Raw genomic sequence first — 56,377 nt, forward strand, 5'->3', positions numbered from 1 at the left:
GCCGCGATCGCCGCCGGCGAGAGCACCCGCGCCTGCACCTTGCGGGTGCGGTCGTGCAGCGGCGGGTCGGTCTCCAGCACGATGGAGGGCGGCCGCGCCGGCTGGTCCCGCGCGAAATCCTGCAACCCGACGCCGCGCGCCGAGGAGAAGCTCCGCCAATCCTCGAGCACCGCCTTCACCTCGGCATGGCGGGCGACGGCGAAGACGCCGTAGCGCGTCAGGCGCACCACCGGGCCGAGCTCGCGCAGCGCCTCCTGCGCCGGCAGGGGATCCTCGAAATAGGCGGCATCGAAGGGATCGAGGGGGGAGTCGGGGATGGCCATGGCGGTCAGGCCGCCCGGGCCGTGGCGGGGGCCGCATCCCGTCCGGTTGGATGCGGCTGGATCCGATCTGGCTGCATGCGCCGTGCCTCCCTCGCGCGTCGTCCCCGGCCGCCATGCAACCACCATGGCCGCGCCGTTTCATCCGGAAAAGCAGGACCGCGGTCCGGTGGGCTTGCCAGACCCCCACCTTCTGCCGCCATGCTGCCGCCCAAAGGACCGGCGGCGGCCGGCGGAACGGGAGATGGGAATGTCCGGGATGGGAAGGATCGGCCGGCGCGCCGCGCTGGCCGCGGGCGCGGCGCTGCTGGCGGCGCCGGCGCGGGCCGAGGAGCGTTGGCCGGATGGCCCCATCCGCTTCATCGGCGTCTTCCCGCCGGGCGGCGGCACCGACATCCTCTCGCGCCTCTGGTGCAACCGGATGGCGGAGCTCTGCGGCGAGCAGTTCATCGTCGAGAATCGCAGCGGCTCGGCCGGCAATATCGGCACCGAGGCCATCGCCCGCGTCGCGCCGGACGGCCGCAGCATCGGCCTCGCCTCGGTGGCCCCGCTGGCCATCGCGCCGACGCTCTACCGCCGCCTGCCCTTCGACGTGAACCGCGACTTCACCTGGCTCGGCGGGCTGTGGAAGCTGCCGAACCTGCTGGTGGTGCATCCGGAGGTGCCGGCGCGGACGGTGCCGGAGCTGATCGCCCTGGTGAAGGCCAATCCCGGCAAGTACAGCTACGCCTCCTCCGGCTCCGGCACCACGGTGCATCTCTCGGGCGCCGCCTTCGCCGCCCGGGCCGGGCTCGAGATGGTGCACGTGCCCTATCGCGGCGGCGCCCCGGCGCATGTCGACCTGATGGCTGGGCGGGTGCACATGATCTTCGACAACATCCCCCAGGCCCTGCAGGAGGCGCGCGAGGGGCGGGTGCGGGCGCTCGCCGTCACCTCGGCGCAGCGCGTGCCGCAGGCGCCGGAGATCCCGGCCATGGCGGAATTCCTGCCGGGCTTCGAGATCACCTCCTGGGCCGGCGTCATGGGGCCGGCCGGGCTGCCGCCCGCGCTGGCGGCGCGCATCGCCGCCCGCACCGCCGAGGCGCTGGCGAGCCGCGAGCTGGCGGCGCGCTACGAGGAGAACGGCGCCACGGTCTGGGCCGCGACGCCCGAGGAATTCGCCCGTTTCCGCGCGGCGGAGGAAAGCGCCTTCGCCCCGATCATCCGGGCCTCGGGCGCGCAGGTGGATTGAGGCCCGGTCAGGCAGCGACAGGAGGAGGACGAGCATGCGGCAAGGGAGAACCGCGCCGGGGCGAGGCGCGCTGCGCCGGCGCGCGGCTCTGCGGCTGGCGGCGCTGGCCACGCCCGGGCTGGGGATGCTGGGGCTCGGCACCGCCCGCGCCCAGGGCGGCGACTGGCCGAACCGGCCGGTCCGCTACGTCAACCCCTATCCGCCGAGCGGGCCGACCGACACGCTCTCGCGCCTCTGGTGCGCGCGGATGAGCGAGGTCACCGGCCAGCAATTCGTGGTCGAGAACCGCAGCGGCTCGGGCGGCAATGTCGGGGCCGACGTGATCGCCAAATCCGCGCCGGATGGCTACACGGTCGGCCTCGGCGGCATCGCCTCGCATGCCATCGCGCCGACGCTCTACGCCTCGCTGCCCTTCGACCCGCACAAGGATTTCACCCTGGTGGGCGGGCTCTGGCAGCTGCCGAACCTGCTGGCGGTCAATCTCGACCTGCCGGCAAGGACGGTGCCGGAGCTGATCGCGCTGCTGAAGGCGCATCCCGGCAGATACACCTTCGGTTCGGCCGGCGCCGGCACCACGCTGCACCTGGCGGGCGAGATGTTCGGCCAGATGGCCGGCGTGCAGATGGTGCATGTGCCCTATCGCGGCAGCGCCCCGGCGCAGCTCGACCTGGTCGCCGGCCGCATCCAGATGATGTTCGACAACATCCCCGGCACCCTGCAGCTCTCGCGCGAGGGCCGGGTGCGGCCGCTCGCCGTCACCTCGCTCAAGCGGAGCCCGGTGGCGCCGGAGATCCCGGCCTTGAGCGAATTCCTGCCGGGCTTCGACATCGTCTCCTGGACCTGCCTCTCGGCGCCGGCCGGTCTGCCGCCGGCCATGGTGGCGCGCATGAGCGCCCTCTCGCGCAAGGCGTTGGAGTCCGAGGCGCTGGTCAAGGCCTATCGCGACCTCGGGGCCGAGCCCTGGTGGACCTCGACCGAGGACATCGCCAGCTACCGCGCCGCGCAGGAGGCGCGGCTGGCGCCGCTGATCCGGGCCTCCGGCGCGCGCGTCGACTGAGGCGGCCGAGGCGGGCCGCGCGGCCCGGCCATGCTCCCCGCGAATGGCCGCGGCCCTTTCCGCCCGGGGCGATCTGCTGCTTTGCTGCCAGGATGGCCGCAGGGCCGCCGCAGGAGCGGGAGGAAACGATGCCTGCAGCGCACCGCGCCGAGTCCGGCGTGGACAGCCGCTATGCCTGGATGCGGCTCGCGGCCGCGGTGCTGCTCAGCACCCTCGGCGGGGTCGGGCTCTGGTCGATCGTCGTGGCGCTGCCGGCGGTGCAGGCGGAATTCGGCACCGCCCGCGCCGATGCCTCGCTCCCCTATACCCTGACCACCCTCGGCTTCGCCGCCGGCGGCATCCTCATGGGCCGGCTCGCCGACCGCTTCGGCGTCATGCTGCCGGTGCTGATCGGCATCGCCGCCCTGGCGCTCGGCTATGTCCTCGCCGCCCAGGCCGGCAGCATGGGGCAGTACGCGGTCATCCATGGCGGGCTGATCGGGCTGCTCGGCGCCTGCGCCACCTTCGGGCCGGTGGTGGCCGACACCTCGCTCTGGTTCCGCCGCCGCCGCGGCTTCGCCGTCTCGCTCGCCGCCAGCGGCAATTACTTCGCCGGCGCGGTCTGGCCGCCGCTGGTCCAGGCCGGCATCGCCGCCTATGGCTGGCGGCAGACGCATGTGATGATCGGCATCGCCTGCCTGGTGCTGATGCTGCCGCTGGCGCTGGTGCTGCGCCGCCCGGCGCCGCGGCAGGAGCCCGCGCCGGCCATGGCCGGGCGGGCGATCCCGGCGAGCCCGCTCGGCCTCGCGCCCAACACGCTGCAGGCGCTGCTGGCGGTGGCGGGCATCGCCTGCTGCATCGCCATGGCCATGCCGCAGGTGCACATCGTCGCCTATTGCGCCGATCTCGGCTACGGGCCGGCGCGCGGCGCGGAGATGCTCTCGGTGATGCTGGCCTGCGGCGTGGTCAGTCGCCTCTCCTTCGGCGCGATCCTGGACCGCATCGGCAGCGCCGCCACGCTGCTGCTCTCGGCGACCTTGCAGGCGGTGGCGCTGGCGCTGTTCCTGCCCTTCGACGGGCTGGTCTCGCTCTATCTCATCTCCGGCATCTTCGGCCTGTTCCAGGGCGGCATCGTCTCCACCTATGCGGTGATCGTGCGGGAGAACGTGCCGGTGCGGGAGGTCGGGACGCGGGTCGGCATCGCCCTCTCGGCGACGCTGGTCGGCATGGCGATCGGCGGCTGGATGTCCGGCCTCGCCTTCGACCTCACCGGCTCCTACCGCGCCGCGGTGCTGAACGGCATCGCCTGGAACGCCGTGACCATCGCCATCGCCGGCTGGCTGGTGCTGCGGCGGCGGACCCGATTGGCCTATGCGTAGCGTTCCCCACGACGGCGCTTCGCGCCGCCGCGGGGCCCCGTTCTTCGCATCTGGCCCAGGTCGCGTCACAGCCTGCCGTGGCGAAGCCGCGGCAGGGCAACGGGAGGCGGCTGAGGGGGCGTCCGACCTGGGCGGGCCTGTCCGTGCGCGGGACGGACGTGCCGCTTGTCCCGGGGGTGTGCGGCGCCGCAGAATGGGGGGATGGCTGCCCCCCTTTCCCGCGTGCCGGCCGAGGCCGATCCGAGCTTCGCCGAGCTCATCGCCGCCCGGCCGCACCTCTCCGCGCATGCCCTCGACGGGCTGACCGTCGAGGAGGTCCCGCTCGCCCGCATCGCCGCCGAGATCGGCACCCCGACCTGGGTCTATTCCGCCGGGGCGCTCCGTCGCCGTGCCCGCGCCCTCGCCTCGGCGCTGGACGGCGCCGGGCTGCGCGCCTCCATCCACTACGCGGTGAAGGCCAACAGCAGCCGCGCCGTGTTGCGGGTGCTGGCCGATGAGGGGCTCGGCGCCGACGTGGTCTCGGAGGGCGAGCTGCGCGCCGCCCGCGCCGCCGGTATCCCGGCCTCGGCCATCGTCTTCTCCGGCGTCGGCAAGACCGAGCGGGAGCTGCGCCTCGCCCTCGAGGAGGACATCGCCCAGATCAACCTCGAAAGCGCCGAGGAGGCGGTGATGCTCTCCGCCCTCGCCGCGGCGATGGGCCGCACCGCGCGGGTGGCGCTGCGGGTGAACCCGGATGTCGATGCCCGCACCCATGCCAAGATCACCACCGGCCGGTCGGAGAACAAATTCGGCGTCGCCATCGCCGAGGCGCCCGCCCTCTACGCCCGCCTCGCCGCCCTGCCGGGGCTGGAGCCGGTCGGCGTCGCCACCCATATCGGCAGCCAGATCACCGCCGGCATGGCCGCCTACCGCGCCGCCTATGCCCGGCTCGCCGAGCTGGTGCGGGCGCTCCGCGCCGCCGGCCTGCCGGTGCGCCATGTCGATTGCGGCGGCGGCCTCGGCATCCCCTATCGGGACGAGCCGGCGCCGCTGCCGGAGGCGCTGGCCGGGGCGATCAAATCCACCCTCGGCCTGCTCGGCCTGCCGGTGATGCTGGAGCCGGGGCGCTGGATCGCCGGCCCGCCTGGCCTGCTGCTCGCCTCCGTCATCCTGCAGAAGCAGGGGGCCGACCGTCGCTTCCTGGTGCTGGACGCCGCCATGAACGACCTGGTGCGGCCGGCCATGTACGAGGCCTGGCACGGCATCCTGCCGGTCGGCGCGCGCGACCTGGTGGCGCCGCTCGCGCCGGCCGAGGTGGTCGGCCCGGTCTGCGAGACCGGCGACACCTTTGCCCGCGGCCGGGCGTTGCCATCTCTGTCCCCGGGAGCGCTGGTCGCCTTCCTGGATGCGGGAGCCTATGGCGCCGTGATGAGCAGCACCTACAACATGCGGCCCCTGGCCGCCGAGGTGATGGTGGACGGGGCGCGCTTCGCGGTGACGCGGGAGCGGCAGAGCTACGCGGCGCTGCTCGGGGCCGAACGTCTGCCGCCCTGGCTCGGGGAGGCTGCGCCCTGAGCCCGGCCGGGCCGCCGCCGCCGGATCCCGACGCCGCCGCGGACGGGTCCATGCGGCGCCTGGCCGCGCTGCTGCGGCGCCGGCGGCGCCTGGCCCGGCTTGCCCTACTGTGGGAGGCGGCCTGGCCGCGCCTCTGGCCGGTGCTCGGCCTGCTCGGCCTCGGCCTCGTCATCGCCCTGCTCGACCTGCCGCAGAGGCTGCCGCCCTGGTTGCACATCCTGCTGCTCCTCGCCGCCGCCGGCCTGCTCGGCTGGACAGGCTGGCGGGCCTTCCGCGGCTTCCGCCTGCCGGACGATGCCGGGGCCGAGCGGCGGCTGGAGCGCAATGCCGGCCTGCGGCACCGGCCGCTGGCGACGCTCTCGGACCGGCCGGCCGGCAACGATCCGGCGGCGCTGGCGCTCTGGCGGGTGCACCAGGCGCGGGCCGCGGCGCAGATCCGGCGGTTGCAGGTCGGCCTGCCGCGCCCCGGCCTGCCGGGGCGCGATCCGCGGGCGCTGCGGGCCGCGGTCGGGCTCGCCGTCCTCGCCGCCCTGGTCGTGGCCGGGGACGAGGTGCCGGAGCGGCTTCGTCGGGCCGTCACCCCGGCCTTCGCCGGCCCGGCCCCGACGCCGGCGCTGAAGCTGGAGGCCTGGGTGACGCCGCCCGCCTATACCGGTGCCGCGCCCGTGTTCCTCGACCCGGCCGGCGGCGCCGCCACCGTGCCGGCGGGCAGCAGGTTGCAGGTCTCGCTCTCCGGCGGCCATGGCGCCGTGCCCGAGTTGCTGATGGAGGCCGAGGCGACGCCCTTCCGCGCGCTGGACGGCGCCAGCTTCGCCGCCGAGGCGCTGCTCGAGCATGGCGGCCGCCTCGCCGTGCGGCGCGGCGGCGAGGAGCTGGCGCGCTGGGCGCTGACCGTGCAGGCCGATGCGCCGCCCCGCGTCGCCTTCGCCGAGCCCCCCGGCCGGGCCCCCCGCGGCCTCGGCACCCGGCTGCCCTGGAAGGCCGAGGATGACTGGGGCCTGGCCAATCTGCGGGCCGAGCTGCGGCTGCAGGCGCGGCCCGAGGCGCCGCCGCTGCGGCTGGACCTGGCGCTGCCGGGGCTGAACCCGAAGCAGGCGAAGGGCGCCGCCACGCCCGATCTCTCGGCGCATCCCTGGGCCGGGTTGGAGGTGGAGGCGCGGCTGCTGGCGAAGGATGGGGCGGGCCAGGAGGGGCAGTCCGAGGCCGCGACGCTCACCCTCCCGGAGCGGAGCTTCAACCATCCCGTGGCGCAGCGGCTGATCGCCCTGCGCAAGGCGCTTTCGCTGGAGCCGGAGCGCCGGGCGCCGGTGCGGCGCGAGCTCGAGGCCGTCGCCGCGGCGCCCGAGGCCTTCGAGCACGACGTCGCCACCTATCTCGCGCTGCGCACGGCGCGCACCCGCCTCATCGTCGACCGCCGGCCCGAGGCGGTGCCGGAGGTGCAGGAGATCCTCTGGCAGGTGGCCCTGGCCCTCGAGGAAGGCCGCGACGGCCGCACCCTGCGCGCCCTGCAACAGGCGCGCGAGGCGTTGCGCGAGGCGCTCGACAAGGCCGAGCAGCAGGAGAAGGCGCCGAACCAGGACGAGGCCAAGGCGCAGGAGCAGCGCGCCGAGCTGGAGCGCCGCATCCAGGAGCTGCGCGACGCCATCCGCCAGCATCTCGAGGCGCTGGCCGAGAAGCTGCAACGCGAGAATGCCGAGGCGATGCCCTTCGATCCGCAGTCGCGGCTGATGGACCAGAAGGAGATGGACCGCCGCACCCGCCGCATGGAGCAGGCGGCGCGCGAGGGCCGGACCGAGGATGCGAAGCGCGAGCTGGCCGAGCTGGAGGAGATGCTGAAGGCGCTCGAGGAAGGCCGCGCCCAGCGCGCCGAGAGCCCCGAGCGCCAGCAGCGGCGCGAGAAGGGCCAGCAGCAGATGGGCGTCGTGCAGGACATGGTGAAGCGCCAGTCCGAGATGCTCGACCGCAGCCACCAGCGCGCCGACGAGGATGACCGCGAGCGCAGCACGCGGGAGCGTCAGCAGCGGCTGAACCAGCAAAATCCCCGCTGGCCGCCGGATGCGCCGCAGCCGCAGTCGCCCTCGGCGCAGCAGCAGGGCGGAGGGGAGCGGGAGGGCCAGCAGGAGCAGGCCGCGCGCGACCAGGATGGCCGCCGGCAACGGGCGCTGCGGCGCGCGCTCGGCGAGCTGATGCAGCAATTCGGCGACATGACCGGCGAGGTCCCGGAGGCGCTTGGCCGTGCCGACCAGGCGATGCGCGAGGCGCAGGAGCAGCTGAGCCAGGGCGGCGATGCCCGCGCGGCGCAGCAGCGCGCCTTGCAGGCGTTGCAGGAGGGCGGGCGGCAGATGGCCCAGTCCATGCAGCGCCAGTTCGGCATGAGCCAGGAAGGCGACGAGGACGGCGACCCGCAGGACATGACGGGCGAGAACCAGCCCGGCGGCACGGGCCAGGACCAGGCGCATGGCCAGGGCGAGGGGCGCGATCCGCTCGGCCGCCGCTCGCGCGACGTCAACGGCAACGCCGACAACGGCGCCGATACGCGGGTGCCGGAGGAGGCGGAGATGCTGCGGACCCGGCGGCTGCAGGAGGAGCTGCGGCGGCGCGGCGCGGAGCGCGAGCGCCCGATGGAGGAGCTCGACTACATCGACAGGTTGCTGAAGCAGTTCTGAGACACGCGCGGCCCGGGGACACAGGGCGGTCCTGACCGCGATCCGCCCGGCAACCTTTTCCATCGCGCTAGGTTGTGTCGGCTGCACCGCGGGGTCGACGTGCCATGTCCTGGCTGCACGCCATACTGGACCAGTCCCCCGAGGTCGCGCTCTTCCTGTCGCTGGCCATCGGCTATGCCATAGGCCGCATCCAATTCGGCAAGTTCCAGCTTGGCGGCGTCGCCGGATCGTTGCTCGCCGCGGTCGTCATCAGCCAGTTCGGCGTGCATATCGACAACGGTGTCAAGTCGATCCTGTTTGCGCTCTTCATCTACGCGGTAGGATTCGAGAGCGGGCCGCAATTCTTCCGCTCGCTCGGCCTGCAATCCATCCGCGAGATCGTCATGGCCGCGGTGCTGGCGCTGAGCGGCCTGGCGACGGTGGTGATCCTGGCGCGCCTCTTCGGGCTCGACAAAGGCCTCGCCGCCGGCATCGCCGCGGGCGGGCTGACGCAATCGGCGATCATCGGCACCGCCGGCGCGGCCATCGCCAAGCTCGGCCTGCCGCTCGACGAGGTGCAGCGGCTGCAGGGCAACGTCGCGGTGGGCTATGCCGTGACCTATATCTTCGGCTCCTTCGGCGCCATCATCGTCTGCGTCAACATCCTGCCCTGGTTCACCGGCCGCGGCATCCGCGACGATGCCATCCGGGCCGAGGCGAAGCTGTTGGCCGGTGCCCGCGTCTATGCGCCGGGCGAGCAGCCGGCGGCGCCCGACCTGGTCGGGCGGCTGTTCCAGGTGGACCAGGCGGCGGGACAGAGTGTCGCCCAGCTCGAGGCGCGGGCCGGCGCCCCGGTCTCGGTCGAGCGCATCAAGCATGCCGGGCGGCTGGTCGGCGTCGAGCCCACGGTGACCCTGCAACGCGGCGACGTGGTGCTGCTGGTGGGGCGGCGGGCCGGCATGCTCGACCTGGCCGGCGGGATCGGGCCGGAGCTGCAATCCTCCGAGGGGATGGACGTCGTCACCCTCACCCGCGACGTGGCGGTGACCAACCCGGCCTATGTCGGCCATAGCGTCGCCGAGATCATGGCGGCGACCGCGCCCGAGATGCGGCACGGCGTCTTCCTCACCGGCCTGCATCGCGCCGGCCAGCCGGTGCCGTTGACGCCGGCCACGCGGGTGGAGAAGGCCGACATCGCCACGCTCTACGGCACGGAGAGCGACGTGAAGCGCGCCGCGGCCTCGGCCGGCACCGTGATCGTGTCCTCGGACAAGACGGATTTCGTCTTCCACGGCCTCGGCCTCGCGGTCGGGCTGCTGATCGGGCTCGTGGTGGTGCGCATCGGCGACGTGCCGCTGACGCTCGGCAGCGGCGGCGGCGCGCTGCTCTCCGGCCTGCTCTTCGGCTGGTATCGCGGCCGCAACCTCGCCGTCGGCAACATGCCGGTCGGCGCCTCGACCCTGCTGCGCGACCTCGGCCTGGCCGGCTTCGTCGCGGCGGTCGGGCTGCAATCCGGGCAGCAGGCGGTGACGACGGTGGCGCAGCAGGGGCTGACCCTGTTCCTCCTCGGCGTGGTGGTCACCCTGCTGCCGATGCTGATCACCATGGCGGTCGGCCGCTACCTGCTGCGCTACGACAACACCGCGGTCTTCGCCGGCGCGCTGTCCGGCTCCCGCTCCGCCAACCCGGCCTTCGGCGAGGTGCTGGACAAGGCCGGCAATTCCATCCCCACGACGCCCTTCGCCATCACCTATGCGCTCGCCAATGTCTTCCTCACGCTGTTGGGGCCGCTGGTCGTGGCGCTCGCGTGAGGCATCGGCAGGAGGCCGACCCATGGAACCCCGCAAGGACGACTACGCGCAGTACGCGAAGCTCAGCCCCTTCGAGCTGAAGGACGAACTGATCAAGCTGGCGTCGAGCAAGGCGAACCGGCTGATGCTGAATGCCGGCCGCGGCAACCCGAATTTCATGGCGACCCTGCCGCGCCGCGCCTTCCTCCGTCTCGGCCTCTTCGCGGTGGCGGAATCCGAGTTGTCCTATTCCTACATGCCGAACGGCGTCGGCGGCCTGCCCCGCATCGAGGGCATCGAGGGGCGCTTCGAGCGCTTCGTCGCCGATCACCGCGACCAGGAGGGCGTCGCCTTCCTCGGCCGGGCGCTGAGCTATGTCCGCGACCAGCTCGGCCTATCCGCCTCGGCCTTCCTGCACGAGATGGTCGAGGGCATCCTGGGCGGCACCTATCCCGAGCCGCCGCGCATGCTGCGCATGAGCGAGGAGGTCGTGCGGCAGTATCTGGTGAAGGAGATGGTGGGCGGCCATCTGCCCGGCGAGGCGATCGACCTTTTCGCGCTCGAGGGCGGCACCGCCGCCATGACCTACATCTTCGACAGCATGCAGAAGAACCACCTCATCGCCAAGGGCGACAAGGTGGCGATCGGGCTGCCGGTCTTCACGCCCTACATCGAGATTCCGCAGCTCGAGAATTACGCGCTGGAGGAGGTGCCGCTGCACGCCAATCCGGCGCAGGGCTGGCAGTATCCGGATGCCGAGCTGGACAAGCTGAAGGACCCGGCGGTCAAGGTCTTCTTCTGCGTCAACCCGAGCAACCCGCCCTCGGTGAAGATGGACGACCGCAGCCTGGAGCGCATCGCCGCCATCGTGAAGGAGAGCCGGCCGGACCTCATCATCCTCACCGACGACGTCTACGGCACCTTCGCCGACGATTTCCGCTCCCTCTTCGCGGTCTGCCCCCAGAACACCGTCCTGGTCTACTCCTTCTCCAAGTATTTCGGCGCCACCGGCTGGCGGCTCGGCGTGGTGGCGACGCATCGCGACAACGCCATGGACCGCGCCCTCGCGGCGCTGCCGGAGCCGGTGAAGGCGACGCTCGACCGCCGCTACGGCTCGCTGGTGCCGGATGTGCGCGCGCTCCGCTTCATCGACCGGCTGGTGGCCGACAGCCGCACCGTGGCGCTGAACCACACCGCGGGCCTGTCCACGCCGCAGCAGGTGCAGATGGTGATGTTCGCCCTCTTCGCCATGATGGACGAGAACGACGCCTACAAGGCGGAGCTGAAGAAGCTGGTGCGGCGGCGCGAGGCGGCGCTCTACCGCGAGCTCGGCCTGGCGCCCGAATCCGGCCCGAACGCCGTCGACTATTACACGCTGCTCGATCTGGAGCGGATCGCCGAGCGGCTGCATGGCCGGGAATTCGCAACCTGGATCACCGAGCGGTCCTCCTCCGGCGACCTGCTCTTCCGCATTGCCGACGAGACCGGCATCGTGCTGCTGCCCGGCCGCGGCTTCGGAACGCAGCGGCCGGCGGCGCGCGCCTCGCTCGCCAATCTCAACGAGTACGAATACGCCCGCATCGGCCGTGCCCTGAAGGGCATGGCGGAGGAGTTCCACGCCGAGTTCCGGAAGCAGCAGCCCGCCACCAAGGCGTAGAGCGGATCCCGCTCCGCCGGCCTCGCCGGGGCGGGTGAGGATGCCATGAAGACGACAGGTTGGCGCCCACCCCGTGAAGGGCTGTTCACGGGGCGGGCGCCAGCGGTGCCGCCTTCACCCTTCCTCAAGCCCGGCGCCGCTACCCAGGCCTGCCCATGGCGCCTTCGCGCCGCGGGCGTGGAGGATGTGGCGGCGGGCCATGGCGACACTGGGCGGCAGCGCCGCGGATGATGTGCTGCAGGGCACGGCCGGGGCGGATTCGCTCGAAGGCGGCATGGGGGCGGATACGCTGCTGGGCGGCGGCGGGGCGGACAGCCTGCGCGGCGGCGGCGGCGCCGACCTCATTCTGCTGCAGGGCATCGACGGCGTCGCCTCCACCCTTGGCGCCATGCAGCGCATCCTCGATTTTTCGCTCGCCCAGGGCGACCTCCTGGCGCTGCGCGCCCAGCCCGTCGCGGGCGAGCTCTGGCCCATCGCCACCGGCAGTTGGGCCTTGCCCGGCGAGACGCCGCTGCCCATCGGCTGGGGCGGCAGCCTGGCGCCGGCCGCGGCGCCGCTCGCCGGCCTCGCCTTGCCCGACCCGACCGGCGGCGCCGGCTTCCTGCTGCGCTGGCTGCCGGATACCGGGTCCGGCGGCTGGCTGATCCTCGATGCCGACCGCGACGGCGTGCTGGGTGCCGTCGACCTGGTGGCGCGCTTCGACCTGCCCGCGGGCCAGGCGATCGGGCCGGAGGCCTTCCTCGCCGGCAGCCTCGCCCTGCTGGGCAGCATCGGCGCGGATAGCCTCGCCGGCACCGCCGCGGCCGACCGCCTGCACGGCTTCGGCGGCAATGACCGCCTGTCGGGTGGCGGCGGCAGCGACACGCTGCTCGGCGGCGCGGGGCAGGACACGCTGCTCGGCGGCGACGGCTTCGACAGCCTCGAGGGCGGCGATGGTAACGATTCGCTGGATGGCGGCGCGGGGACCGATGTCCTGCTCGGCGGCGTCGGCAACGACACGCTGCTCGGCGGCGCCGGCGACGACCTGTTGCAGGGCGGCGCCGACCGCGACGTGCTGCGGGGCGGCGAGGGCGATGACAGCCTCGAGGGCGGCCCCGGCGCCGATACCCTGGAGGGCGGCGCCGGGGCCGATACCATCCTGTTGCAGGCGATGGGCGAGGCCGCCTGGTCGACGCTCTCCGGCATGGACCAGGTGACCGGCTTCAGCGCCGCCGAGGGCGACCGGCTGCGCCTCTCCGATGCCTGGACGGGACAGGCCGATGGCAGCGGCGCCGATGCCGGCACCTATGCCGGCAGCGATGGCGTGGCGCGCGCCCTGCTCTGGGGCGGCGTCACCCGCGCGCTTTCCGCCTTGCCGGCGGGCACGGCCCTGCCGGCGCTGCCGACCGGGGCGACCGGGGCCTATCTCCTCTACTGGGTGCCGGCCCTCGCCGGCGGCACCGTGCCGGCCGGCGGCTGGCTGGTGCTCGACCTCGACCGCAACGGTCGCGTCGATGCCACGGATGCGGTCTGGCGCATCGGCTCCACCGCCCAGCCCGTCAGCATCGGGCCCACCGATTTCATCGCCGGCACCTTCCTCTCGGTGCTGCGCGGCGGCGTGCAGGTCGCCGGCACGGCGGGCAACGACACGCTGCGGGGCGGCAGCCTCAACGAGACCTTCCTCGGCAGCGGCGGCAGCGACGTCATCGAGGGTGGCGCCGGCGCGGCCAACGCGCTGAGCTATGCCGGCCTCGGCGGCAGCGTCGCGCTGCGCCTCGCCGCCGATGGCCACGGCACGGTGACGAAAAGCCAGGGTGGCACCGACAGCATCGCCGGCATCCAGGCCTTCAGCGGGACCGCCGGGGCGGACCGGCTGGATGCGGGCGCGGCACCGGCCGGTTTCTTCGCCATCAGCCTCGAGGGGCGGGCGGGCGACGATACGCTGATCGGCGGGGCCGGGGTGCAGGCGAGCTACGGCGCCAGCCCGGCGGCGGCGCGGATCGACCTCGCCGCCGGCACCGCGCAGGATGGCTGGGGCGGCACCGACCGGCTGAGCGGCATCCGCCGCGTGGCGGTGACCTCGGCCTATGCCGATACGGTGCTGGGCTCGGCGGGCGACGACCTGTTCCTGTCCGGCGCTGCCGGCAACAAGCTCTTCGATGGCCGCGGCGGCACGGATGAGTGGCGCTATGCCGGCAGCGGCGCGGTGGCGGTCGACCTCGCCGCGGGGCTGGCGGAGAAGCCGGGCGGCGTCGACCGCCTGACCGGCATCGAGGTGGCGAGCGGCGGCGCCGGGAATGACAGCCTGCGCGGCTCGGCGGGCAGTGACCGGCTGGCCGGCGCGGCGGGCGACGACACCATCGATGGCGGCGCCGGCAAGGATATCGTCGCCTACGACGTGATCGCGCCGGGCAGCGACCTGCCGCTGCGGGGTGCGGTGGTCGATCTCTCGACCGGCCGGGCGACCGATCCCTGGGGTGGGCAGGATGTGCTGCGCAACCTCGAGGGCGCCTGGGGCTCCCGGCTCGGCGACGACCTGACTGGCATCGCCATCGCCGGGGTCTACACCACGCTGCGCGGCCTGGCCGGCGACGACACGCTGCGCGGCCCGCAGGCCCGCAGCCTGGTGCTGGCGGATTATGCCGGCGACCCGGCCGCGGTCGTGGTCGATCTCGCCGCCGGCACCGCCTGGGATGGCTGGGGGGGCACCGACCGGCTGGTGCTGATCGACCATGCCCGCGGCAGCGACTTCGCCGACCGCCTCGCCGGCAACGGCAACGCGAACATGCTGATGGGCGGCGCCGGCAACGACACGCTGCTCGGCGGTGCCGGCAACGACACGCTGCAACCTGGGCCCGGCGCCGACCTGCTGCAGGGCGGCGAGGGCGACGACTTGTTCTCCCCGGAGGCGGATGGGCGCTTCACCGGCAGCCTCTCGCTCGCGCTCGGCGACGGCACCGCGCGGCTCCTCACCTTCACCAATGTCGCCCTCTTCGCCGACCGCCTCGATGGCGGCGCCGGCACGGATCGCTGGGTGGCGCCGGCGGGGAACGCCCTGCTCGACCTGCGCAATGCGGCACCCCTCGGTATGGAACGGTTCGAGGGCAATGCCGGTGCCGATGCGCTGCTGCTGCCGGCAAGCCTCGCCGGGGCGGTGACGCTGCTCGGCGGCGGCGGCAACGACACGCTCGCGGCCGGTGGCGGCAAGGACGTGCTGGACGGCGGCACGGGTGACGACCTGCTGCTCGGCGGCGCGGGCAACGACACGCTGCGCGGCGGCGCCGGCGACGACACGCTGATGGGCGGCGACGGCAACGACGCCATGGATGGCAATGTCGGGCGTGACAGCGTGCTGGGCGGCGCCGGCAACGACACCATCATCTGCTCCGCCTGGGCGGCGCTGCTCGATGGTGGCCCGGGGCAGGACCGGCTCTCCTTCAACCTCGGCGGCGCGATCGGGGCGCTGCGGCTGGTGGCCGATGCGGCGGGGCAGGTGCTGACGGGCGGCGGCAACACGACGCTGCTGCGCGGCTTCGAGACGGAGTCCATCATCGGCGGCGCCGGCAACGATGTCTTCCGCGGCCTCGCCGGCAACGACACGCTGCGCGGCGGCGCGGGCAACGACGTGCTGGAAGGCGTTGCCGGCAACGATCTCCTCGATGGCGGCGCGGGCAACGACACGCTGCGCGGCGGCGCCGGCGACGACACGCTGATGGGCGGCGACGGCAACGACGCCATGGATGGCAATGGCGGCCGCGACAGCCTGCTCGGCGGCGCCGGCAACGACACCATCGTCGCCCTGAACTGGGCGGTGCTGCTGGATGGCGGGCCGGGGCAGGACCTGCTCTCTTTCAGCCTGTCGCATGCGCTGGGCGCGCTGCGGCTGGAGAATGACGCGGCGGGGCAGGTGCTGACCGGCGGCGGCAACACTATGCTGCTGCACGGCTTCGAGCGGGACTCGATCACCGGCGGCGCCGGCAACGATTGGTTCCGTGGCCTTGCCGGGGCCGACACGCTGCGCGGCGGCGCGGGCAACGACACGCTGATCGGCGGCGCCGGCGACGACCTGCTCGATGGCGGCACGGGCATCGATGTCGCCGTCATCGCCGGCAAGGCGGCGAGCACCCTCCTGACGCGCCAGGCGGACGGCTCCTGGCTCGCCACCGGGCCGGAGGGAACCGACCGGCTCGTCTCCATCGAGCGGGTGCATTTCACCGACCGCGACGTGCTGCTGTATTGAGCGGCGGCCCTACCGCGCCGGCACCAGCCGCAGGATGCGCCCCTCCGCCTCGTCGGTGAGCAGGTAGAGGGCGCCCTCCGGCCCCTGCACCACCTGCCGCAGCCGCGGGCCGTCCTGCAACAGCCGCTCCTCGCCCGTCACCCGGTCGCCCTCGGTCGAGAGCCGCACCAGGCCGGGCGGGTTCAGCGCCGCGACGAAGAGGCTGCCGCGCCAGGCCGGGAAGGCGCCGCCGGTGTAGAAGGCGATGCCCGAGGGGCTGACCGAGGGCAGCCAGACATGGATCGGCTCCTCCATGTCCGGCCGCGACGCGCCCTCGCCGATCGCCGTGCCGTCATAGTCGCGGCCATGGGTGACGACCGGCCAGCCGTAATTCCGGCCGGGGCGGAGGAGGTTGATCTCGTCGCCGCCGAGCGGGCCGAACTCCGCCTCCCACAGGCTGCCGGTCCAGGGATTGACGGCGAGGCCCTGCGGGTTGCGGTGGCCATAGGTGAAGATCTCGGCCCGCGCCCCGGCGCGGCCGGCGAAGGGGTTGCCGCGCCACGGCGTGCCGTCGCGGGAGAGCCGCAGCACCTTGCCGCCGAGATCCGCGAGCCGCTGCGCCCGCTGCTTGGTCTCGTAGCGCTCGCCCACCGAGAGGAAGAGCGCGCCGTCGCGGCCGAAGACGATGCGGCAGCCATAGTGGTTGCGCCCGCTCGCCTGCGGCGGCGTCGCATCGAGGATGGGCCGGACCCGTTGCAGCGCGCGGGCGTCGCGCGAGAGCCGGGCGCGCACCAGCCGGGTCAGGGCGCCGCCCGGCACCAGCGCGGCCTGGCAGAGATAGACCTCCCGCGTGCGGGCGAAATCCGGGGCGAGGGCGATGTCGAGCAGCCCGCCCTGGCCCGCCGCCTCCACCTGCGGCACCCCGGCCAGCGGCGGCGAGACACGGCCGTCGCGCCCGACCAGCCGCAGCCGGCCGGGGCGTTCCGTCACCAGCAGCCGGCCATCCGGGAGGAAGGCGGCACCCCAGGGATTTTCCAGCCCGGAGGCGAAGGGCTCGACACGGAACGCCGCCGGCTGTGCCCGGGCACCGGCGGCGAGGATCAGGGACAGGAAGGCGAGGAGGAGGGGCCGCATGCGGCGGAAGATGGGGCGTCCCCCGGCCGCCGCCATCCCGGCGGCGCCTCGCCTCAGAGCGCCTGTCACAACCGTCGCTGCCCGTTGTCCTGGCGCGGCTTCGCCGCGACAGGCTGTGACGGCTCCTGGCCGAGAGGAGAGTCCATGGGGCCCCCGCAAAGCCGCGCAGCGGTCTTGTGGGGAGTTCTCAGCCGATGTTGCTGTCGATCCAGCCCTTGAGCTGGCCCTTGGGCGAGGCGCCCACCTTGGTGTCCACCAGCTTGCCGTCCTTGAAGAGCAGCATGGTGGGGATGCCGCGGACCGCATACTCGTTCGGCGTCATCGGGTTCTCGTCGATGTTCACCTTGGCGACGGTCAGCTTGCCCTCATACTCCTTGGCCAGCTCGTCGAGGATCGGGCCGACCATCCGGCAGGGGCCGCACCACTCCGCCCAGAAATCCACCAGCACGGCGCCGGACGCTTCCAGCACGTCCTGCTTGAAGGTGTCGTCGGTGACGGCCTTGGTCAGTTCGCTCATGGATTGCATGCCTTGTCTCGGGCCCACCCGGCGCAGGGCCGGGCGAGGGGGCGGATTGCCCCGAAGCTGCCGCAAAGGTCGGGCGCCGTGGCAGCCGGGTCAAGGGATCGTGCGCTCACGCCCGGCATGCGTCCGATGCGTGCAACCCGTTGCGGCGGCTCAGTCCGGCCCGGACGGCGGCGGCGCGTGCTCATCCAGCAGCCCGCCCGGCAGGGGCATGAGCCGGGCGCCGTAGGTCCAGACCAGGGCGCAGTCCACCTGCCGCCCGGGGAAGGCCTGGCGCAGCACCGCGCGATAGGCCGCCATCTGCCGCAGATAGAGGGGCGGCACCGCCTCGGCGGCCGCGGGCGGCGGGCGGTTGGTCTTGAAGTCGAGCACCAGCACCCGCTCGGGCGTCACCACCAGTCGGTCCACCTGCCCGGCGACCAGCCGGCCGCCGATGCGCCCGGCGATCGGCGCCTCGGCCAGGCTGCCCGGGGCGAAGGCCGCGGCGACCGCCGGGGCGGCGAGCAGGGCCAGCACCTCGGCTTCCGTCTCGGCCTGCTCCTCCGGCGTCAGCCCATGCCCGGGGCGGGCGAGGAAGCGCCGCGCCGCCGCCGCCCGCTCCGCCTCCGGCCGCTCGGGCAGGTGCTGCAACAGGGCATGGACCACGCGGCCGCGGCGGAAGCGCCGCCCGTCCGGGTCGCGGGCGCCATGCGGCGCGGCGGCCGGGGTGTCGGTCTCGCCCGGCAGGGCCGAGGGCGACAGGGCGAGCTCCGGCGCCTCGGGGGGCGCCGGCCGCGTCGCCCAGCCGGGCAGCTCGCCCGGCGCCGCCGCATCCGCCGCCCGCTCGGGGACCGGCGGCACCGCCTGCGGGCAGGCGGCCTGCCACAGCACCGCCTCGCCGAAGTCGCAGGCGGCCGGGGCGCCGAAGGCGCGGTGGTCGAAGACCGCCTCGGCGGCGCCCTCCATCCGCCGGAAGCCGGCGGCGACATGCGCGTACCACTCGCCCGGCTGCTTGCCCCAGCCGCAGACCAGCAGCCGGTCCTCGGCCCGGGTCAGCGCCACGTAGAGCAGGCGGTTCTCCTCCTGCTGCCGCTTCGCCTCGTCGGCCGCCTTGGCGGCGAGGAAGGCGGGGGCATGGAAGCTCTTGTTCGGCGCCCAGAGCGGCAGGCTGAGCCCCTCGCCCTCGAGCCAGCGGATCGCCTCCGCCCCGGTGCCGCTGCCGACATCGGCGAGGATGACGATCGGCGCCTGCAGCCCCTTGGCGTTGTGCACCGTCATGATGCGCACCGCGTCGCCGCTGCCCTCGGCCTCGCGCTTCACCTCGGCGCCGCCCTGGCGCAGCCAGTGCAGGAAGCCCTGCAGGCTCGGCGGGTGCTTGCGCTCATAGGCCAGCGCCGCGTTCAACAGCTCGTCCAGCAGGTCGGCCGCCTCCATGCCGAGCCTCGCCAGCAGCCGCGCCCGGCCGGTGCGGCCATCGACATGGCCATCCGGGCCCGCCTCGCCCAGCACCTCGGCCAGTAGGGCGTGCGGCGAGACGAAATCGGCCCGCGCCGCCAGCCGCGCCAGCCAGGCGGCGGCGCGCGCCTCCGGCCCGGCCGCCGATTCGTCGCGCCGCGCCATCAGCGCGCCCCAGAGCGGGCCCGTCCGGCCATGCGCCAGCGCCAGCAGCGTCTCCTCCGAGAGGCCGACCAGCGGGCTCTTCAGCAGCGCCGCGAGCTGCAAATCATCCTCGGGCAGCAGCAGCACGTCGCAGAGCGCGAGCAGGTCCATGACCGCGATGTGCTCGACGAGCTTCACCCGGGTGACGCCCGCGACCGGCACCTGCCGCGCCTTCAGGGCGCGGACCAGCAGCGGCACCAGCGCGACATTGGCCTGCTTGCGCAGCAGCACCAGCACGTCGCCGGCGCGCACCGGGCGGTCGCGGCTCTCCAGCCGCTCGTGCCGGAGCATGTGGTCGATGCGGGCCGCCAGCGCCTCGGCCATCAGCGCCTCGGCGCTGGCCACCCGCGCCGGCTCCTCCGGCACCTGCCAGGGCTCGGGGGGCGGCGTCTCGGCGGGGAGCAGCAGCGGCCAGAGCTCGACCCGGCCGGCATGGCCGATCCGGTCCGGGTGGTGGCGCAGCGTCTCGCCCTCGGCCACCACGCCCTGCCGCGCCGGGCTGTCCTCGGCGAAGACCGCGTCGACCAGCGCCAGCACCGGCGCCGTCGAGCGGAAGGAGACGTCGAGATCGACCTGGCGGAAGGCGCCGCCGCCCGCCTTGACCTGCCGCTGGTAATGCTGCTGCCAGCGGGCGAAGCCGGCGGAATCGGCACCCTGGAAGCCGTAGATCGCCTGCTTCACGTCGCCGACCGCGAAGACGGTGCGCAGGGTGGCCGGCCGCTCCACGGCCGCGGCCGAGAGGCTGCGGGCGAGCAGCCGCGCCGCGCCGCGGGCCGATCCCTCGCCGGCGAAGAACTCCGCGGTCAGCGCCGCGGCGATGCCCCATTGCGCCGGGTTGCTGTCCTGCGCCTCGTCCAGCAGCACGTGATCGAGGCCGCCATCGAGCTTGTAGAGCACCCAGGCGCTGCCGGGGTCTTCCAGGATGCGGCGGACATGGTCGATCAGGTCGCCATAGCTGAGCATGCCGGCGCTCCGCTGCCGCGCCCGGTAGCGGTCGAGCACCGGCGCGGCGAGGGCGAGCAGCGCGGCGGTCGCGGCGCCGAGCCGGCAGGCGGCGCGCTGCCCGGCGATGCCGAGCAGCCGCTCGCCCTCGGCGGTGAGGGCGGCCAGCACCTCCGCCTGCCGCGCCCCGACGCCCTTGGTCGCCAGGGAGCGCGCGGCGCGCACGGCGCCCTCCTTGGTGAGGAAGATGTCGCACCAATCGGCGAAGCGGGCGGCGCGCTCCTCCGGTCCGGCGGCGAGCCAGGCGGCGATGCGGTCCGCCCGGCCAAGGTCGCTCTCGGTCTTGCTCGCGCCCAGCAGGCTCGCCGCCTGGCGCAGCGGCGCCTCCTCCACGGCGCAGGCTTCGGCCAGCACCTCCGCCTCGTCCAGGCTGTCCGGCGCGCCGAGCGCGGCGGCGAGGCGCAGCCGCAGGCCGGCCACGCCGTTGCAGCCCTCGAGGCAGCGCGCCAGCCGCTCCCGCGCCGTGTCCTGCAGCAGGGCGCGGGTGACGTCGGAGAAGGTGTCGGCGGAGGCGATGCCGGCGAGCAGGGCGAGCTCGTCCATCACCGCCTCGCTGCGCGCCAGCACCGCCTCCCGCGCCTCGGCCAGCATCAGCGCCGCGTCCTGCTCCTCCAGCACCGCGAATTGCGGCGGCAGGTCGGCCTCGAGCGGGAAGCTGCGCAGCAGCGACTGGCAGAAGGCATGGATGGTCGAGATGCGCATGCCGCCCGGCATCTCCAGCACCTCGACCAGCAGGGTGCGGGCCCGCTGCAGCAGCCGCGCATCCGGCGCCGCGCCGGTCAGCCGGGCGATCTCGGCGGCCAGGCGCGGCTCCTCCCACACCGTCCACTCGCCGAGGCGCTTGCGCAGGCGCGACTGCATCTCCGCCGCCGCGGCGCGGGTGAAGGTGAGGCAGAGGATGCGGCCCGGCACCTGCGCCGGATCGAGCAGCAGCCGCAGCACGCGGTCGATCAGCACCTTGGTCTTGCCCGAGCCGGCCGAGGCGCCCACCCAGGCGGAGACGGCGGGATCGGAGGCGGCGCGCTGCTGCTGCTCGGCGCGGCTGCGGGCGGTGTCGCTCATGCCGGCCCCCGCGCATCCTCGGCCCCGGCCCATTCGGCGAGGCGCGAGAGGTGGTCGTAGTCGTTGCCCGCCGGGGCGCGCTTCGGATGCGGCCGGGCGGTGAAGGGGCGGTCGCCGAGCAGGAAATCGCCGACCAGCCCGGCGAGCGCGGTAACGGCCTCCTCGGCCAGGAGGCGCACTACCGCCGGGTCCTGCGCCACCAGCTTCTCCTCGCCCGGGGTCGGGCCGCCGGAGAGGCGCCAGTAGAGCAGCCCGGCGCCATCGCCCGCCGGCACGCCGGCGAAGCCGCCCGCCGCGGCGATCGCCGCCTCCAGGGTGAGCTGCGGCTTGCGCCCGTCGCGCACCTCCTCGCCGCTCGGCGGCGCGCCGGTCTTGTAGTCGAGCAGCCGCAGGCCCTGCGGCAGGATGTCGATGCGGTCCGCTTTCGCCTGCAGCACCACCTCGCCGCCGACGAGGCGGAGCGGCAACTCGCCCTTCACTTCGACCAGGCTGCGGATCGGCCCCTCGCCGCGGCGCAGCGCCGCCTCCCGCTCCAGCACGAAGCCGCCGATGCGGGCGAGCCGCGGCGTCCAGAAGGCGGCGAGGCCGGGGCGCGGCGCCGCCTCGGCCAGCGCCGCCTCGGCCGCCTCCTCCCAGAGGGCGCGCGCCGCATCCTCGCCCGGCCAGGGCTGGCCGGAGAGGCGGCGGACGAGATGCGCCATCGCCGCATGCACCAGGTTGCCGTAGTCGAGCACCCCGGCCTCGGCATCCAGCGGCTCGAGCGGGCGCAGCCCCAGCACCTGGCGGGCATAGAAGGCGTAGGGGTCGGCGATCAGCGTCTCGACCTGCGTGACGGAGAGGCGCGTCGGCCGCTTCGCCCGGCTGGGGCGCGGCGCCGGGCGGGCGCAGGGCGTGACCGCGGCCGGGCGGTCGAGCAGCCCGGCCCAGCCGAGCGCCGGGCTCTGCGGCAGGGCCAGCCCATCCTGGCCCTGCAGGAAGGTCTCGATCCGGGTCAGCCAGCGCGCCGGCACGGTGGGGGCGCCGCCGCGCCGCGCGGCGCGGGAGAGCACCGCCTCGGGCGCGCTGCAGGCGGCGAGCAGGAAATCGGCGCAGACCCGGCCGATGCGCGCCTCGGGCTCCGGCAGGCCGAACTCCTTGCGCATCGGCCGGCTCATCCAGGGGCCGGGATCGGTCGCCAGCGGCCAGACCGTCTCGTCCAGCGCCCCGAGCACCACCCGGTCGAAGGTCAGCAGCCGGGCTTCCAGCAGGCCGAGGATTTCCACGCGTGGGTGCGCCCCGCTGTCGCGCCCCCGGGTGGCGCGGAGCGAGGGGGCGGAGGCGCCGTCCATCGCCGCGTCGAACAGCGCCGGCCAGGCGGCGGCCGCGACCGGCGGCATGGCGGCCATGGCGGGCTCCAGCGCCGCCAGATGCGCGGCGAGCGCCTCGCCCTCCTCGCCGGCATAGAGGCGCAGCCCCCCCGGCATCTCCTCGGTTCCGGCCAGCGCCTCGGCGGCGGCGAGATGCGCCGCCAGCAGGTCGCGCGGCGGCCGCGCCTCGCCCTCGGCCAGGGCGGCGAACTCGCCGAGCGCGGCCTCCAGCAGGTCGAGCAGCGCCATGACCTCGGCCAGCGCCTCGGCCTGCTTCTCCCGCGCCAGCCCGGCCCGCGCCGCGGCGCGCAGCCCGGCGAGGCCCGGCGCCGGCCGGGCGCCGCGCAGCGCCGCCTGCTCCAGCCGCCGCACCGCGCCGATCCAGCGCATGCGCGGCCAGCCGCCGGCGCAGAGCGGGTGCTTGAGCGCGGCCAGCAGCGGCACCGGCGCCAGCGCCGCGGCGGCCATGCGGGCGAGCAGGCGCAGGAAGCCGCCGGCCGGCGTCTCGCCGAGCGGCTCGCCGGCGGAATCATCGGCGGTGACGCCATGCCGGGCGAGCTCGGCCGAGACCCGGCGCGCCAGGTCGCGGTCCGGCGTCACCAGGGCGACGCGCGCCTTGGGGTCCTCCAGCGCCTCGCGCAGGGTGAGGGCGATGGCGACCGCCTCGGCCTGGGCATCGGGGGCGGTGAGCTGGGTGAGGCCGGCGAGCGCCGGGCGCCAGGCCGAGGGCTGCTGCGACTGCCAGGCGGGCAGGCCCGCGGCCGGGCGCAGCGCCATGCCGAGCAGGGCCGGGCGTTCGGCCGGCGCGGCGAGGTCCACCGCCTCCTCCGGCGCGCAGCCCGGCCAGCGGGCGATATCCTCGCGTCCGGCGCCGAGCCGGTGCAGCAGGCGCTGCTGGCCGCAGAAGGGATGCGTCGGCGCCTCCCGGATCGCCTCCCAGACCCGGTCCTCGGCGCTGCCGGCATCGAGCCCGTGCAGCACCACGGCGCCGTGGTCGAGGCGGGCGACGACGCGCAGCAGCTCTTCGGCCGCCGGGATGGTGCCGCCGACGCCGATGCCCGCGGCGACCACCGGATGCGCGGGCGGCGCCTTCTGCCAGGCGCGGGTCTGCTCCCACAGCGCCTTGACCCGGCGCATGCCGATATCGAGCAGCTCCTCCTGCGCCAGCCAGTGCTGCCAGGCGGCGAGGACGCCGCGCAGGAAGGTGAGGGTGATCTGCCAGTGCGCCGCATGCACCTCCGGCACCAGCCGCTCCAGCCGCTCGAGCCAATGCTCGTTCAGCGCCTCGGGCAGGCTGCGCGCCAGCAGCTCGAGATCCGTCTCCTCCAGCGCGATCTCGTCGAGCAGCGTCGCCAGCGCCCCGGCCAGCGACCAGGCCTGCTCCGGCGTCGCCGGGCCGCCGCGCTCCTTCGGCAGGCGGGTGATGAAGCCGGCCAGCACCGCCTGCCGCCGCAGCGGGTCGACCGCCGGGGGCAGGTCGAGCAGCGAGGGCAGGGCCAGCTCGTCCGCATCCTCGGTGGAGAGGCCGGCCAGGGCCCGCATGCGCGGCAGCAGCAGGGCGTGGCCATCCGCGGCGCGGAGGAAGGCGACGCGCAGCGCCCGGGCGGAGCGGCGGGTCGGCAGCAGGATGGTGACGCGCGAGAGGTGGTCCGGCGCCGGGTCGGGGAGCCGGCGCAGCACGCCGGCGGCGAGGCAGTCGAGGAAGGGCAGATGCGCCGGGATGGCGAAGAGGTTCATGCCGGCGCCACCGTCCGGGACGGTGCCGTCCTCAGCTCAGAACAGGGCGCGGACCAGGCCCGCGCGCAGGGCCGCCTCGGCCCGTTCCAGGTCCGGCGGCGTCGAGAGATGGAACCAGACCCCGTCATGCACCAGCGCGAAGAGCCGCCCCGAGTCGATGGCCTGATCATAGAGGAGGTTGAGGCTGAAAGGGCCGTCCGGAATGTCCCGGAAGAGTTGCGGCGCCAGGATCTGCACCCCGGCGAAGACATAGGGGGCGAGCTCGCGCTCCCGCGGCCGCCGCACCCGGCCGAGCGGGTCGAGCAGGAAGTCGCCGCGGCCGATCTCGCCCTCGACCTGGGCGCTGCGCACCACCAGCAGCAGCCCGTCCATGCTCGCCGGATCGAAGGCGGCGGCCATGCGGGCGAGGGCCTGGCGCGGCCCGTCCAGCCACATGGCGTCGCCATTGACCACCGCGAAGGGCCCCTCGCCGAGATGCGGCAGGGCGCGGGCGACGCCGCCGCCGGTCTCCAGCACCGGATCCTCGCGCTGCAGGATGACATGCGGCACGCCGCGGCCGGCGACGGCGGCGGCGACCTTGTCGGCATGCCAATGGGCGTTCACCACCGCCTGCTGCACGCCCGCGGCGGCCAGCCGGTCCAGCGCATGGTCGAGCAACGACGTCCCGTCCAGCGTCAGCAGCGGCTTGGCCGTCGTCTCGGTGAGCGGCCGCATGCGCAGGCCGAGGCCGGCGGCGAGGACCATGCCATGGGTGAGCGTGATCACGCTTCGGCGCTCCGGCGGCTGGGGATCATGGCGTCTCCCTACTCCGTGAGTCCCCTGGCTGGAAACACCCGCCGCGCATCACATCCGCATCGAAGGCCGGGCGCGGCGCCGCGGGCACAGGCTGGCAGGGGCGCCTACCGCTCCGGGTTGCGCCGCATCGCCTCCGGCACGTGGCGGTCGAGGACATCCCGCAGCGGCGCGCAGGCCGGCTGCGACAGGGCGCGCGCCAGCAGCGCCCAGCAGCGCGGGCCGTGGCGAAGGTAGTGCGGCTTGCCGTCCCGCCGGTCCAGCCGCACCCAGAGGGCGGCGACGCGGAGATGCCGCTGCGCCCCGCAGGCGGCCAGCGCGCCGAGGAAGGCGGTGCGGTCGAGCCCCGGCCGGGCCGCGAGATAGGCGGCGAGCGCGGCCCGCCGGGCCGCCGGCGCCACGTCGCGCCGCGCATCCTCGACCAGCGAGGCCAGGTCGTAGGCGGGATGGCCGAGCGCGCCGTCCTGGAAATCGAGGATGCCGGTGCGGCGCGGCCCCTCGCGGGTCTCGAGGCGCATGAGGTTGGCCGGGAAGTAGTCGCGGTGGACGAAGCCCCGCAGCCCGGCGAAGGGGGCGAGCATGGCGCCGATCGCCGCGTCCAGCTCGGCCCGGACGGCCTCCCCGGCCGGGGCGCCGAGGGCCGCCGGCCACCACCAGTCGAGGAAGGTGGCCGCCGTCGCGCGGGCCATCGCCGCGGCGTCCCAGGCCGGCAGCCCGGGCGGCACCGGCGCCGCATGCAGGGCGGCCAGCGCCTCGGCGGCCTCGACATAGAGCGGCACGGGATCGGCGCCGGCATCGAGCAGCGCGGCATGGGTCGCGTCGCCGAAATCCTCGATCAGCAGGAAGCCGGCCTCCGGGTCCTCGGCGATGATCTCCGGCAGGGAGAGGCCGGCGGCGCCGAAATGCCGGGCGAGGGCGGCGAAGGGCCGCACATCCTCGGGCGGCGGCGCGTCCATCAGCAGCGCCGGGCGGGGGCCGCCGCGCAGCCGGACATAGCGGCGGAAGCTGGCATCGGCAGCGAGCGGCTGGCGTTCCGCCGCGCCGTAGCCATGGGCGGCGAGGAAGGGGTCGGGATATCGCATCGGCTCCGCGGCGGCGCGGCCGCCCCAAGGGAGGGAATCGGACAGGTCGGCACCCCTCATATCAGCACGGCGCATGACCGCTTCATGCATGCCGCCGCCTGGGCCCGGGCCGCACCGGGCCGGCTCAGCCGGCGAGGCCGTCGAGCCGGCCGGGCGGGCCCGAGAGGCTGGCCAGGCGCTCCTCCTCCCCCGCGCCGGGGGCGAGGCGGAGCAGCAGCGCCTCCGCCGGCCATTCGGCGCCGAGGCGCTCCGGCCATTCGACGATGACGATGCCGCGGCGGGCCTCCTCCCAGCCCAGCTCCGTCAGGTCGCCGGGGCCGGCGAGGCGGTAGAGGTCGTAGTGATGCGCCTCGGTGCCGTCCGGCAGCGCGTAGCTCTGCACCAGGGTGAAGCTGGGGGAGGGCACTTCCAGGTCGGGATCGCCTGTCAGGGCGCGCAGCAGGGCGCGGGCGAAGGCGCTCTTGCCGGCGCCGAGCGGCCCCTGCAGCAGCAGCGCGTCGCCCGGGCGCAGCAGCGGCGCCAGCCGGGCGGCCAGCCGGCCGGTGGCGGCGAGATCGGGCAGCGTCAGGGCGAGCGGGCCGGGCATGGATCTCCGGAGGCGGCGGCAGGGCCAACGGTGGCCAGCCTTATCTGCCCGGGTGGCGGGGCCGGCGGCAAGCCCGGTTCGGCGCCCGGAGGTTCCAGCCGCCGCCGGCCCGGGCTATGACCCCGGGCCTTCGGCGGATGGATGCCAGGCGTGACGGGAGTGGATGGCATGCGGAGCTCGGGCGTGACGGTCGAGACCGATGTCGCGGTGATCGGCGCGGGGCCGGTCGGCCTCTTCGCGGTCTTCGAATGCGGCATGCTGCGCATGCGCTGCGTCGTGGTCGATGCGCTGGACGCGATCGGCGGCCAGTGCAGCGCGCTCTACCCGGAGAAGCCGATCTTCGACATCCCGGCGCATCCGCAGATCGAGGGCGCGGCGCTGATCGAGAGGCTGGAGGCGCAGGCCGCCCCCTTCACCCCGCTCTACCTGCTGGGGCGGCGGGTGGAGCGGCTGCGCGAGCTGGGCGGCGAATGGGAGCTCGGCACCAGCGCCGGCGACGTCATCAGGGCCAAGGCGGTGATCCTCGCCGCCGGGGCCGGCGCCTTCGGGCCGAACCGGCCGCCGCTGGAGGGGCTGCCGGGCTACGAGGCCTCGGGCGCGGTGCGCTACCTGGTGGCGCGGCGGGAGGAGTTCCGCGGCAAGCGGGTGGTGATCGCCGGCGGCGGCGATTCCGCGGTGGACTGGGCGCTGTCGCTGAAGGAGGTGGCGGCGAAGGTGACGGTGGTGCATCGCCGGCCGAAATTCCGCGCCGCGCCGGAGAGCGCCGCCCGGCTGGACGCCGCCGCGGCGCGCGGCGAGGTGGAGATGGCCATCCCCTACCAGCTGCACGGGCTGGAGGGCGACGGCACCCGGCTGACCGGCGTGGTGCTCTCGACCCTGAAGGGCGAGGTGAAGACGGTGCCGGCCGACCACCTGTTGCCCTTCTACGGGCTGTCGATGGAACTCGGCCCGATCGCCGACTGGGGGCTTGGGCTGGACCGGAGCCATGTGACCGTGCAGCCCGCCACCTGTGAGACCAGCCTGCCCGGCATCCATGCCATCGGCGACATCGCCACCTATCCCGGCAAGCTCAAGCTGATCCTGCAGGGCTTCTCGGAGGCGGCGATGGCGGCGCATGCCATCCATCCGCGGGTCTTCCCCGGCGAGGCGCTGCATTTCGAATACAGCACCAGCAAGGGCGTGCCCGGCGGCTGACGCGCCGCCCGCCCCGCGGGGCGGGCGGGCGGGTCAGGCTTCCATGCCGCCATGCTTGCGCAGCAGGCCGTCGATCCGGTCGCGGTCGGCGCGCGGCACCTCCAGGCGCATCGTCACCCGGTCGTCATCGAGGTCGATCGTGGCGCAGCGCCGGTCGATCGGCCCCTCGCGCACCGCCGCTTCCAGCGCCAGCTTGGCCTTCTCGCTGTCCGGGAAGCGCAGCGAGAGGGTGACGTCGTCATGCCCGGGCGTCGGGGCGCCCTGGGCCGGCATCATCTTCTCGGGCGGAACCGCGCGCGATCCCTGCGAGGTGGTGCTGGCCACGGGATCGCTGGCCGGGAAGGTCTGCTCGACCCCATGCTCGACATTGGCTTCGGAGGTGTGCTCCGGATGCTCGCGATCCTTGGGGTTGGGGGTGGTGGTCGCCATGGTTGAGGTTTCCCTCTCCTACCGGGCCGATCGAACGCCCGGATGGGGGCGCGGTTCAGCGCCGGCCGCCCCTCAGCCGAGCAGCCGGGCGATCGTGACCGGCCGGCTGTCGCAATCCTCGAGCTCGCGCGTCACCGGCACGTCGAAGCGCGCCATCGCGGCGAGCCCCTCGCGCGGGACATAGGCGCGGCCGGGATCGGCCAGCCAGACCTCGGCGCCGGCCGCCGCCATGGCGCGCAGCCAGGGCAGGATATGGCCGGTCATCGGCGCCTCGTAGCAGACATCGCCGGCGAGGATCAGGTCCCAGCGGCCCGCCCGGGGGGAGACGCTGCCGACCAGATCCGCCGCCAGCGCGGTGACCGCGACGCCGTTCAGCGCCGCGTTCAGCCGGGTCGCGGCGACGGCCAGCGGATCGATCTCCGCCGCCTCCACCAGGGCCGCCCCGGCCCGGGCGGCGGCGATGGCGGCGAGGCCGCAGCCGGCGGCGAAATCCAGCACCCGCCGGCCGGCGACCCGCGCCGGCGCGTCGAGGATCAGCCGCGCCATGGCCTGGCTGCCCGGCCAGGCGAAGGCCCAGAAGGGCGGCTCGATCCCCGTCTCGCCCAGCCAGGCCTCGGTCGCCTGCCAGATCGGGGTGATCTCGGTGGCGAGATGCAGCGCGATCTCGGGCACCAGGGGCGGCCGGGCGATCGCCGTATGGGTGCGGATGAAGCCTTCGGGATCGCCCTCGGGGCCGGTGGTCACAGCCGGCCCAGCAGGAAGGCGGCGGCGATGGCCAGACCGACCTCGCGGTTGGACTTGAACAGCCGCAGGCAGCCGGCCGGGTCGTGGATGTCGAGCCGGATCACCTGCCGCGCCAGCAGCGCCGCCGGCAGCAGCAGCCCCGGCAGGTAGAGCCAGCCTAGCCCGGCCGCCCAGCCCGCCAGGGCCAGCAGGGCGAGGGCGGCGCCGTAGCAGGCGGCGAGGAAGGGCTGCGTCCGCTCGCCGAAGCGCAGCGCCGTGCTGCCGATGCCGACCGCGGCGTCGTCCTCCCGGTCCTGATGCGCGTAGATCGTGTCGTAGCCGAGGATCCAGCAGAAGGCGGCGGCCCAGAGCAGCAGGGCGGTCGCATCCAGCCGGCCGGTCGCCGCGGCGATGCCCTCCGGCCCGGCCCAGGAGAAGGTGAGGCCGAGCATCGCCTGCGGCCAGTTCGTGACGCGCTTGGCCAGCGGGTAGAGCAGGATCGGCAGCAGGGCGCAGAGGCCGAAGAGGATGGCGGTGCGGTTCAGTTGCAGCAGCACCGCCAGCCCGACCAGGCAGAGCCCGGCCAGGAAGGCCAGCGCCTGCCGCGGCGTGACGGTGCCGGCGGCGAGCGGCCGGCCCCGGGTGCGCTCCACCCGGCGGTCGATGTCGCGGTCCCAGAGGTCGTTCACCACGCAGCCGGCGCCGCGCATGGCGACGGCGCCGAGGCCGAAGAGCAGCGTCAGCCGCAGCCCCTCGGCCCAGGAGGGGGCGGCGATGGCGAAGGCCCAGAGCCCGGGCAGGAAGAGTAGCCAGGAGCCGATCGGCCGGTCGAACCGCGCCAGCAGCGCATAGGGCCGCCAGCCCTCGGGCAGGCGGGCGACCAGCCCCTGGGTCCGGATATCGGTGTAGCCCTGCATCGCCCCCTGCCTTTGCCCAGCCTCTGGCGGCCCGCGGGCGCGGCCCGGCCGGCGGCAAGCCATACCGGCTCCGGCCCCGGCTGCGAAGGCCGCCACGGCCCGGCGCTGCCCTTGAACCGGGCCCGGCTTCCGGCGAAAGACGGGCATGGCCACCCCCCGCCTCCATCTCGACCAGCCCTTGCAGGCGGGCCGGGAGATTCCCGCCAGCCCGGGCCAGGCGCATTACCTCGGCGGCGTGCTGCGCCGGGCGGCGGGCGACCCGGTGCTGCTGTTCAACGGCGCCGATGGCGAATGGGCGGGGCGGATCGCCTCCCTGCGCAAGGACCGCTGCACCCTGCTGCCGGAGCGCCAGACCCGGCCGCAGGAGCCGGCGCCCGCCTGCCGGCTGCTGGTCGCCGCGGTGAAGCGCGACGCCATGGACTGGATGGTGGAGAAGGCGACCGAGCTCGGCATCGGCGCCATCCAGCCGGTCCTCACCCGGCGCAGCATCACCGACCGGGTGAACCTCGCCCGGCTCGCCGCCATCGCCCAGGAGGCGGCGGAGCAGTGCGAGCGGCTGACGGTCCCGCGCCTTGCCCCGGCGGCCCCCTTGCACGCCATCCTCGAGGCATGGGATGGCACGCCGCTCCTCGTCGGCGACGAGCGGCGGGACTCGCCGCCTCTGGCCGCGCTGGCGCAGGGGCTGCCGCCGGGCGGCGCCTGGGCCTGGCTGGTCGGACCGGAAGGCGGCTTCGAACGGGCGGAGCTTGACGATCTCCGCCGCCGTGCCTTTGTTTCGACAGCTTCCCTCGGGCCCCGCATCCTGAGGGCGGAGACGGCCGCGGTGGCGGGGCTGGCGGTGCTGCAGGCACTCGCCGGCGATTGGTAGGACTCTCATCGTGCGCCGGGCGTCCTGCCCAGGCCCCGACACATGGAAGGGCAGGATGTCGAATCCCGGCGAGGCGGACCTCACGCCGATCACCTCCGTGCGGCAACTCGCCGAATGGTTCGCCGCCGGCGGCAAGCCGCGGACGGAATGGGGCGTCGGCACGGAACACGAGAAATTCGGCTTCTTCCGCGACGGTCACGCGACCCCGGCCTATGAGGGGGCGGCCGGCATCCGCGCCATCCTCGCCGGGCTGGAGGGCAAGGGCTGGGCGCCGATCCTCGATGCCGGCAACCCGATCGGCCTGAAGCGCGGCGCCGCCTCCATCAGCCTGGAGCCGGCCGGGCAGCTCGAGCTCTCGGGCGCCGTGCTGCCGGACCTGCACGCCACCTGGCGCGAGTTGCGCGAACACCTGCGCGAGGTGCACGAGGTGGCCGGGCCGCTCGGCCTCGGCTTCGCCTCGCTCGGCTTCCACCCGCTGCACAGCCGCGAGCAGATGCCCTGGATGCCGAAGGGCCGCTACGCGATCATGCGGCGCTACATGCCGAAGGTCGGCAGCCTCGGCCTCGACATGATGCTGCGCACCTGCACGGTGCAGGCCAATCTCGACTATGGCGGCGAGGCCGACATGGCCGAGAAGCTGCGCGTCTCGCTGGCGCTGCAGCCGGTGGCGACCGCGCTCTTCGCCAATTCCCCCTTCACCGAGGGCCGGCCGAACGGCTTCCGCAGCATGCGGGCGCAGGTCTGGACCGATACCGACAACGCCCGCACCGGCATCCCGGCCGTGGTCTTCGAGCCGGGCTTCGGCTTCGAGCGCTTCGCCGAATGGCTGCTCGACGTGCCGATGTACTTCGTCATGCGCGACGGCAAGTGGCTGGACGCGGCGGGCCGGAGCTTCCGCGACTTCCTCGATGGCCGGCTCGACATCCTGCCGGGCGAGCGGGCGACGATCGGCGATTTCGCCGACCACGTGACCACCGCCTTCACCGATGTGCGGCTCAAGCGCTTCCTCGAGATGCGCGGCTCGGATGCCGGCAGCCCGGCGATGCTGGTGGCGCAGCCGGCGCTCTGGGTCGGGCTGCTCTACGACGCGGCGGCGCAGAAGGCGGCGGCGGCGCTGGTGCGCGACTGGACGGTGGAGGAGATCCGGGCGCTGCGCGCGACGGTGCCGCGGCAGGCGCTGGCGGCCGAGATCCGCGGCCGGCGGGTGCAGGCGGTGGCGCGCGACGTGCTGGCGATCGCCCGCGACGGGCTTCGCGCCCGGGGCCTGGGCGAGGAGGTCTATCTCGCGCCGCTCGAGGAGATCGCCGAGAGCGGCCTGACCCAGGCGGACCGGCTGCTGCAACTCTATGAGCGCGCCTGGGATGGCGACGCGGCCGAGGCGCTGCTGCACGCCGAGGTATGATGCTGCCCACGTTGCTGCATCCGGATGACTACCCGCGATCGCTCGGTGACCGGGCGGTGCAGGAGCGGCGGCAGGCCATGTTGGACGCGCCGCACATGCGGGCGCTGCGTGAGCATGTGACCCATCTGCGCCGAAGGCCCGGCGTGGAAGTCCCCGAGTTCGATCCGCTTGATGGCGGCGATCGGGCGCAGATCCTATTCCTGTTCGAAAAGCCCGGCCCCATGACCAGCGAAGGCCGCACTGGCCGGCGCGCCGGTTCCGGTTTCATCAGCCGCAACAACGACGATGCCACCGCTGCGGCCACTTGGCATTTCATGCGCGATGCCGGCATTCCCCGCGTCTGGACCGCAACATGGAATGTGATTCCCTGGTGGAACGGGACGGTCCAGGTGACGCCGCAGGAGTTGCGTGAGGGCCTCGACGGCACGCACGCGCTTCTGCGCCTGTTCCCGGACTTGCAGGCGATCGTCCTCGTGGGGAAGAAGGCATCGCGTATCGCGTCCGGCCTTGCGGGGACCGGCCTCACCATCATCGAATCCGCGCACCCCTCGCCACGCGTCCGGGCAGCTTTCCCGGTGCGGTGGAACGCGATCGGTGCGCAGTGGCGCAGCGCCGCTGCGGCGCTGACCGCCATGCCCCCCTCCCGCTCGTAGGGGCCCGCCCGCCGGCAGCCTGTCACGGTCGCGCGCCCGGTCGCGTGCTATCCCCATAAAACACGAATTAAGGCGTTAAATTACCCCTTGACTCAACACGATTAAGATTCGCTATATAAGCCCGTGATCGGCGCAATTACGCGCCGAGACCGCGGGATTTGAAGGATGCAGCTTGCACCGCGTCACCAAGCGCTAAAGCGCCCTCTCACCGGCATGGGCCATCCGGCCGCCGACTGTCCGGGACGGCGCTGTCGACGCTGAGCGCCCCGCCTCCGTCCAATCCCCGACCCGTCATCGCCCATCCGATCGGCGCGCCCGCCGCGCGCCGGAAGAGAGACCCATGCGCACATCCCGTCCCATCGAGGTGCACGGACGCTTCCTCGGCGTCGCCGTCACCCATGTCGCCGAAACCCAGGGCCAGCCGCCGCAGGCGCATTGGCGCTTCGTCGCCACCGACCCGGCGGTCGAGGATCTCGACGGCGCCGCCTTCCCGAGCCCGGCCGAGGCGCAGCGCGTCGCCGGCCTCGTCCTCGCCCGCAGCAGCCAGCGCCTGACCGGAGGGGCCACCGGCTGAGCCCAAAGGGGGGCCGCGAGAGGGGGCCGGGCGGCCCCACCCGCGGCCCCCGCCCGCGCCTGCCGCGGCCGCTCGCCAGGCCACGGGGCGCGCTTCCGATCGGAGATGCCTGAGATGAGCCTTCCCTCCTCCCGCCGCGCCCTGTTGCGCGCCGCGGGCACCGCAGCCCTGGCGCTGCCCGCCGGCGCCATGGCGCCACGCGCGGCCCTGCCCGGGCTGGATGCGATCCTGAACGACCCCGCCGCCATCTGCCGCGTGGCCGGCGGGGCGGGCGGCGCCTTCGCCGCGCCGGGGCCGCGGCGCAAGCTGACGCTCAGCTTCAACGCCAACGCCATCTGCACCGTCGGCGCCACCGTCGCGGCGCAGCAGGGCTTCTTCGCCCGCAACAACCTCGATGTGGAACTGGTCAATTTCGGCGGCTCCACCGACCAGCTGCTGGAGGCCATCGCCACCGGCAAGTCGGATGCCGGCATCGGCATGGCGCTGCGCTGGCTGAAGCCGCTGGAGCAGGGCTTCGATGTCCGCATCACCACCGCCATCCATGGCGGCTGCATGCGGCTCTTCGCGCTGCCGGGCAGCGGCATCAAGAGCGTGGCCGACCTGCGCGGCAAGGTGCTGGGCGTGACCGACATGGGCGCGCCGGACAAGAATTTCTTCGGCATCCTCGCCGCCCGGCTCGGCCTCGACCCGATCAAGGACATCGCCTACCGCGTCTTCCCCGGCGACCTGCTGGGCGAGGCGCTGAAGCGCGGCGACGTGCAGGCCATCACCCTCGGCGACCCGATGGCCTGGATCCTGCGCGAGCGCGACGGCCTGCACGAGGTGGCCAACAACCTCTCCGGCGACTATGCCGACCGCACCTGCTGCATCCTCGGCGTCCGCGGCAGCCTGCTGCGCGAGGACCGCGCCGCCGCCCGGGCCGTCACCGGCGCGCTGCTCGAGGCGCAGGACTGGGTGCATGCGAACCCGGACGCGGCGGCGGAGATCTTCCTGCCCAATGCCCGCAACACCACCGCCGCGCAGCTCGCCGCCATGCTGCGCAGCCACACCCATGGCGACCATCCGCATGGCGCGGCGCTGAGCCATCAGCTGGCCGCCTATATCGAGGAACTGAAGCTGGTGAAGGTGATCCGGCCCAACACGAACCCGCAGCGCCTGGCCGAGCGCATCCAGGCCGACGTGCTGGGCGAGGTGCCGGCATGAGCGCGACGACGCTCGGCGCCGGGCTCCTCGCCCCGACGCGCCCGGCGGCCTTCTGGCCCACCGGCTGGGTCGCCGCCCTCGCCTGGATCGCCGCCGCGGCGACGATCTCGCTGCTGCCGGATGCGGACGATCTCGGCCGCACCCAGGACCTGGCGGCGCTGGCCGCCGGCATCGGCGGGCTGATCCTGCTCGCCGCCCTCGGCAGCTCCCTTCCCGGCCTGGCGCCGCGCCTGGCGCCGCTGCGCGCGGCCGGCCCCTGGCTCATCCTCCTCGCCGCCGGGCTCGCGGCCTGGGAGCTGGCGACGGCGAAATACGCCTGGCTGCCGCGCCCTTTCTTCGCCGCGCCGCAATCCCTCCTGGAAGTCTTCACCGACGACTACGAGCGGCTGGGCGAGAGCGTCTGGCGCAGCCTGCTGCTGGTGCTGCCGGGCTATGCGCTCGGCGCCGGCATCGGCTTCCTCTTCGGCATCGCCATGGGGTGGTCGCGCCTGGTCGGCTACTGGGCGCATCCGGTGGTGCGGCTGATCGGGCCGCTGCCGGCGACCGCCTGGCTGCCCATCGCCTTCTTCGCCTTCTCCTCCTCGCGCGGCGCCTCCACCTTCCTGATCGCGCTGGCGAGCTTCTTCCCGGTGACGGTGCTCACCTGGTCCGGCGTCTCCGCCGTCTCCCGCGCCTATTACGACGTGGCGCGGACCATGGGCGCCTCGCCCTGGTTCCTGGTGCGCAAGGTGGCGGTGCCAGCGGCCATGCCCTCGGTCTTCGTCGGGCTGTTCATGGGGCTCGGCGCCTCCTTCAGCGTCCTCGTCGTCGCCGAGATGATGGGGGTGAAGGCCGGGCTCGGCTGGTACATGCAATGGGCCCAGGGCTGGGCCGCCTATCCCAACATGTATGCCGCGCTGCTGGTCCTGGCGCTGATCTGCTCGAGCGCCGTCACCCTGCTCTTCCGGCTGCGCGACCGGTTGCTCTCCTGGCAGAAGGGGCTGGTGCGGTGGTGAGCGGCGCAAGGCTCGAGGTGCGCGGCGTCAGCCACGCCTTCGCCCTGGAGAAGCGGGCGCTGCCCGTCCTGCAGGAGATCGACTTCGTGGCGGAGCCGGGGGATTTCGTCGCCCTGCTCGGTCCCTCGGGCTGCGGCAAGTCCACCCTGCTGCGCTTGGTGGCGGGGCTGGAGCCGCCGAGCGAGGGGCAGCTCCTGGTCGATGGCAAGCCGATCACCGGCACCGATCCCTCCCGCACCATCATGTTCCAGGACCCCACCCTGTTCCCCTGGCGCACGGTGCGCGGCAATGCCCAACTCGGCCCGGAGGCGCGCGGCAGCCTGGCGGCGGATGCGCCGCGGATCGAGGCGGCGCTGTCCCTGGTCGGGCTGGATGCCTTCGCCGAGGCCTATCCGCACCAGCTCTCCGGCGGCATGGCGCAGCGCGCCTCGCTCGCCCGGGCGCTGGTGAACGAGCCGCGGGTGCTGATGCTCGACGAGCCGCTCGGCAAGCTCGACAGCCTGACCCGGCTGGCGATGCAGCGCGAGCTGGTCGCGCTCTGGGAGCGCGAGCGCTTCACCGCGCTGCTGGTCACGCATGACGTGGAGGAGGCGCTGCTGCTCGCCGACCGGGTGCTCGTGCTCAGCGACCGGCCGGCCCGCATCCGCGCCGATATCCGCGTCGAGCGGCCGCGCCCGCGGCGGCGGGACGATCCGGGGCTGGTGGCGCTGCGCGAGGAGATCCTGGCGCTGCTCGGCCTGGCGGAGGCGGCGTGACGCGGGACCACGCTCCGCTCACCCGGGTTCGCGGAGCGTGGTCCCGCGCGGTGTTGGGGCGCGTGCGGCACGCCTTCGGCGCTGCCGCCTCAGGCGATCACGCTCCATGGATTCCAGGCTGGGGGGCGCCGGGCTGGGGGGCCGCGGCCGCTGTCGGGCCCTGCCCGCGGCGGCCGCCGGCGGCGCCTTCCTCCGTCTGGCGCCTCGCGCGGGAATCCCGCGCCTTCGAGGAATGGCTGACGGCGCCGCCGCCGGGCGAGCCGGCGCCGCGCGGCCGGGCGGCCACGCCGCCGCGCCGCATCGGCGGCGCGGGGCTCGCCCTGCTGGTCCTGCTGCTGGCGCTCGGCGGCTGGCTGGCCTGGTCCTGACCGCGCCGGCGCCGGCCGCCGTCAGGCGATGGGCTTCGCCATGAAGACGCGCGCGAATCCCTTCTCCTGCCGCCGCTCCGTCTCGGCATAGCCGCGCTTCGCATAGAGCGCGATGTTCCGCTCCATCAGCACGTTGGTGTAGAGCCGCACCTCCGGCAGGCCGCGGCGCCGCGCCTCGGCCTCGACGAAATCGAGCAGCACGCGGCCATCCCCATGGCCTTGCCGCGCCGGCTCGATGGCGATGTTGTCGAGCATCAGGTGGTCGGGATGCGTCTCGATGACGACGAGGCCGCGGATGGCGCCCTCCGTCTCCAGCACGAAGGCCTCGCCGGCGGCGATGCGGGCGGCGTAGTCGTCATCCATCGGGAAGGGGCGGCGGCCGACCACCGGCACCCAGGGGCCGTAGGCGCGCTCGACGATCGCCGCCAGCAGCGGCGCCTCCTCCGGCCGCGCCGGGCGGATCATGCGGGTCCCTCAGATGCCGGGCGCAAGCCTCCGGCTTGCCTGGCTGCGCGCCGGGCCAGCGGCCAGTCGGTCGGCGTCATACCGCCGTGCCGCCGATCGTCAGCCCCGCCAGCTTCAGCGTCGGCTGGCCGACGCCGACCGGCACGCCCTGGCCCTGCTTGCCGCAGGTGCCGATGCCGGGATCGAGCGCCATGTCGTTGCCGACCATCGTCACCTTGGTGAGGCTGTCCGGCCCGTTGCCGATCAGCGTCGCGCCCTTCACCGGCGCGCCGAGCTTGCCGTCCTCGATCAGATAGGCCTCGGAGGCGGAGAAGACGAACTTGCCGCTGGTGATGTCCACCTGCCCGCCGCCGAAATTCACCGCATAGAGGCCGCGCTTGACGCTGCGGAGGATCTCCTCCGGGGCATGCGCGCCGCCCAGCATCACCGTGTTCGTCATGCGCGGCATCGGGATATGGGCGAAGCTCTGCCGGCGGCCGTTGCCGGTCGGCGCCACGCCCATCAGCCGGGCGTTCTGCCGGTCCTGCAGGAAGCCGACCAGCACGCCGTCCTCGATCAGCACGGTGCGGTTGGTCGGCGTGCCCTCGTCATCGACGGTCAGGCTGCCGCGGCGGTCGGGGATGGTGCCGTCGTCGATCACCGTGACGCCGGGCGAGGCGATGCGCTGGCCGAGCAGGCCGGCGAAGGCCGAGGTCTTCTTGCGGTTGAAGTCGCCCTCCAGCCCATGGCCGATCGCCTCGTGCAGCAGGATGCCGGGCCAGCCCGGGCCGAGCACCACCTCCATCTCGCCGGCCGGGGCGGGGACGCTGTCGAGGTTCAGCAGCGCCTGGCGCAGCGCCGCCTCGACCGCCTCCTGCCAGACCGGCTCCGCGACGATGCGGGCATAGTCGAAGCGGCCGCCCAGGCCGTGGCTTCCGGTTTCGCGCCGCCCGCCCTGCTCCACCACCACGGCGACGTTGAGCCGCACCAGCGGCCGCAGATCGGCGACGCGGGTGCCGTCGGGGCGCAGGATCTGCACCGCCTGCCACTCGCCGGCGAGGCTCGCCATCACCTGCGCGACCCGGGGGTCGCGGCCGCGGGCATAGGCGTCGATCTCGCCGAGCAGCCGCGTCTTGGCGGCGAAATCGAGCAGCGCCAGCGGGTTGGCATCCTCGTACAGCCGGGCATTGGTCGCCCGCGGCGCGACGTCGAGCCGGCCGGAATGGCCCTGGCGCACGGCGCCGACCGTCTCCGCCGCCCGCTTCAGCGCCGGCTCGGACAGCTCGCCGGCATGCGCATAGCCCGCCGCCTCGCCCGCCACGGCGCGCAGGCCGAAGCCGCGCATGGCGTCGAAGCTCGCCGAGCGGATGCGGCCGTCATCCAGCGAGAGCATCTCGCTCTCGCGGTATTCGAGGAAGAGCTCGCCGTCATCGGCGCCCGCCAGCGCCTGGCGCAGGATGCGCTCCGCCCCGGCGCGGTCGAGGCCGCCGGGACCGGCGCCGGCGAAGAACAGGCGGTCGGTGGTGGCGAGCGGCGAATCGAGCGGCATGGCGGGGGTTCCTTGCGACGGGGCCCTCAGGCGGCGAGGGAGGCCAGCAGGCGGGATTTCGGGAAGCACAGCGTGGCGGTGGTGCCGTCGCCGGGGGCGCTCTCGAGGGTCAGCGAGGCGCCCTGGGCCTCGGCCAGGGCCCGGGACAGATATAGGCCGAGGCCGGCGCCGGGAAAGCGCCGGGCGAGGGAGGAATCGAGCTGGGTGAAGGGCTCGAAGGCAAGCGGGATGTCCTCCGGCCGCATGCCGATGCCGCTGTCGGCCACCCGGATCATCAGCCCCTCCTCCTCCACCGCGGCGGAGAGGGTCACGGTGCCGCCGCGCGGGGTGAATTTCACCGCGTTGGAGGTGAGGTTGAGCAGCACCTGCCGCAGCCGCAGCTCGTCGGCCTGCAGCGGCGGCAGCGTCGGCGGCAGCGCCGCCTGCAGGCTGACCCCGGCCGACGTCGCCGCGCCCTGCATGACCCGGACCGCGCTTTCGATGAGCGGGACCACCGCCACCTCGCCCTCGCCGATGACGAAGCCGGTCGTCTCCGCCCGCGTCACGTCGAGGATGTTGTCGATCAGCGCGAGCAGGTGGCGTCCCGCCTCGTGGATCGAGCGGACATAGTCCGGGCCGCGCTCCGGATGCGGATCGACGGCGAAGGCCTCGGCGAAGCCGATGACGGCGTTCAGCGGGGTCCGCAGCTCATGCGTCATGGTGGCGAGGAAGCGCGACTTGGCCCGGCTCGCCGCCTCCGCCGCATCCTTGGCGCGCTCGAGCTCGGCGCGGATGCGGCGATCCTCGGTGACCTCGGTCAGCGCCAGCACCCAGCCGCCATCCGGCACCGGCTCGGAGGCGACCTCGAGCACCACGCCGTTCGGCCGGGTGCGGGAATTGCGGTGCGGCACGCGGCGGTCGAGCGCCTTTAGCCGCGCCGCCGCCGCCCGGCCCGCCTCGCCGGGGCCGTAATCGCCGCGGGCCTCCAGGTACTCGATGAACTCCGTGAAGCTGCCGCCGGAGGCCATCACCGATTCCGGCAGGTCGAGCAGGGCGAGGAAGACGGGGTTCACCGCCTGGATCCGTCCCTCGCGGTCGAACAGCGCGATGCCGTGCCGGATGTTGTCGAGCATCGCCTGCAGCAGGCCGGCGCGGTGCTGCGCCTCCGCCTCGGCGCGGATCAGGGCGGTGACGTCGCTGTAGGTGGCGACGAAGCCGCCATCCGGCGTCGGATCGATGGCGATCTCGATGATGCGGCCATCGGTGCCGGTCCGCAGGCGCCGCAGCGGCCGGCCGTAATCCTCCCGCAGCCCCTCCTGCCGCTCCTGCTCGGTCACGATGCCGGCGCGGACCGCGGCCAGGGCGAGCTCCCCGGCATGCACGCCCGGCCGCAGCATCGCCGGGTCGATGCCGTTCAGCTCGGCGGCCAGGCGGTTCGCCGTCACCAGCCGCTTGTCGCGGTCGAACTGCGCGATGCCGTGGCGCATGGTCTCGAGCATCAGCCGCAGCGTCGCCGCCCGTTCCAGCGCCTCGGCCTGGGCGCGGGCCAGGTCGGTCACGTCGGTATGGGTGATGACGAAGCCGCCATCGGGCGTGGGATCGGAGCCGACCTCGATCACCTTGCCGTCGCGCTGCCGGCGGCGATAGCGGATCGGGCGGCTGCGGTCCTCGGCGAGGATCTGCTGCCGGGTCGCCTCCGCCTCCGCGCCGGTGCCGAGACGCCCTGCCGCCATCTGCTCCTGCAGCACCTCGTCCAGCGTGATCCCGGAGCGCCCGTGCAGGTCGGGCAGGTGGTAATCCGGCCCGGCCAGCCGGTTGGCGGTCAGCAGGCGGCGATCCGGGCCGAACAGCAGCAGGGCGTGGCGCATGCTGTCGAGGGCGTCGCGCAGCATGGCCGCGTGCTGCCGGGCCTCGGCCTCGGCCCGGGCGCGGGCGGTGACGTCGGTGAAGCTGATGACGAAGCCGCCATCGGGCGTGGGATCGGTGCAGACCTCGACCTGCCGGCCGTCCGGCCGCCGCCGCAGGCGCCGGCCGCGGCGCGAGCGGTCGGCCTGCAGGATGCGCTGCCGGATCGCGCTGGCCTCGGGCTCCGGGCCGAAATGCCCGGCGGCGTGCTGGCGCTGGATCAGGTGGTCGAAGAGGGTGCCGGGCCGCACGTCCTCGGGCCCGAGATCGGACAGCTCGACGGCGAGGGCATTGGCTGCGAGGAGCCGGCGGTCGCGGTCGAAGATCAGCAGCCCGTGCCGCATGGCGTCGAGCGCCGTCTGCAGGATCCCGGCGCGCGAGGCGGCCGCCGCCTCGGCCGCGGCGAGGGCGGAGACGTCCGAGAAGGTGACGGCGAAGCCGCCATCCGGCGTCGGGTCGGAGACCACCTCGATCAGGCGGCCATCGGTGGCCCGGCGCTGCGTGCGGTAGGGCTGGCGGCGGTCCACCGCCAGCAGCCGCTGGACCATCGCCTCGGCCTCCGGCTCCGGCCCGAAGACCCCGGCCGCCTGTTGCAGGCGCAGCACCGCCTCGAGCGGGATGCCGGGCCGCAGCCGGTCCTCCGGCGCGCCGCTGAGCAACGCGCCGAGCCGGTTGGCGGCGAGTAGCCGCCGGTCTGGCCCGAAGAGCTGGATGCCGTGGCGGATGACGTCGAGCATCACCGCCTGGGTGGCCGCGCGCTGCTTCGCCTCCGTCTCCGCCCGGGCGAGCGGCGTGATGTCGTTGAGCGTGACGACGAAGCCGCCATCCGGCAGCGGGGCGGAGGAGACCTCGAGCATCCGGCCGTTCCGCGTCGGCCGCACATGCCGCTGCGGCTGCGAGCGGTCGGCCGCGAGGGCCTGGTCGGCGAGCCGGGCATCGAGCTCCGGGTCGCCGCTGGCGGTGCGGGCGCGCTGCGTCTCCGCCACCTCGTCGAAGCTGGTGCCGGGGGCGATCGGCCCGGCGAGGCCGGCGAGCTCGCTGGCCAGCCGGTTGCCGGCGCGGTAGCGGCGATCCGGGCCGAACAGCGCGACGCCGATCTGCATCGTGTCGAGCATGGCCTGCAGGATCGCCATCCGCTCCGCCGCAGCGGCCTCCGCCGCGACCAGCGCCGTCACCTCGGTCCAGGTGACGACGAAGCCGCCATCGGGCATCGGGTCGGAGACGCTGTCGACCACCCGCCCGTCGCGCAGGCGCCGGCGCACCGGATGGGTGAGGGCGCGGTCGCGCAGGAGCACGGCCCGCGCCTCCGCCTCGGCCTCCGGCCCCTCGCCGAAGACGCCGTGGCGGCATTGCAGCGCGACGATGTCGGCGATCGTCAGGCCCGGCCGCAACGCCCCCTCCGGCAGCCCGAGCAGGGGCGCGGCGAGGCGGTTGGCGAGGGCCAGCCGCCGGTCGGGGCCGAACAGGGCGATGCCGTGCCGCATCCAGTCCTGCATCGCCTGCAGCTGCGCCATCCGCGCCGGCGGCGGGTCCTGCGGCTGGGCGGGGTCGGTGGGGCCGATAGGGCCGGGTTCCGGCGCCGCCTCGGCCTGGGCGGTGGTCCAGGTGATCAGGAAGCCGCCGGAGGGCAGCGGGAGGGAGGATTGGTTGAGGCGGCTGCCATCGGCGCGGCGAAGGCGTCGGCCGTCGGGCCGGCCGCGGTCGAGGGCGAGCTGCTCGGCGGCGAGCGCCTCGGGATCGCCCTCGCCGTAGAGGCCGCGTCGGGCGAGGTCGCGGACCAGCTCGGCGAGCGGCAGGCCGGGCGGCGCGGCGGCCACCCGTCCTGCCGCGCCATTGGCGAGGAGGAGCCGGTGATCGGGGCCGAAGACCCAGACCGGATCGGGCAGCGCCGCGAGCGCGGCGAGGGCCGCGCCGGCGGCGGCCCCGGGATCGGTCATGTCGGTCTCCGGGGCGCACGCAGGGCGTGCAGGGCGACGAGGGCGGCGGTCAGGACCAGCACGGCGCAGGCCTGGTGCAGCGTGCCGAGCCAGGCCGGCACCACCAGCAGCAGGGTGGCGATGCCGAGGCCGTATTGCAGGCAGACCGCGGCGCCGAGGCCGAGGCAGGCGCGCCGCGCCGCGCCGGGCGGCAGGCGCCGCCAGGCGGCGAGGGCGGCGCCGAGCGCGGCCAGCGCCGCCAGCGTCGCCAGCAGGCGGTGGTTGAACTGCACCGCCGGGATATTGGCGGTGAGGTTCCGCCAGGCCGGCTCCAGCCGCCAGTAGCCCTCGGGCACCAGGCGGCCATCCATCAGCGGGAAGGTGTTGTAGTCGAGGCCGGCCTTGATGCCGGCGACGAAGCCGCCGGCCAGCATGGCCGCCGCCACCAGCCAGGCCGCCGCCTTGACCTGCCGCCGCAACGAGGCGAAGGCCGGGTGCGGCGCGGCTGGCGGGCGGAGCAGGGAGAGGCCGGTCCAGAGCAGCGCGGCATAGAGGCCGAGCGCGAGGCCGAGATGCACGACGAGGCGGTAGGGCGAGACCGCGGTGCGGTCCGCCTCGAAGCCCGAGGCGACCATGAACCAGCCCACCGCCCCCTGCAGCCCGCCGAGCAGCAGCAGCAGCAGCAGGCGCCCCTTGGTGCCGGCGGGGATCTGGCCGCGCAGCCAGAACCAGGCGAGCGGCAGCGCGAAGGCGAGGCCGATCAGCCGGCCCCAGAGCCGGTGCGTCCATTCCAGCCAGAAGATGCCCTTGAAGCCCGCCAGGCCGAAGCCCTGGTTGACCAGCGCATATTGCGGGATGGTCTGGTAGAGCGCGTAGAGCCGGTTCCACTCCGCCTCGGAGAGCGGCGGCAGGGCGCCCGAGAGCGGCGCCCATTCCATGATCGAGAGGCCCGAGCCGGTGAGCCGGGTGGCGCCGCCGAGCGCCACCATGATCCAGACCATGCCGGCCACGCCGAGTAGCCAGAGGCCGACCGGCCGCGGGTCGGGCGAGGTGCGGCGGGCCGCGGCGGCAGTGGTCTGGGCATCGAAGGGCATCGCGTGAGTATAATCCGAGCCGGGGGTTGATGCATCGTCGCGCGGAGCGGCTTGCAGGGTGGGGGGCGTGCTGCTACCCGCGCGGCCATGCCCTCCGCCGAGACCCCGGTGCCGGTGGCCGCAGCCCTGGCGCCGCTGGGTGCCGCGGGGCCGGCGGCCGCCCCCGATCCGCTCCCTCTCTCCGTCGTCGTCCCCGTCCGCAACGAGGCGCCGAACATCGCGCCGCTCGTCGCCGAGATCGAGGCGGCGCTGGCCGGCCTGCCGCACGAGATCGTCTATGTCGATGACAGCTCGACCGACGGCACCGCGGCGGCGCTGCGGGCGGCGGCGGCGGGCGCGCCGCTCCGGGTCCGCCGGCACCGCAGCAGCTGCGGCCAGTCGGCCGCCGTGGTCACCGGGGTGAAGGCGGCGCGCGGGCGCTGGATCGCCACCCTCGACGGCGACGGGCAGAACGACCCGGCCGACATCCCCCGGCTGCTGGCGCGGGCCGAGGCGGAGGCCGGCGCCGCCGGCGGCGGCATCCTGGTCGCCGGCCACCGGGTGACGCGGCGGGATTCCTGGGTGAAGCGCCGCTCCAGCCGCATCGCCAACCGCGTGCGCGCCCGGCTGCTGCACGACGACACGCCGGATTCGGGCTGCGGGCTGAAGGTCTTCCCGCGTGCCCTCTTCCTCGAGCTGCCGCATTTCGACCACATGCACCGCTTCCTGCCGGCCCTGGTGCTGCGCCAGGGCGGGCGGGTGGTGAGCGAGCCGGTGAACCACCGGCCGCGCACCCGCGGCGCCTCGAATTACGGCACGCTGGACCGGCTGGCGGTCAGCCTGTTCGATCTGGTCGGCGTCGCCTGGCTGCAGCGGCGCTGGAAGCGCCCGGTGGTGGAGGCGGCGGAGGACCCCCGGGGATGAGCGGCGGCAGGGCCGGGACGGCGCGGCTGGCCGGCATCGGCAAGCTGCTGCTGCTGGCGGCCGGGCTGGCGCTGGGCGGGCTGCTGCTGCGGGCGCTCGGCGCCGCCCCCGGCACGGAATGGGTGGATCTCTACATCCGCGACCGCGGCCTGCTGGGCGAGACGCTGTTTCTCCTGGTCGGCGCCGCGGCCTGCGCCGCCGGGCTGCCGCGCCAGGGCGTCGCCTTCCTCGGCGGCTATGCCTTCGGCGCGGTGATCGGCAGCGGGCTCGCGCTGCTGGCGCAATTGCTGGGCTGCGCGCTCTCCTTCGCCTGGGCCCGGCTGGTCGGGCGGGCCTGGGCCGAGCGGCGGCTGGCCGGGCGCTTCGGCCGGCGCCTCCGAGCGCTGCGCGACGCGCTCGCCGCCAGCCCCTTCGACACCACGCTGGCGCTCCGGCTGCTGCCGGTCGGCAACAACCTGGCGCTGAACCTGCTGGCCGGCATGGCCGGGATCGCGCCGCTGCCCTTCCTCGCCGCCTCGGCGCTCGGCTACCTGCCGCAGACCGTGGTCTTCGCCCTGCTCGGCAAGGGCGTGCGGGTGGACGGCGCCTGGCAGATCGCGCTCGCCGCGGCGATGCTGGCGGGCTCGGTCTGGCTCGGCCTGCGGCTGCTGCGCCGGCACCAGGCGGGGCGGGCGATGGCGGAGGAGGGGGCGGAGGAGACGGGCGGATAGGCCGGCCCCGCCGGTCAGGTCTTCGGCACCACCGCCGCCTCCGTCACCCCGGCGGCGCCGAGGGGCTGGCCGGCGGCGAAGCGGCCAATATTGTCGATGGTGGTCGCGGCGATCGCCGCCAGCGCCTCGCGGGTGAAGAAGGCCTGGTGGCCGGTGACCAGGACGTTCGGGAAGGTCAGCAGCCGCGCCAGCACGTCGTCGGGCAGGATCTCGTTCGACAGGTCCTCGAAGAAGAGATCGGCCTCCTGCTCGTAGACATCGATGGCGAGGCCGCCGAGGCGGCCGGATTTCAGCGCCTCGATCGCCGCCTCGGCATCGATCAGCCCGCCGCGGCTGGTATTGACCAAAACGAGGCCGGGCCGCGCCAGGGCCAGGGTCTCGGCGCGGACCAGGTGCCAGGTCTCGGGCGTCAGCGGGCAATGCAGGGTCAGGATATCGGCCTCGGCCATGATCCGCGGCAACTCGGCATAGGTGACGCCGAGCGCCTGCAGCGCCGGGTCCGGCGCCACGTCCTGCGCCAGCACCCGGCAGCCGAAGCCGGCGGCGAAGGCGCGCGCCACCAGCGCGCCGATCCGGCCGGTGCCGACCACGCCGACGGTGCGGCCGTGCAGGTCGAAGCCGAGCAGCCCGTCGAGGGCGAAATTGCCGTCGCGGGTGCGCTGGTAGGCGCGGTGGATGCCGCGGATGAGCGAGAGCAGCAGGCCGAGGGTGAACTCGGCGACCGCATGCGGCGAATAGGCCGGCACCCGGGCGACGGCGAGGCCGAGCCGGTGCGCGGCCTTCAGGTCGACATTGTTGAAGCCGGCGCTGCGCAGCGCGATCAGCCGCGTCCCGCCCGCCGCCAGCGCCTCCAGCACCGGCTCGGAGAGGTCGTCGTTGACGAAGGGGCAGACCGCCGTGGCGTCGCGGGCGAGGAGGGCGGTCTCGGCGGTCAGCCGCGGCTCGAGGAAGGTGAACTCATGGCCCGCCGGATTGGCCGCCGCCAGGAAGGAGCGGCGGTCATAGGGCTTGGTGCTGTACATGGCGACACGCATGGTCCCTCCCTCCGGCCTCCGCCGGGCTGCGTCCCGCGGAGGGGCCGCGTCCCGCTCAACGCCGGAGCAGGGCAGGTTTCACCGCCGGCGGCAAGGCAATGTCGGGGCGCCCGGCCATCCGGTCGCCGCCCGCTGCCCCGACGCGGCTGGCCGTGCCACGCCCAGGGCCAGGAGGGATCGACGGGGGCCCCGACGGCGTGGGGAAGGTTCAGTGCAGCAGGAACTGCCCGTTGGCGTAGCGCAGCTCGGCGGGCCGGACGAGGGCGGCCGAGGCGACGCGGACGGAATGCAGCGGCCCCTCGATCTCGCGGGTCCAGAATTCCAGGAAGCGGGTCAGCTCGGGGAAGACCGGGGCGCGGTCGAGCTTCTGCCAGAGGAAGCTCTGCAGCACGCCGGGATGGTCGGGCAGATGATAGAGGATCTCGGCGGTGGTCAACCGCCAGTCGGGAATGGTGAGGTCAGATACGCGAACGACGCGTTCGATCTCCTGCAGCACGCCTCTCATCCTTCTCTGGGCCTTGTGTGCGGCCTTTGGGGGTCCAACCTTGCGGACCGGCTGTCATCCTCCGGGTTTATGGTGGAAGCCTGCCACAGCCTCCCGGGTTTCTTGCAACAAAAACCTTTTAAATCAGTCCTTTAGCACTCGCACTCGATGAGTGCTGCAATCCCTTGACGGCAGCGCCGGGCTGGCTTAGGTCTCTGGCACTCCTCCGGGGGGAGTGCTAGCGGTGCCGCTGAGGGCCCTGGCCAGACCTGCCGGTTGAGGAAACGCAAAGATTGGCATCAGGAGTGGACCGCATGAGCTTCCGGCCCCTGCATGACCGCGTTCTCGTTCGCCGTGTGACGGCAGAAGAGAAGACCGCGGGCGGCATCATCATCCCCGACACCGCCAAGGAGAAGCCGCAGGAAGGCGAGATCGTCGCTGTCGGCTCCGGCACGCTGAACGACAAGGGCGAGCTCCGCCCGCTCGACGTGAAGGCCGGCGACCGCATCCTGTTCGGCAAGTGGTCGGGCACCGAGGTGAAGCTCAACGGTGAGGAGCTCCTGATCATGAAGGAGTCCGACATCATGGGCATCCTCGAGAACACCGCCGCCTCGAAGAAGGCCGCCTGAGGCTCTCTTCCGACTGATTTCCCATTCCTGCGCTCCGCCATGCGCCCGGGCCTGCTGCCCGGGGCGTGATGCGTGAGCGCGTATCGAGAGGACACGCACTATGGCAGCGAAGGACGTCAAGTTCGGCGCCGGTGCCCGCGAGCGGATGCTGCGCGGCGTCGACATCCTGGCCGATGCGGTGAAGGTGACGCTGGGCCCGAAGGGCCGCAACGTCGTGCTCGACAAGAGCTTCGGCGCGCCGCGGATCACCAAGGACGGCGTGACCGTCGCCAAGGAGATCGAGCTGGCCGACAAGTTCGAGAACATGGGCGCGCAGATGGTGCGCGAAGTGGCCTCGAAGACCAACGACCTGGCCGGTGACGGCACCACCACCGCGACCGTGCTGGCCCAGGCCATCGTCCGCGAGGGCGCCAAGGCCGTTGCCGCCGGCATGAACCCGATGGACCTGAAGCGCGGCATCGACAAGGCCGTGGCGCAGGTGGTCTCCGAGCTCGAGGCGAAGACCCGCAAGATCACCACCTCCGGCGAGGTGGCGCAGGTCGGCACCCTCTCCGCCAACGGCGAGGCCGAGATCGGCGAGATGATCGCCAAGGCCATGGAGAAGGTCGGCAACGAGGGCGTCATCACGGTCGAGGAAGCCAAGAGCATCCAGACCGAGCTCGACGTCGTCGAGGGCATGCAGTTCGACCGCGGCTACGTCTCCCCGTACTTCATCACGAATGCGGAGAAGATGATCGCCGAGCTCGAGAACCCCTACCTGCTGATCTTCGAGAAGAAGCTCAGCCAGCTGCAGCCGATGCTGCCGCTGCTCGAGGCGGTGGTGCAGAGCGGCCGTCCGCTGGTGATCGTCGCCGAGGACGTCGAGGGCGAGGCGCTGGCCACCCTGGTGGTCAACAAGCTGCGTGGCGGCCTCAAGATCGCCGCCGTGAAGGCCCCGGGCTTCGGTGACCGCCGCAAGGCGATGCTCGAGGACATCGCGATCCTGACCGGTGGCCAGGTGATCAGCGAGGATCTCGGCATCAAGCTCGAGAACGTCACGCTGAACATGCTCGGCCGTGCCAAGACGGTGCGGATCGAGAAGGAGAACACCACTATCGTCGACGGCGCGGGCGAGAAGTCCGAGATCAACGGCCGTTGCGAGCAGATCAAGGCGCAGATCGAGGAGACCACCTCGGACTACGACCGCGAGAAGCTGCAGGAGCGGCTGGCGAAGCTCGCCGGCGGCGTGGCCGTGATCCGCGTCGGCGGCTCGACCGAGGTCGAGGTGAAGGAGCGCAAGGATCGCGTCGACGACGCGCTGCATGCGACCCGCGCCGCGGTGCAGGAAGGCATCGTGCCGGGCGGCGGCGTGGCGCTGCTGCGCGCCTCCGAGAACCTGTCCTCGCTGAAGGGCAGCAACAACGACGAGCAGGTCGGCATCGAGATCGTCCGTCGCGCCATCCAGGCGCCGGCGAAGCAGATCGCCGAGAATGCCGGCAAGGACGGCGCGGTCGTCGCCGGCGAGGTGCTGCGCAAGTCCGACTACACCTTCGGCTACGACGCCCAGAAGGACGAGTACAAGGACCTGGTCGGCGCCGGCATCATCGACCCGACCAAGGTCGTGCGCACGGCGCTGCAGGACGCGGCCTCGGTCGCGGCGCTGCTGATCACCACCGAGGCGATGGTGGCCGAGCGTCCGGAGAAGAAGTCCGCGCCGGCCGGCGGCCCCGACATGGGCGGCATGGGCGGCATGGACTTCTGATCCAAGCCGGATCGAAGTTACGGAGGGGCGGGATCGCAGGATCCCGCCCTTTTTTCTTTGTGTGACGCGGCTGTCATTTTGCGACGGCCGCTCCCGCTATTCACCAAATCGCGCGCCTGCGATCGTTGACTTCGCCTGAACGATGCGTGTTGACTGGCACAGCCAACCGCTCTTGGCCGCCTTGCCGTGCCTTCCCGGGGACATCCTCCCCGGGTGCCTTCAAGCGATCCAGCCCGGTGGGTTCCGCGCGGGCGATCCTTGTCCGTGCCAAAGGACATGGAGGTTTCAGCACATGGCAATCGGCACCGTGAAGTGGTTCAACGCCACCAAGGGGTTCGGCTTCATCGTTCCGCAGGATGGCGGCAAGGATGTCTTCGTGCACATCACCGCCGTGCAGAAGGCCGGCCTGCAGGGGCTGAACGAGAACCAGAAGGTCAGCTACGACGTGGTGATGGAGCGCGGCAAGGCGGCCGCCGCCAACCTCAAGCCCATGTAGCCATCCGCCGACTGGCGGACACAGCGAGGCGGCGCCGGCAACCCCGGCGCCGCCTCGGCATTCGCGCCCGCCGGGGCCTCAGGACATCGGCGCGTGCTGCACCCAGACATGCCGCGCGCCGGCCTGTTGCAGGAAGGCTTCCGCCTGCTGCTGCAACTCGGCCGTGCTGGCGCGGATGCCGAGCGCCGGGCCCTCGGTGCGCATCGGCGCCTTCGCCTCGGCATCGGCCTGCGAGACGGTGTTCCCCGCCGTCTCGGTGGCCGCCGCCGCGACGGCGCCGGCGGCCGCGGCCGCAGCGACTGCCGGGAGGGCCGCGCCGCCGGAGGCGATCACCACCCCCGCGGCGGCCATGGAACTCGCCGCCGTGCCGATGCCGACGAAATTCTGCCGCAGGTTGCGGCGGTCCGCGCCCTTGGGATCCTCATCGGGCTTGTCGACCTGTTGCGCATTGTCGGCCGGGCGGCCTTCAGCCGGCGTCTCGTTCTGCTCGAAGGCCTGGCGGAACCAGGGCTCCTCCTGCAACCGTTCCGCCGCGCGGTCGAGCGTCTCGCGCTCGGCGAATTCGCCCCAGACCATGGGGCCGGCCTGGGCGGCGTCGTCCTGCTCGCCAGTCCACTGGCTGCTGTCCACCACGATTGGCATGCGGACTCCTCTTGCTTGCGGCAGGCGCCCGCCGAAGAGTCCGGCGCCGCGATCCTGTCCGATGGCTGCCGGCCCGCCCCCGCCCGCCGAATTACGTCCGGGCAAGGACAGGCCGTTGCCGGGCCAACGCCCACTGCCCATCCCCGTTCCGGAGGCACGCTTGTTCGATTTGCCCGCCCTCGAGGCTGCCGCTGCGCTCATCCGCCATGCCTTCCCGCCGACGCCGCAGCTCGCCTGGCCGCTGCTCGCCGCCCGCAGCGGCGCCGAGGTCTGGGTGAAGCACGAGAACCACACGCCGACCGGCGCCTTCAAGCTGCGCGGCGGCCTGGTCTACATGGACCGGCTGCGGCGCGAGCGGCCCTCGGTGCGCGGCGTGGTCAGCGCCACCCGCGGCAACCATGGCCAGAGCCTGGCCTATGCCGGGGCGCGCCACGGGGTGCCGGTGACCATCGTCGTCCCCGAGGGCAACAGCCGCGAGAAGAACGCCGCCATGCAGGCGCTGGGCGCGCGGCTGGTCGAGCACGGCGCGGATTTCGACGCGGCGCGGCAGCATGCCACGGCGCTCGCCTTGGCCGAGGGGCTGGAATTCGCCCCCTCCTTCGCGCCCGACCTGGTGCTGGGCGTGGCGACCTATGCGCTCGAGCTGTTCCGCGGCGCCCCGCCGCTGGATACGCTCTATGTCTCGATCGGCCTCGGCTCCGGCATCTGCGGCTGCATCCTGGCGCGCGACCTGCTCGGCCTCTCGACCAAGATCATCGGCGTGCAGAGCACCGAGGCGCCGGCCTATGCCCTCTCCTTTGCCGCGGGACGGGTGGTGACGACGGAGAGCGCGGCGACGCTGGCCGACGGCATGGCGGTGCGCATCCCCGATCCGGCGGCGCTGGCGCTGATCCGCCGCGGCGCGGCGCGCATCGTCACCGTCTCGGATGCGGAGGTCGCGGCCGCGATCCGCGCCTACTGGCAGGACACCCACAATCTGGCCGAGGGGGCCGGCGCGGCGCCGCTTGCCGCCCTGTTGCAGGAGCGCGGGCCGATGGCCGGCAAGCGCGTTGGCCTGGTGCTCGGCGGCGGCAATATCGACCTCGCCCTGTTCCGCGACTGGGTGCTGGCCGGCTGAACCGGCGGGTTCGACAGCAGGCGCGGCGCGGGGCAAAATCCCGGCCCAATGCGAGAGGAAAGCCGCCATGGCCGAATGGCACCGCGTCGCCACCGAGGACGATCTTGCCGAGAACATGCCGCTCGCCATCCGCATCGGCGAGCTGCAGATCGCCGTCGTCCGGCTCGAGGATGGCATCTTCGCGGTGAACGATGTCTGCACGCATGAATACGCGCTGCTCTCGGACGGCTATTGCGAGGACGGCAAGCTGGAATGCCCGCTGCACCAGGCCTGCTTCGACATCCGTACCGGCGCGGCGCTGAACGAGCCGGCGGAGGTGCCGGTCGACACCTACAAGGTGAAGGTCGAGGGCGGCGAGGTCTTCGTCGAGGCCTGATCACTCCGGCCGGAGGCCGGCCGTCCTGACCACCTCGGCCCAGCGCGCGGTCTCGGCGGCGAGCTGCGCCTGGAACGCCTCCGGCCCGGTCTCCAGCGGGTCGAGCCCGGCGGCGGTGATCCGCTCCCGCACCATGGGCTGGCGCAGCGCGGCGAGCAGGTCCTGGTGGAGCCGCGCCCGCAGCGCCGGCGGCAGGCCGGCCGGCGCCAGGATGCCGTACCAGGAGACCGCCTCGGCCCCGGGGAAGCCGCATTCGGCGAGCGTCGGCAGGTCGGGCAGCTCGCGCCAGCGCCGCGCATCGGCGGTGGCGAGGCCGCGCAGCGCGCCGCTGCGGAGCTGCGGCACGGCGACCGTCGAGTTGAGGAAGGCGCCCTGCACCTGCCCGGCCAGCAACGCCGTCTGCGCCGGGGCGGCGCCGTTGAAGGGCACATGCGTCAGCGGGATGCCGGCCACCGCGGCGAAGAGCGCCATGGCCAGGTGGCTGGCATTGCCGATGCCGGCCGAGCCCATGGTCAGCCCGCCCGGCTGCGCCCGCGCCGCCGCCAGGAAGCCCGGCACATCCGCGATGCCGGTGCCCGGATGCACCACCAGCACCATCGGGTGGAAGGCGCAGTTGAGGATGGCGGCGAAGTCGCGCACCGGGTCGAAGGGCAGGTGCGGCATCAGCGCCGGGTTCATCACATGCGCGGTCGCCGCCAGCAGCAGCGTGGTGCCATCCGGCGCGGCGCGCGCCACCGCCTCCGTGCCGATGGCGCTGCCGGCGCCGGGGCGGTTCTCCACCACCACGCCCGGCCGCCAGCGCTCGTCCAGCGCCGCCGCCAGGGCGCGGGCCAGCAGGTCGGTCGGCCCGCCCGGCGCATAGGGCACGACGATCCGCACCGCCCGCTCCGGCCAGGCCTGCGCGCCGGCCGTCCCGGGCTGGGCGAGGCCGGGCAGGGCGAGGCTGGGCAGGGCGAGCCCGCCAGCGAGCAGCGCCCGGCGCCTCATCCGTGCAGCCGCGGCGCGCCGCGCCGCCGCCAGGCGCTCATCTGCTCGGCCGAGGTATGGACATGCACCACCACCGGCCGGTCCTTCACCGCGAAGGCGCGGGCGATGCCGGCCTCCACCTCGCTCTCGGCCGCGATGGTGATGCCCTCCGCCCCGAAGACCCGGCCCCAGGCGGCGAAATCGGGGTTGGTGAGGCGCACCGCATCCTCGTAGGGCCGGTTCGGGTAGCGCACCTCGTGATGCATGCCGATGGTGCCGTAGCGCTTGTTGTCGGAGACGATGATGATCGGCGCCGCGCCGTACTGCATGGCGGTGGCGATCTCGTTGCCGCTCATCAGCGCGCCGCCGTCGCCGACGAAGGCGACGGCCTGCTTCCCCGGCCGGCGGATGGCGGCGGCGACCGCCATCGGCACCCCCGCCCCCATGGCGCCGACGACGGAGGAGAGGAAATTCTGCCCCGGCCGGAAGCCGATATAGCGATGGATGAAGGAGGAGAAATTGCCGGCATCGGAGGTGACGGCGGCATCCGGCGCCAGGTGCTTGGCCACCTCGACGCAGATGGCGGCGAAATTCACCCCATCCGTCATGCTCTCCCAGACCGGCTCCATCAGCCGCTGGTGGATGCCGTTGAGCCCGGCCACCCAGCCCGCGCGCCGCGCCGCGCCCGCCGGGGCGCCGCGCCGCAGCAGCGCCTCGATCACCGCCTCCGGCTCGGCGACGATGCCGAGATCGGGGCGGAAGACGCGGCCGATCTCGTTGGCATCCGGCCAGACCTGCACCAGCGGCAGCTGCGGATCGGGCGCGGTGGGGAAGCTGTAGGACTGGCTGACGGAATCGGTGATGCGCTCGCCGAGGGCCAGCAGCAGGTCGGCCCGCTTCATCTCCTCGACGAGCTGCTTCGGCACCCGGATGCCCATATAGCCGCCGTAATTCGGATGCGCGCTGTCGAAGAGCTGCGGCCGGCGATGCGTCGGGCAGACCGGCAGCACCCATTGCTCGGCGAGCTCGCGCAGCGCCGCCAGCGCCTCGGGCGCGGCATTGGCCAGCGCGCCGCCGACCCAGACCAGCGGCCGCTCCGCCGCCGCCAGCATCCCGGCGAGGCGGTCGAGATCCTGCGCCCGGGCGCCGCCATGCACGCGCGGCCGCGGCTTCGCCAGGGGCGCCTCGCAGGGCTCGTCGAAGATGTCCTCGGGCAGGATGACGGCGACCGGGCCGGGCGTGCCGCTCTCGGCGAGGTGGAAGGCGCGGGCGATCGCCTCGCTCGCCTGCACCGTCTCGTTCACCTCGATCACGTCCTTGGTGATGTCGGCGAGCAGCTTGGCGTAATTCTGCTCCTGCAGGGCGAGCCGGCCGAAATCCTTGCGCTCCACCTGGCCGCAGAGCACGACCAGCGGCGTCGCATCGTGATGCGCGGTGTGCAGCGCCACCATGGCGTTGGAGAGGCCGGGTCCGCGCGAGACCAGCAGCACGCCGGCGCGGCCGCCCTGCATGCGGCCATCCGCCACCGCCATGAAGCCGGCCCCGCCCTCGTGCCGGCAGACGACGAGGCGCACCTCCGGCGTCTCGGTCAGCGCGTCGGTGAGGCCGAGGAAGCTCTCGCCCGGCACCATCCAGATGGTGTCGATGCCATGCGCGATCAGGCTCTCGGCCAGGATGCGGCCCACGCTGCGGCTCATGCGTTCATTCCCTTCCTTCATACCAGCGGCCGTTGATGGTGATCCATCAACGGCTCCTCAGACGCCGGGCGCCGTGCCTCCGCACGGCTTGGCTTCACCGCGTCGCGCCGTCAGGCGCGCCTCGCGGCGCGACCGGCGGGCCCCGTTCGGGGCCTCGGATCGGTCAAGGGACCGATCCGTTCGCAATAAGTCTTTGCGGATTGGCGTCACATCGCCCGGATGCCGGCCTGCGTCACCACGCGCTGCCAGGTCGGCACCTCCGCTTCCAGCAGCCGCGCCAGCGCCGCCGGGCCGGTCAGGCGTGGCGTGGTGCCGGCGGCGGCGAAGCGCGCCTGCAGCTCCGGCAGGTCGCGCAGCGCGGCGAGGGTGGCCGATAGCCGGTCGAGGATCGGCGCCGGCAGGCCATGCGGCGCCGCCATGGCATACCAGTTCAGCGCCACATAACCCGGCACCGTCTCGGCGATCGCCGGCGTCTCCGGCAGGCTCGGCACGCGCTGCGCGGTGGTGACGCCGAGCAGCCGGGCGCGGCCGGCCTGCACATGCGGCAGCGTCTCCACCGTCGAGGCGAAGACCATGTCGATCTCGCCGCCGAGCAGCGCGACCATCGCCGGCGCGGCGCCGCGATAGGAGACATGCTCCAGCCGCAGCCCGGCCACCGAGGCGAAGAGGGCGCCGGCGAGATGGTTCGAGGAGCCGACGCCGCCGCTGCCATAGGTGAGCCGCCCCGGCTGCGCCCGCGCTGCCGCGACCAGCGCCGGCACGCTGCGCCAGGGCGCCTCGCTGCGCACCACCAGCGCGGTCGGGATGTCGGCGACGAGGCTGACGGGCGTGAGCGCCTCCCGCGGGTCGAGCCCCTGATCGGGATAGAGCGCGGGAACCGAGGCGAGGGAGGCGCTGGTCAGCAGCAGCATCGCGCCATCCGGCGGCGCCTGCACCACGGCGCGGATGCCGATGCTGCCGCCGGCGCCGGGGCGGTTGTCGATCAGGAAGGGCTGGCCGAGGCGCTCGCGCAGCGGCTCGGCCAGCAGCCGGCCGACGGCATCGATCGGGCCGCCGGCGCCGAAGGGGATGACGATGCGCACCGGCCGGTTCGGCCAGGCCTCCTCCGCCCGCGCCGGCCCCGCCAGCAGCAGCAGCGCCGGCAGCGGCAGCAGGCGGCGGCGCGGCGCCGGGCGCATGGCGGCGCTCAGTCCCGCCAGGACGGGTCCGCGAGGTCGAGCTTGCGCATCAGCCCCGGCCATTCCAGCAGCCCGTAGCGGCGGGAGTTCGGCGGGTCGTACATGGCGCAGGATTTCGCCACCACCTCGTCCGGGGGCAGGTTCAGCTCGGTGTTGCAGGCCATCGCCTGGAGCTGCGCCTGGCAGGCCCGTTCCATGCCCCACATGGCGATGAAGGTCTCCGGCACGCTCTCGCCGAGGGTGAGCAGGCCGTGGTTGCGCAGGATGCAGTAGTTCCGCGCGCCGATGCTCCGCGCCAGCAGGTCGCGCTCGCCTGGGTCGCGCTCCGGCCCGCGGAAATCGTGATAGGCGATGCGGCCGTAGAAGCGCGTCGCGGTCTGGGTCAGCGGCAGCAGCCCGCATTTCAGCGCCGAGACCGCCATGCCGGCGATGGTATGGGTGTGCATCGCCGCCATGGCATCGGGCCGGGCGCGGTAGATGGCGCTGTGGATGGTGAAGCCCGCCGGATGCAGCCCATAGGGCAGGTCGGGCCGGTAGAGCACCTCGCCCTCGAGGCTCACCTTCAGCAGCGAGGAGGCGGTGATCTCGCTGAACAGCATGCCGTTCGGGTTGATGAGGAAATGCCCACCCTCCCCAGGGGGGCTGTCCGGCACCCGGGCGGTGATGTGGGTGTAGACCATGTCGGACATGCCGTACTGGTCGCAGAGCCGGTAGCAGGCGGCGA

At 73.9% G+C, this 56,377-nt stretch carries 46 protein-coding genes (2 of these 46 running past the window's edge); 24 read left to right on the top strand and 22 right to left on the bottom strand.

Features of this window, described 5'->3' with window-relative positions; genetic code table 11:
• On the bottom strand, positions 1-323 hold the 5' portion of the coding sequence (locus DOO78_RS00285; RefSeq protein WP_111467744.1) for a cytochrome P450. 865 nt of this gene lie to the left of the window's left edge; the window shows 323 of its 1,188 coding nt (coding positions 1-323); the start codon lies at positions 321-323; its stop codon lies off the left edge, out of view.
• A 247-nt stretch (positions 324-570) separates the two neighbouring features.
• Between DOO78_RS00285 and DOO78_RS00290 the strand changes: the two genes are divergently transcribed.
• From DOO78_RS00290 to DOO78_RS00325, 8 genes are all read left to right on the top strand, one after another.
• A complete protein-coding gene (locus tag DOO78_RS00290; RefSeq protein WP_165838648.1) occupies positions 571-1,551 on the top strand; it encodes a Bug family tripartite tricarboxylate transporter substrate binding protein in 981 nt (326 codons plus the stop codon).
• Positions 1,552-1,585: 34 nt separating this feature from the next.
• Positions 1,586-2,608 carry a Bug family tripartite tricarboxylate transporter substrate binding protein gene (locus DOO78_RS00295; protein ID WP_111467746.1) on the top strand — a complete coding sequence of 341 codons (1,023 nt, stop codon included), beginning with the start codon at positions 1,586-1,588 and terminating at the stop codon, positions 2,606-2,608.
• Positions 2,609-2,736: 128 nt separating this feature from the next.
• Positions 2,737-3,966, top strand: a complete 1,230-nt coding sequence (locus DOO78_RS00300) for an MFS transporter (protein ID WP_111467747.1) — start codon at positions 2,737-2,739, stop codon at positions 3,964-3,966.
• Between the two features lie 201 nt (positions 3,967-4,167).
• A complete protein-coding gene (gene lysA / locus DOO78_RS00305; protein ID WP_111467748.1) occupies positions 4,168-5,520 on the top strand; it encodes a diaminopimelate decarboxylase in 1,353 nt (450 codons plus the stop codon).
• A 50-nt stretch (positions 5,521-5,570) separates the two neighbouring features.
• On the top strand, positions 5,571-8,186 hold the full coding sequence (locus tag DOO78_RS00310; RefSeq protein ID WP_111467749.1) for a TIGR02302 family protein: 2,616 nt from the start codon (positions 5,571-5,573) through the stop codon (positions 8,184-8,186).
• Between the two features lie 104 nt (positions 8,187-8,290).
• Complete coding sequence (gene aspT / locus DOO78_RS00315; protein ID WP_111467750.1) at positions 8,291-9,976, top strand: aspartate-alanine antiporter; 1,686 nt, start codon at positions 8,291-8,293, stop codon at positions 9,974-9,976.
• Positions 9,977-9,998: 22 nt separating this feature from the next.
• On the top strand, positions 9,999-11,612 hold the full coding sequence (locus DOO78_RS00320; protein WP_111467751.1) for a bifunctional aspartate transaminase/aspartate 4-decarboxylase: 1,614 nt from the start codon (positions 9,999-10,001) through the stop codon (positions 11,610-11,612).
• Positions 11,613-11,811: 199 nt separating this feature from the next.
• On the top strand, positions 11,812-15,831 hold the full coding sequence (locus DOO78_RS00325) for a calcium-binding protein (RefSeq protein WP_165838649.1): 4,020 nt from the start codon (positions 11,812-11,814) through the stop codon (positions 15,829-15,831).
• Positions 15,832-15,840: 9 nt separating this feature from the next.
• Here DOO78_RS00325 and DOO78_RS00330 read toward each other — a convergent pair whose 3' ends face one another.
• The 7 genes from DOO78_RS00330 to tsaE form a co-directional block, all read right to left on the bottom strand.
• The gene (locus tag DOO78_RS00330) at positions 15,841-16,944 is read right to left on the bottom strand and encodes a PQQ-dependent sugar dehydrogenase (protein ID WP_165838650.1); all 1,104 of its coding nucleotides are present in this window, start codon (positions 16,942-16,944) and stop codon (positions 15,841-15,843) included.
• Positions 16,945-17,131: 187 nt separating this feature from the next.
• Entirely contained in the window at positions 17,132-17,461 is a 330-nt protein-coding gene (gene trxA, locus DOO78_RS00335; protein ID WP_111467754.1) for a thioredoxin TrxA, read from the bottom strand.
• Between the two features lie 159 nt (positions 17,462-17,620).
• Entirely contained in the window at positions 17,621-21,169 is a 3,549-nt protein-coding gene (gene addA, locus DOO78_RS00340) for a double-strand break repair helicase AddA (protein WP_111467755.1), read from the bottom strand.
• Positions 21,166-24,252 carry a double-strand break repair protein AddB gene (addB, locus tag DOO78_RS00345; RefSeq protein ID WP_111467756.1) on the bottom strand — a complete coding sequence of 1,029 codons (3,087 nt, stop codon included), beginning with the start codon at positions 24,250-24,252 and terminating at the stop codon, positions 21,166-21,168. The genes addA and addB overlap by 4 nt, the downstream gene beginning before the upstream one ends.
• 36 nt (positions 24,253-24,288) lie before the next feature.
• Complete coding sequence (locus DOO78_RS00350) at positions 24,289-24,996, bottom strand: nucleotidyltransferase family protein (protein WP_111468212.1); 708 nt, start codon at positions 24,994-24,996, stop codon at positions 24,289-24,291.
• A gap of 155 nt (positions 24,997-25,151) precedes the next feature.
• Positions 25,152-26,126: an aminoglycoside phosphotransferase family protein gene (locus DOO78_RS00355; RefSeq protein WP_111467757.1), complete on the bottom strand. Its 975-nt coding sequence runs from the start codon at positions 26,124-26,126 to the stop codon at positions 25,152-25,154.
• A 124-nt stretch (positions 26,127-26,250) separates the two neighbouring features.
• Positions 26,251-26,712 carry a tRNA (adenosine(37)-N6)-threonylcarbamoyltransferase complex ATPase subunit type 1 TsaE gene (tsaE, locus tag DOO78_RS00360; protein WP_111467758.1) on the bottom strand — a complete coding sequence of 154 codons (462 nt, stop codon included), beginning with the start codon at positions 26,710-26,712 and terminating at the stop codon, positions 26,251-26,253.
• Positions 26,713-26,880: 168 nt separating this feature from the next.
• Here tsaE and DOO78_RS00365 point away from each other — a divergent pair, with 168 nt between their 5' ends.
• A complete protein-coding gene (locus DOO78_RS00365; RefSeq protein ID WP_111467759.1) occupies positions 26,881-27,906 on the top strand; it encodes an NAD(P)/FAD-dependent oxidoreductase in 1,026 nt (341 codons plus the stop codon).
• A gap of 33 nt (positions 27,907-27,939) precedes the next feature.
• Here the strand turns inward: DOO78_RS00365 and DOO78_RS00370 are convergent, their stop codons facing one another.
• The 3 genes from DOO78_RS00370 to ubiA all read right to left on the bottom strand — a co-directional run bounded on the left by DOO78_RS00370 (position 27,940) and on the right by ubiA (position 29,975).
• A complete protein-coding gene (locus tag DOO78_RS00370) occupies positions 27,940-28,335 on the bottom strand; it encodes a hypothetical protein (RefSeq protein WP_111467760.1) in 396 nt (131 codons plus the stop codon).
• Between the two features lie 72 nt (positions 28,336-28,407).
• Positions 28,408-29,079: a class I SAM-dependent methyltransferase gene (locus DOO78_RS00375; protein WP_111467761.1), complete on the bottom strand. Its 672-nt coding sequence runs from the start codon at positions 29,077-29,079 to the stop codon at positions 28,408-28,410.
• Positions 29,076-29,975, bottom strand: a complete 900-nt coding sequence (gene ubiA, locus DOO78_RS00380; protein WP_111467762.1) for a 4-hydroxybenzoate octaprenyltransferase — start codon at positions 29,973-29,975, stop codon at positions 29,076-29,078. Before ubiA ends, DOO78_RS00375 begins: the two co-directional genes overlap by 4 nt.
• A gap of 145 nt (positions 29,976-30,120) precedes the next feature.
• On the opposite strand from ubiA, the gene DOO78_RS00385 reads away from it, so the two are divergent.
• From DOO78_RS00385 to DOO78_RS00420, 8 genes are all read left to right on the top strand, one after another.
• Positions 30,121-30,843 (top strand): 16S rRNA (uracil(1498)-N(3))-methyltransferase, encoded by a 723-nt coding sequence (locus DOO78_RS00385; RefSeq protein ID WP_111467763.1) that lies wholly within the window; start codon positions 30,121-30,123, stop codon positions 30,841-30,843.
• A gap of 55 nt (positions 30,844-30,898) precedes the next feature.
• Positions 30,899-32,245, top strand: a complete 1,347-nt coding sequence (locus DOO78_RS00390; RefSeq protein ID WP_111467764.1) for a glutamate--cysteine ligase — start codon at positions 30,899-30,901, stop codon at positions 32,243-32,245.
• Entirely contained in the window at positions 32,242-32,898 is a 657-nt protein-coding gene (locus tag DOO78_RS00395) for a uracil-DNA glycosylase (RefSeq protein ID WP_207802734.1), read from the top strand. Before DOO78_RS00390 ends, DOO78_RS00395 begins: the two co-directional genes overlap by 4 nt.
• Positions 32,899-33,238: 340 nt before the next feature.
• Positions 33,239-33,472 (top strand): hypothetical protein, encoded by a 234-nt coding sequence (locus tag DOO78_RS00400; protein WP_111467765.1) that lies wholly within the window; start codon positions 33,239-33,241, stop codon positions 33,470-33,472.
• A 114-nt stretch (positions 33,473-33,586) separates the two neighbouring features.
• A complete protein-coding gene (locus tag DOO78_RS00405; protein WP_243634288.1) occupies positions 33,587-34,675 on the top strand; it encodes an ABC transporter substrate-binding protein in 1,089 nt (362 codons plus the stop codon).
• Entirely contained in the window at positions 34,672-35,670 is a 999-nt protein-coding gene (locus tag DOO78_RS28000) for an ABC transporter permease (RefSeq protein WP_111467767.1), read from the top strand. Before DOO78_RS00405 ends, DOO78_RS28000 begins: the two co-directional genes overlap by 4 nt.
• Positions 35,667-36,425, top strand: coding sequence for an ABC transporter ATP-binding protein (locus tag DOO78_RS00415; RefSeq protein ID WP_243634289.1), 759 nt, complete (start codon positions 35,667-35,669; stop codon positions 36,423-36,425). Before DOO78_RS28000 ends, DOO78_RS00415 begins: the two co-directional genes overlap by 4 nt.
• 62 nt (positions 36,426-36,487) lie before the next feature.
• The gene (locus DOO78_RS00420) at positions 36,488-36,793 is read left to right on the top strand and encodes a hypothetical protein (RefSeq protein ID WP_111467769.1); all 306 of its coding nucleotides are present in this window, start codon (positions 36,488-36,490) and stop codon (positions 36,791-36,793) included.
• Positions 36,794-36,814: 21 nt separating this feature from the next.
• Here DOO78_RS00420 and DOO78_RS00425 read toward each other — a convergent pair whose 3' ends face one another.
• From DOO78_RS00425 to DOO78_RS00440, 4 genes are all read right to left on the bottom strand, one after another.
• Complete coding sequence (locus DOO78_RS00425; RefSeq protein WP_111467770.1) at positions 36,815-37,258, bottom strand: GNAT family N-acetyltransferase; 444 nt, start codon at positions 37,256-37,258, stop codon at positions 36,815-36,817.
• A 76-nt stretch (positions 37,259-37,334) separates the two neighbouring features.
• Positions 37,335-38,786: a metalloprotease TldD gene (tldD, locus tag DOO78_RS00430; protein WP_111467771.1), complete on the bottom strand. Its 1,452-nt coding sequence runs from the start codon at positions 38,784-38,786 to the stop codon at positions 37,335-37,337.
• Between the two features lie 26 nt (positions 38,787-38,812).
• Entirely contained in the window at positions 38,813-42,607 is a 3,795-nt protein-coding gene (locus DOO78_RS00435; RefSeq protein ID WP_111467772.1) for a PAS-domain containing protein, read from the bottom strand.
• A complete protein-coding gene (locus DOO78_RS00440) occupies positions 42,604-43,680 on the bottom strand; it encodes a COX15/CtaA family protein (RefSeq protein ID WP_111467773.1) in 1,077 nt (358 codons plus the stop codon). The genes DOO78_RS00435 and DOO78_RS00440 overlap by 4 nt, the downstream gene beginning before the upstream one ends.
• An 87-nt stretch (positions 43,681-43,767) precedes the next feature.
• On the opposite strand from DOO78_RS00440, the gene DOO78_RS00445 reads away from it, so the two are divergent.
• Complete coding sequence (locus DOO78_RS00445; protein ID WP_111467774.1) at positions 43,768-44,583, top strand: glycosyltransferase family 2 protein; 816 nt, start codon at positions 43,768-43,770, stop codon at positions 44,581-44,583.
• Positions 44,580-45,293 (top strand): TVP38/TMEM64 family protein, encoded by a 714-nt coding sequence (locus tag DOO78_RS00450; RefSeq protein ID WP_111467775.1) that lies wholly within the window; start codon positions 44,580-44,582, stop codon positions 45,291-45,293. Before DOO78_RS00445 ends, DOO78_RS00450 begins: the two co-directional genes overlap by 4 nt.
• A 14-nt stretch (positions 45,294-45,307) precedes the next feature.
• On the opposite strand, the gene DOO78_RS00455 is transcribed toward DOO78_RS00450, so the two are convergent.
• Both DOO78_RS00455 and DOO78_RS00460 read right to left on the bottom strand, forming a co-directional pair.
• The gene (locus DOO78_RS00455) at positions 45,308-46,327 is read right to left on the bottom strand and encodes a 2-hydroxyacid dehydrogenase (protein ID WP_111467776.1); all 1,020 of its coding nucleotides are present in this window, start codon (positions 46,325-46,327) and stop codon (positions 45,308-45,310) included.
• A 208-nt stretch (positions 46,328-46,535) separates the two neighbouring features.
• Positions 46,536-46,823, bottom strand: a complete 288-nt coding sequence (locus DOO78_RS00460) for an usg protein (RefSeq protein WP_408887551.1) — start codon at positions 46,821-46,823, stop codon at positions 46,536-46,538.
• Between the two features lie 302 nt (positions 46,824-47,125).
• On the opposite strand from DOO78_RS00460, the gene groES reads away from it, so the two are divergent.
• The 3 genes from groES to DOO78_RS00475 all read left to right on the top strand — a co-directional run bounded on the left by groES (position 47,126) and on the right by DOO78_RS00475 (position 49,677).
• Positions 47,126-47,440: a co-chaperone GroES gene (groES, locus tag DOO78_RS00465; RefSeq protein ID WP_111467778.1), complete on the top strand. Its 315-nt coding sequence runs from the start codon at positions 47,126-47,128 to the stop codon at positions 47,438-47,440.
• A 100-nt stretch (positions 47,441-47,540) separates the two neighbouring features.
• Positions 47,541-49,181: a chaperonin GroEL gene (gene groL, locus DOO78_RS00470; RefSeq protein ID WP_111467779.1), complete on the top strand. Its 1,641-nt coding sequence runs from the start codon at positions 47,541-47,543 to the stop codon at positions 49,179-49,181.
• A 292-nt stretch (positions 49,182-49,473) separates the two neighbouring features.
• Complete coding sequence (locus tag DOO78_RS00475) at positions 49,474-49,677, top strand: cold-shock protein (protein WP_111467780.1); 204 nt, start codon at positions 49,474-49,476, stop codon at positions 49,675-49,677.
• Positions 49,678-49,755: 78 nt separating this feature from the next.
• Here the strand turns inward: DOO78_RS00475 and DOO78_RS00480 are convergent, their stop codons facing one another.
• A complete protein-coding gene (locus DOO78_RS00480; protein WP_111467781.1) occupies positions 49,756-50,319 on the bottom strand; it encodes a hypothetical protein in 564 nt (187 codons plus the stop codon).
• A gap of 160 nt (positions 50,320-50,479) precedes the next feature.
• Here DOO78_RS00480 and DOO78_RS00485 point away from each other — a divergent pair, with 160 nt between their 5' ends.
• Together DOO78_RS00485 and DOO78_RS00490 are read left to right on the top strand one after the other, a co-directional pair.
• Positions 50,480-51,436 carry a threonine dehydratase gene (locus tag DOO78_RS00485; RefSeq protein ID WP_111467782.1) on the top strand — a complete coding sequence of 319 codons (957 nt, stop codon included), beginning with the start codon at positions 50,480-50,482 and terminating at the stop codon, positions 51,434-51,436.
• A gap of 67 nt (positions 51,437-51,503) precedes the next feature.
• Positions 51,504-51,812: a non-heme iron oxygenase ferredoxin subunit gene (locus DOO78_RS00490; RefSeq protein WP_111467783.1), complete on the top strand. Its 309-nt coding sequence runs from the start codon at positions 51,504-51,506 to the stop codon at positions 51,810-51,812.
• On the opposite strand, the gene DOO78_RS00495 is transcribed toward DOO78_RS00490, so the two are convergent.
• The 4 genes from DOO78_RS00495 to DOO78_RS00510 form a co-directional block, all read right to left on the bottom strand.
• A complete protein-coding gene (locus DOO78_RS00495) occupies positions 51,813-52,799 on the bottom strand; it encodes a Bug family tripartite tricarboxylate transporter substrate binding protein (protein WP_111467784.1) in 987 nt (328 codons plus the stop codon).
• Positions 52,796-54,475, bottom strand: coding sequence for a thiamine pyrophosphate-dependent enzyme (locus tag DOO78_RS00500; protein ID WP_165838651.1), 1,680 nt, complete (start codon positions 54,473-54,475; stop codon positions 52,796-52,798). The genes DOO78_RS00495 and DOO78_RS00500 overlap by 4 nt, the downstream gene beginning before the upstream one ends.
• 206 nt (positions 54,476-54,681) lie before the next feature.
• Positions 54,682-55,653: a Bug family tripartite tricarboxylate transporter substrate binding protein gene (locus DOO78_RS00505; RefSeq protein WP_165838652.1), complete on the bottom strand. Its 972-nt coding sequence runs from the start codon at positions 55,651-55,653 to the stop codon at positions 54,682-54,684.
• A gap of 8 nt (positions 55,654-55,661) precedes the next feature.
• A protein-coding gene (locus DOO78_RS00510; protein ID WP_111467787.1) for a class II aldolase/adducin family protein crosses the window boundary here: on the bottom strand, positions 55,662-56,377 show its 3' portion. Its footprint extends 79 nt past the window's final position; only the last 716 of its 795 coding nucleotides appear in the window; its start codon lies beyond the right edge, outside the window — the gene reads right to left on this strand; it ends in the stop codon at positions 55,662-55,664.

It is taken from the genome of Roseicella frigidaeris, from assembly GCF_003258945.1.
Taxonomy (GTDB): domain Bacteria; phylum Pseudomonadota; class Alphaproteobacteria; order Acetobacterales; family Acetobacteraceae; genus Paracraurococcus; species Paracraurococcus frigidaeris.

Bases quoted from the DNA above. Each gene is read 5' to 3' on its own strand.
- DOO78_RS00365 (WP_111467759.1), top strand. From the start codon at position 26,881: ATGCGGAGCTCGGGCGTGACGGTCGAGACCGATGTCGCGGTGATCGGC.
- addA (WP_111467755.1), bottom strand. From the start codon at position 21,169: ATGAGCGACACCGCCCGCAGCCGCGCCGAGCAGCAGCAGCGCGCCGCC.
- groES (WP_111467778.1), top strand. From the start codon at position 47,126: ATGAGCTTCCGGCCCCTGCATGACCGCGTTCTCGTTCGCCGTGTGACG.
- lysA (WP_111467748.1), top strand. From the start codon at position 4,168: ATGGCTGCCCCCCTTTCCCGCGTGCCGGCCGAGGCCGATCCGAGCTTC.
- DOO78_RS00440 (WP_111467773.1), bottom strand. From the start codon at position 43,680: ATGCCCTTCGATGCCCAGACCACTGCCGCCGCGGCCCGCCGCACCTCG.
- DOO78_RS00400 (WP_111467765.1), top strand. From the start codon at position 33,239: ATGCGCACATCCCGTCCCATCGAGGTGCACGGACGCTTCCTCGGCGTC.
- DOO78_RS00295 (WP_111467746.1), top strand. From the start codon at position 1,586: ATGCGGCAAGGGAGAACCGCGCCGGGGCGAGGCGCGCTGCGCCGGCGC.
- tsaE (WP_111467758.1), bottom strand. From the start codon at position 26,712: ATGCCCGGCCCGCTCGCCCTGACGCTGCCCGATCTCGCCGCCACCGGC.
- DOO78_RS00495 (WP_111467784.1), bottom strand. From the start codon at position 52,799: ATGAGGCGCCGGGCGCTGCTCGCTGGCGGGCTCGCCCTGCCCAGCCTC.
- DOO78_RS00355 (WP_111467757.1), bottom strand. From the start codon at position 26,126: ATGCGATATCCCGACCCCTTCCTCGCCGCCCATGGCTACGGCGCGGCG.
- DOO78_RS00475 (WP_111467780.1), top strand. From the start codon at position 49,474: ATGGCAATCGGCACCGTGAAGTGGTTCAACGCCACCAAGGGGTTCGGC.
- DOO78_RS00300 (WP_111467747.1), top strand. From the start codon at position 2,737: ATGCCTGCAGCGCACCGCGCCGAGTCCGGCGTGGACAGCCGCTATGCC.
- DOO78_RS00325 (WP_165838649.1), top strand. From the start codon at position 11,812: ATGGCGACACTGGGCGGCAGCGCCGCGGATGATGTGCTGCAGGGCACG.
- ubiA (WP_111467762.1), bottom strand. From the start codon at position 29,975: ATGCAGGGCTACACCGATATCCGGACCCAGGGGCTGGTCGCCCGCCTG.
- DOO78_RS00385 (WP_111467763.1), top strand. From the start codon at position 30,121: ATGGCCACCCCCCGCCTCCATCTCGACCAGCCCTTGCAGGCGGGCCGG.
- addB (WP_111467756.1), bottom strand. From the start codon at position 24,252: ATGAACCTCTTCGCCATCCCGGCGCATCTGCCCTTCCTCGACTGCCTC.
- tldD (WP_111467771.1), bottom strand. From the start codon at position 38,786: ATGCCGCTCGATTCGCCGCTCGCCACCACCGACCGCCTGTTCTTCGCC.
- DOO78_RS00435 (WP_111467772.1), bottom strand. From the start codon at position 42,607: ATGACCGATCCCGGGGCCGCCGCCGGCGCGGCCCTCGCCGCGCTCGCG.
- DOO78_RS00330 (WP_165838650.1), bottom strand. From the start codon at position 16,944: ATGCGGCCCCTCCTCCTCGCCTTCCTGTCCCTGATCCTCGCCGCCGGT.
- DOO78_RS00370 (WP_111467760.1), bottom strand. From the start codon at position 28,335: ATGGCGACCACCACCCCCAACCCCAAGGATCGCGAGCATCCGGAGCAC.
- DOO78_RS00490 (WP_111467783.1), top strand. From the start codon at position 51,504: ATGGCCGAATGGCACCGCGTCGCCACCGAGGACGATCTTGCCGAGAAC.
- DOO78_RS00290 (WP_165838648.1), top strand. From the start codon at position 571: ATGTCCGGGATGGGAAGGATCGGCCGGCGCGCCGCGCTGGCCGCGGGC.
- DOO78_RS00505 (WP_165838652.1), bottom strand. From the start codon at position 55,653: ATGCGCCCGGCGCCGCGCCGCCGCCTGCTGCCGCTGCCGGCGCTGCTG.
- DOO78_RS00350 (WP_111468212.1), bottom strand. From the start codon at position 24,996: ATGGTCCTCGCCGCCGGCCTCGGCCTGCGCATGCGGCCGCTCACCGAG.
- DOO78_RS00455 (WP_111467776.1), bottom strand. From the start codon at position 46,327: ATGCGTGTCGCCATGTACAGCACCAAGCCCTATGACCGCCGCTCCTTC.
- DOO78_RS00390 (WP_111467764.1), top strand. From the start codon at position 30,899: ATGTCGAATCCCGGCGAGGCGGACCTCACGCCGATCACCTCCGTGCGG.
- DOO78_RS00450 (WP_111467775.1), top strand. From the start codon at position 44,580: ATGAGCGGCGGCAGGGCCGGGACGGCGCGGCTGGCCGGCATCGGCAAG.
- DOO78_RS00425 (WP_111467770.1), bottom strand. From the start codon at position 37,258: ATGATCCGCCCGGCGCGGCCGGAGGAGGCGCCGCTGCTGGCGGCGATC.
- DOO78_RS00445 (WP_111467774.1), top strand. From the start codon at position 43,768: ATGCCCTCCGCCGAGACCCCGGTGCCGGTGGCCGCAGCCCTGGCGCCG.
- DOO78_RS00395 (WP_207802734.1), top strand. From the start codon at position 32,242: ATGATGCTGCCCACGTTGCTGCATCCGGATGACTACCCGCGATCGCTC.
- trxA (WP_111467754.1), bottom strand. From the start codon at position 17,461: ATGAGCGAACTGACCAAGGCCGTCACCGACGACACCTTCAAGCAGGAC.
- DOO78_RS00480 (WP_111467781.1), bottom strand. From the start codon at position 50,319: ATGCCAATCGTGGTGGACAGCAGCCAGTGGACTGGCGAGCAGGACGAC.
- DOO78_RS00310 (WP_111467749.1), top strand. From the start codon at position 5,571: ATGCGGCGCCTGGCCGCGCTGCTGCGGCGCCGGCGGCGCCTGGCCCGG.
- DOO78_RS28000 (WP_111467767.1), top strand. From the start codon at position 34,672: ATGAGCGCGACGACGCTCGGCGCCGGGCTCCTCGCCCCGACGCGCCCG.
- DOO78_RS00320 (WP_111467751.1), top strand. From the start codon at position 9,999: ATGGAACCCCGCAAGGACGACTACGCGCAGTACGCGAAGCTCAGCCCC.
- DOO78_RS00500 (WP_165838651.1), bottom strand. From the start codon at position 54,475: ATGAGCCGCAGCGTGGGCCGCATCCTGGCCGAGAGCCTGATCGCGCAT.
- groL (WP_111467779.1), top strand. From the start codon at position 47,541: ATGGCAGCGAAGGACGTCAAGTTCGGCGCCGGTGCCCGCGAGCGGATG.
- DOO78_RS00405 (WP_243634288.1), top strand. From the start codon at position 33,587: ATGAGCCTTCCCTCCTCCCGCCGCGCCCTGTTGCGCGCCGCGGGCACC.
- aspT (WP_111467750.1), top strand. From the start codon at position 8,291: ATGTCCTGGCTGCACGCCATACTGGACCAGTCCCCCGAGGTCGCGCTC.